The sequence below is a fragment of the Nocardiopsis sediminis genome, from assembly GCF_042650565.1.
GTDB classification, from domain to species: Bacteria; Actinomycetota; Actinomycetes; order Streptosporangiales; family Streptosporangiaceae; genus Nocardiopsis_B; species Nocardiopsis_B sediminis.
Map to the genome: position 1 here is coordinate 399,291 of NZ_JBHSBH010000007.1, position 56,097 is coordinate 455,387.

Genomic DNA, 56,097 nt, shown 5'->3' on the forward strand with positions numbered 1-56,097 from the left:
GCGCCCCCGCCCCGGCGCGGCGCAGCGGGTGTCCGTGCCGCCGCCGCGCCGGGATGACCCCTGTTCAGCGTCGATGACCCGAAGGTTAAGACGTGATTAAATCGCCGCCTCGCGGTCATCGGCGCGGGACCCGCGAATGCCACGATGACGGCGTTCACCGCAGGCCCCCGGCCCGTCGGCCGCGTTCCCGACCGGCGGCCCCGTGACCGAAAGGGGGTCGCCCGTGGCAGCACCCACGGCCGACCAGGCATCGCCCCCCACCCCCGCATGGACCCCCCGGCGCATCCTCGTATGGACCGCCGTCGCCCTCGTCGGGGCCGCATCCTGGGGCGTCATCGCGCTCTCGCGGGACGAGGAGATCTCGGCCACCTGGCTGGTCTTCGCCGCGATCGCGAGCTACGCCATCGCCTACCGGTTCTACGCCCGCTTCATCACCTACCGGGTCCTGCGGGTCGACGACACCCGCGCCACGCCCGCCGAGCGCATCAACAACGGCGCCGACTTCCACCCCACCGACCGACGGGTGCTGTTCGGCCACCACTTCGCCGCCATCGCCGGCGCCGGCCCGCTCGTGGGCCCGGTGCTGGCCGCGCAGATGGGCTACCTGCCCGGCACCGTGTGGATCATCGTCGGCGTCATCTTCGCCGGCGCGGTCCAGGACATGGTGGTGCTCTTCTTCTCCATGCGCCGCAAGGGCAAGAGCCTGGGCCAGATGGCCCGCGAGGAGATCGGCCCGGTGGGCGGCGTCGCGGCGCTGGTCGCGGTCCTGGCGATCATGATCATCCTGCTCGCGGTGCTGGCGATGGTGGTCGTCAACGCCCTGGCGGAATCGCCCTGGGGCGCGTTCTCGCTGATCATGACCATCCCCATCGCGCTGCTCATGGGCTTCTACCTGCGCTACCTGAGGCCCGGCAAGGTCATCGAGACCTCGGCCATCGGCGTGGTGCTGCTGCTCCTGGCGATCGTCGGCGGCGGCTGGGTCAACGCCCACCCCGTCCTGCACGAGATGTTCCTGTTCAGCCACAACGAGCTGACCTTCGGGCTCATCGCCTACGGGTTCATCGCCTCGGTGCTGCCGGTGTGGATGCTGCTGGCGCCGCGCGACTACCTGTCCACCTTCATGAAGGTGGGCGTGGTCGTGCTGCTGGCCCTGGCGATCATCGCCGCGCCGATCGGGGCGGCCCTGTTCGGCGACCCCGCGCTCTCGCTCCAGCTGCCCGCCGTGACCGAGTTCGCGTTCAACGGCCAGGGGCCGACCTTCGCCGGGGCGCTGTTCCCGTTCCTGTTCATCACCATCGCCTGCGGTGCGCTCTCGGGCTTCCACTCGCTGATCGCCTCGGGCACCACGCCCAAGCTGATCGAGAAGGAGTCGCAGATCCGGGTGATCGGCTACGGCAGCATGCTGACCGAGTCGTTCGTCGCGGTCATGGCGCTCATCGCCGCCTGCATCCTCGACCCCGGCCTGTACTTCGCGATGAACATGCCCGCCGGGGCGCTGGGCGAGACCGTGGAGGCCGCATCGGCCACGGTCACCCAGCTCGGCTTCACGGTGTCGCCGGAGACCCTCCAGCAGGCCGCCGACAACGTCGAGGAGAACAGCGTCCTGTCGCGCACCGGCGGCGCGCCGACGTTCGCCATGGGCGCCGCCCACATCTTCTCGGCGGTCTTCGGCGGCCAGGCGATGATGGCGTTCTGGTACCACTTCGCGATCATGTTCGAGGCGCTGTTCATCCTCACCACCGTCGACGCCGGCACCCGGGTGGGCCGCTTCATGCTCCAGGACACCCTGGGCAACGTCTACAAGCCCATGCGCGACGTGAGCTGGAAGCCCGGGCTGTGGCTGACCAGCGCGCTGGTCGTGGCCGGCTGGGGGTACTTCCTGTGGGCGGGGGTCAACGACCCGCTGGGCGGCATCAACCAGCTGTTCCCGCTGTTCGGCATCGCCAACCAGCTGCTGGCGGCGGTGGCGCTGACGGTGTGCACGACCCTGCTGATCAAGTCGGGCCGGGCGAAGTACGCCTGGGTGACGCTGGTCCCGCTGGCCTGGGACGCGGTGGTCACGCTGACCGCCAGCTACCAGAAGGTGTTCTCCACCGACCCGGCGATCGGGTTCTTCGCCCAGCGCGCCCAGTACTCCGAGGCGCTGGCCAACGGCGAGACCAGCCTCGGGGCGGCCGCGGACCCCGAGGCGATGCGCCAGGTCGTCGTCAACACGACGGTCGACGGGGTCCTGTCGGCGTTCTTCGCGCTGCTGATCATCGTCATCCTGGTCGACGCCTGCCGGGTGTGGGTCAAGGCGCTGCGCGCCCAGGGCGCGCTGCCCACCACGGAGGAGCCCTACCAGGAGTCGCGGCTATGGGCGCCGTCGGGGCTGATCCCCACCCGCGACGAGCGCCGCACCGCCCGCGCGCGCGAGCTCGCGGGCGCGGGTGACCCCGGCACCCCGGGGAACACCTGAGCCATGAGCGGTTCCACCGACGGCCGGGCCGCCCCTGAGGGGGGCGGCCCGGCCCCGCTGCGCGCGCGCATCGCCGCCGCACTGGCCGACGCCTGGCAGGTCGCCCGCGGCATCAGCGGCGAACGCGCCTACGAGATCTACCTCGCCCACCACCACCGCGAGCACCCCGGCACCCCGCCCATGACCGAACGCGCCTTCTGGCGCCACCACACCGACAAGGGCGACACCCAGCCGGGCTCGCGCTGCTGTTGAGCGGCGGGCACCCGGCCCCGCGGCGGTCAGACCTTGCGGTACTCGGGGATCCAGGCGCCGTCCTCGACGGTGTAGTCGCCGAAGAGGGCCGGGGCCTCCTTCTGGAGGACCTCGCCGATGCGGTTGAACAGCAGGCGGATCTCCTCCTCCGCACCCGGGGCGGTGCGGGCCTCCAGGGTGTGGCGGAGGGTGCGGACGTTGGCGGTCCACACCAGGCCCGTGGCCACGCCCTCGGGGGCGAAGCGGCGCATGAAGGAGGTGCGGTGCTTCTTCTCCGAGAACTTCACGCCCTGCTCGTCGAGCCCGAAGTGGTCGGCCATCCACAGCTGGAACTGCTCCATCTGCGAGAGCATCTCGGTGGCGCGCTTCATCAGCTCGGGGTCGTCCTTGGCCCACTCCGGGAACCAGAACGGCAGGTCGGTCAGGCGCACGAAGCGCAGCGACTCCTGGGAGATCGCCACCCCGGGGCGGTGCCGGATGAGCTCGTGGGTCAGCACCCGGCTGACGTTGTGCAGGACGAACCCGAAGGTGACGTGCTCCAGGACCGACCCGTGCAGGCTGGCGAGGATGTTGGTGAGGTAGGCGTCCTGGTCGGTGCGCACGCGCGTGACGTTGGGGTTGAGGCCCGGCTCCCAGGAGCGGTAGCACAGCCGCCCGGCGAACTCGGCGAGGTTCTGCGGGTCGTTCAGCGCGGAGTCCAGGTCGCCGCGGTCCAGGCGCTCCAGCCAGCTCTGCCCGCCGACATCGGCGAGATAGCGTGCGATCTCGTCGTAGTCCAGCTGCGGGCGCGCGATCAGATGGACCTCAGGCTCGACACTCTTCACCGTGGTTTCTTCCCCCCATGGCCGGGCGCACCGGTGGCGCTCCGGCGTTGACGACCGTCGACCGGCTGCGGCCGGCGCGTGTCCCTGCCAGGTCACACGCTCTCCGGCGCGTGTCCGAACCTAGCACCGACCACCGACGGGGAGGGCGGCGCGGTTGGGGGCCGCGCGACGGCCGACCCGGGGCCCCGGCTAGCCGGGGTAGTAGAGGTTGGCGGGGGCGATGGCCAGCCCGATGACCACGAGCAGGACCCCCCACAGGATCCGGCGCCGCAGGAGCGCGTAGGCCCCGGCGAGGATGAGCACGACACCGAGGACCAGGAAGAGAGCACCCATGGTGCCCCCGACTGCCCGGCGGAGCCCCCGGCTAACGCCTGCGCGGCCCAGAAATCAGTCCGCGGCGGTGGCGGGGGTCCCCTCGACCTCGGCGGCGTCCTCGACGAAGGGCAGGACCGCCTCGGCGCCGGTGGAGGGGCCGCCCTGGGGACCGCCGTGCCAGAACGGGTCGTCGTCGGCGAACCGCGACGCGAAGGCCGCGGCGTCGTCGACCGGCCGGTACCCCAGCTCGTTGGCGGCCGCGGTGAGGTCCCAGAACCGGCGGGCGTTGCCCGAGACCGCGTAGGCCACGGTGAACGTCACACCGGGGGCGGTCAGCGCGGCGCGCACGAACCCCACGCAGTCGCGCGGGCTCAGCCACGTGGCGAGGTGCCGGGTCTCGTCCGGCTCCTCCTCGAACGAGCCGATCCGCAGCGCCACCACCTCCAGGCCGAAGGTGTCGGCGTACATCTGCCCCAGCGCCTCGACCGCGACCTTGCTCACCCCGTAGAGGCCGTCGGGGCGCGGCGGCTCGTCGGCGAAGACGTGGTGGTGGATGGGGTAGGCCCCGGTGACCCGGTTGCTGGAGAACAGGACCACGCGCCCCACGCCGGCGCGCCGCGCCGCCTCCAGGACGTTGTAGGTCCCGCGGACGTTGGCGTCGAGCAGGTCGGCGAAGGGCGCCTCGTCGGCGATGCCCGCCAGGTGCACGACGGCGTCGGCCCCCTCGAACGCCTCGACGAGGGCGGGGAGGTCGGTGATGTCGGCCTCGACCGCGGTCTCGGTGTCGTCCTGGGCCTCGACGGGCGCGCGGTCGAGGAGCACGAGATGCTGGGCGTCGCCGCTCAGCCCGGCCCGCACGGTGGGCCCTATACGCCCGGCGACCCCGGTGATCACGATCCTGCCTGGTATGTCTTCCACGTGATCAAGCCTATGGGCGCCGCGGACGGTTCGTGACACGGCGCGCGCGGAGCCCCGCAGCGGGGCTCCGCGCGCCCGGCTAGCGGGCCATGCGCAGGATGCGCTCGATGATGGACTCCCCCACCGATGCGGTGAGGATGGACTCCGGGTGGAACTGCACGGCCCACCGCTTTGCGCCGGGGTCCTCGATGGCCATGACCACGGGCTCGGCGCCGCCGTCGACCACGGCGGTCACCTCGAAGCCCTTCACCCGGTCGGGGGTGGTGTAGGTCGAGTGGTAGCGGGCGCCGGTGAAGCGGCCGCCGTCGCCGAGCCCGGCCAGCAGCTCGCCCCCGGTGACCCGCACCGGCCCCGGCTTGCCGTGCACCGGTTCGGCCAGCGTGAGCAGTTCACCGCCCGCGTGCTCGACCATGGCCTGGAGGCCCAGGCACACCCCGAACACCGGCAGGCGGCGCGCGTCGAGTTCCGCCAGCAGGTCCGACATCCCGAAGTCGGCGGGCAGCCCGGGCCCCGGTGACAGGACGACGAGGTCGGGCGCCAGGGTGTCGAGCAGGGCGGGGTCGAAGCCGTGGCGGACGGTGGTGACGTCGGCGCCGTGGCGGCGCACGTAGTCGGCGAGGGTGTTGACGAAGGAGTCCTCGTGGTCGACGAGCAGCACCTTCATCCCGGTGCCCGCGCCGCGGGCCGGGCCTCCGGCACCGGCAGCGGCGGGCTCCTGCGCCTGCGGCGCGTCGTCCAGGGCGAGGGTCTCCAGCAGGGCCCGGGCCTTGAGGAAGGTCTCGCGCTCCTCGGCATCGGGGTCGGAGTCGTAGAGCAGCGTGGCCCCGACGCGGACGGCCGCCACGCCGTCGCGGATGTGCGCGGTGCGCAGGGTCAGCCCGGTGTTCATCGCGCCGTCGAAGCCGATGACGCCCACGGCGCCGCCGTACCAGCGGCGCGGGGTGGTCTCGTGCTGCTCGATGAACCGCATCGCCCAGGTCTTGGGCGCCCCGGTGACGGTGACGGCCCACATGTGGGTGAGGAACGCGTCCAGGGCGTCGAACTCGGGGCGCAGCGTGCCCTCGATGTGGTCGACCGTGTGGATGAGGCGGCTGTACATCTCGATCTGCCGTCGGCCGATCACGCGGACGCTGCCGGGTTCGCACACCCGGGACTTGTCGTTGCGGTCGACGTCGGTGCACATGGTCAGCTCCGACTCCTCCTTGGGGGAGGACAGCAGCTCGCGGATGTTCTCGGCGTCGCCGAGTGCGTCGGCGCCGCGCTTGATGGTGCCGGAGATGGGGCAGGTCTCGACGCGCTGTCCGCTGCCGGGGGCGCCGGTGACCCGGACGAACATCTCCGGTGAGGCGCCGACCAGGTACTCCCCTTCGCCCAGGTTGAAGATGAACTCATAGGGCGCGGGGTTGCGCTCGCGCAGGTTCTCGTAGAAGCGCGCGGGCGAGGGGCAGGCCCCGTAGGTGCGGTGGCCGGGGACGACCTCGAAGAGGTCGCCGCGGACGAACCGCTTCTTGGCCTCGGCGACGATCCGGGCGTAGGAGCCGGGCTCGGGCGGCGGGGGCACCTCGGCGGTGACGACGGCGGGGGTCGGCTCCCCGGTGCGCGCCAGGGCGTCGGTGGCGGCGGGTCCGGCGCCGGTGTAGGAGCCGGGGACGGTGAACTCGTAGGTGTAGCGCAGGCAGGTCTCGCGCTTGCGGTCGCGCACGATGATGGCGTCGGGCAGGTGCAGGACGAGGTCGCGGTCCTCTGCGGGGCGCTCCAGCACCTGCTCGATGGGTTCGAACTGGAAGGCGAGGTCGTAGCCGAACGCGCCGTAGAGCCCGAGGTGGGGGTCGTCGGCTGAGGCGAACAGCGCCACGACGGAGCGCAGGGCGGAGAAGACGCTGGGCCGGCGGCTGCGCTGCTCCTCGGTGAAGAACTCCCCCGGTGCGGGCTCGGGGATGGTGACCTCGACCGTGCCGTCCGCTCCCGCGACGGTCCCGTGCTCACCGAAGGCCTGTCCGATGACCGGGAGCAGGACCCGACCGCGGTCGTTGAGCGCGGTGGCGGTGATGCGCCGCCCGCGGGCGGCGATCTCGACGCAGGGGTCGATGTAGCCCAGGTGCCAGCGGCTGTAGCGGCCGGGGTACTCCATGCCGGACGACAGCACGCCGCCGCGGCGGTGGTCGAGCGCCGAGACGAGGTCGGTGAGGACTTCGGGATCGCAGTGGGCGGCGATGCGCCGGACGTCGACGCCGCCGGCGGTGCGGTAGGAGGTGGAGCTCGCGTCCAAGGCCGGTCCTTTTCACGCTGGGCTGGATGGGAGCGGCACGGCCGGACCGGGGCCGGGAACAACGAAGCGACCGCCGGTGCGGGCGGTCGCCGGTCGGGTGTTCGTGGGTACGCGAACCGGGGTGCCGCCTAGGAGCGGCGCCACCACTGATGAGGGGTTTCGAGGACCCGACGGGTTCGCATGGTCCGAAGTGTAGCGCGCGCCCGGGGCGTGATGTGCGCAAAGGCGGAATCCCGCAGCCCGGCCCGGAATAGGGGTGCACGGGCCGGCGCACGCTGGTACGCTGAACGGTCGAGCGGAAATCAAAATCAGAAAAAAGAAATCCTGATCGGATATTACCATAACAATGGATCGCCGTCAAGATGAGAACCACTGCCCACTCCGGGAGGCCCTGCTCGCCGAGCAGGAGCACCTCTCCCGTGTCTACGCGCGCCTGGACGAGCTCCGCGGCCACACCGCCGAGGCCGTGCGCGAGGTGCACGCGCGGGGCGGGGGCGGCGGCTACGCCGCGACCGTCGAGCGCGAGGTCACCGCGGGCGAGCGCACCCGCCGCCTGGCTCTGCTCTCCGGGGCGGAGGAGGGGCTGTGCTTCGGGCGCATCGACCACCGCGCCACAGCGGGCGAGCCCGGCGACACCTACCACATCGGCCGGATCGGCCTGCGCGACGGCGACCACGACCCGCTGCTGATCGACTGGCGCGCGCCCGCCGCCCGCCCCTTCTACGCCGCCACCCCCGTCTCCCCCGGCGGCATCGCCCGCCGCCGCCACCTGCACACCCGCGGGCGCACGGTGACCGGCCTGGACGACGAGGTGTTCGACCTCGACGGCCTCACCGAGACCGACCGCCGCGGGCTGGTCGGCGAAGCCGCCCTGCTGGCGTCGCTGCGGCGCGGGCGCACCGGCCGGATGCACGACATCGTGTCCACGATCCAGGCCGAACAGGACCGCGTGATCCGCTCACGGCTGCCGGGGATCCTGGTCGTCCAGGGCGGCCCGGGCACCGGCAAGACCGTGGCGGCCCTGCACCGGGCCGCCTACCTGCTCTACACCCACCGCACGGCCCTCCGGCGCCGCGGGATCCTGGTGATCGGGCCCAACGCCACGTTCCTGCGCTACATCGGGCAGGTGCTGCCCGGCCTCGGCGAGACCGATGTCGTCCTGGCCACGGTCGGCGAACTGTTCCCCGGCGTGCGGGCGACCGCCGCCGACACCCCCGCGACCGCCGCCGTCAAGGGCGGGCTGCGCATGGCCGCCCTGGTCGAGGCCGCCGTGGCCGACCGCCAGCGCCTGCCCGCCGACCTCCCGCCCGCCGACGCGGGCGCCGCGCGGCCCTGGGGCGCCGACGACAGCGGCGGGCTGCGCATCGCGACCGACGGCATGGTGCTGCGCGCCGACGCGGCCACCTGCGCGGGCATCCGCGGGCTCGCCCGGGAGCTGGGCCTGCCCCACAACGTCGCCCGCAAGCTGTTCGTCACCGAGATGCTCGGGGTCCTCGCGCTCGACCAGGCCCGGCGGCTCGACCGCCCGGCCGACGACACCGACCTGCGCCATATGAGCGAGGCGCTGTGGGCCGAACCCGAGGTGCGCGCGGGAATCGACGCGCTGTGGCCCCTGCTCACCCCGCACGACCTGGTCGGCTCCCTGCTGTCCGACCCCGCCGCCCTGCACAGGGCCGGCGGCGCCGCCGGGCTCTCCCCCGCCGAGTGCGCCGCCCTGGCGCGCCCGGCGGGGGCGGCGTGGACCGTCGAGGACGTCCCGCTCCTGGACGAGGCCGCCGAGCTCCTGGGCCGCGACGACTCCGCGGAGCGCCGCCGCGCCCGGGCGCGGGCCGCCGAGCGGGCGGCGCAGGAGCGCTACGCGCACGGCGTCCTGGAGTTCACCGGCCTGGCCGAGGACGCGATGATGGCGGCAGGCGCGCTGGCCGACCGCCACGCCGACGACGGCCCGCGGCGCACCACCGCCGAACGCGCGGCGGCCGACCGCGAGTGGGCCTACGGGCACGTCATCGTCGATGAGGCACAAGAGCTGTCCGAAATGGCGTGGCGGATGGTCATGCGCCGGATCCCCGCGCGCTCGCTGACCGTCGTGGGCGACCTCGCCCAGACCGGCAGCGCGGCCGGGGCGCGCTCCTGGGCGGCGATGCTCGGCCGCTACGCCAACGGCCGCCTCCACGAGGAACGGCTGCTGGTGAACTACCGCACGCCCGCCGCGATCATGGCGGTGGCCGCGGACGTCCTCACCGCCACCGCGCCCGGGCAGCGGGCCCCGGAATCGGTGCGCGACGACGGCGACCCGCCGCGCGCCGTGCGGATGCCCGCGGGCGCGCTGGCAACGGACCTGCCGCGGCTGGTGCGCGGCGAAGTGGAGCGGGTCGGCGGCGGGAGCGCCGAGGGGCGGGTGGCGGTCGTGGTGCCCGGTTCGCGCCACGCCGAGGTCGCGGCGCTGCTGCCGGAGGCCGCCGCCGGGGTCGGCCCGGAGGCGCTGGACGCCCCCGTCGCCGTCCTCACCCCCGGCGCGGCCAAGGGCCTGGAGTTCGACTCCGTGGTGGTGGTCGATCCGCAGGCCATCCTGGGCCGGCCGCCCCACGGCGGCGGCGACCTCTACGTGGCGCTGACCCGGGCCACCCGCCGGCTCACCGTCGTCTACGAGGGCGACCTGCCCGCGGTCCTGGCCCGGCTGAGCGCGGCGGCGGGCTGATCCTCGTGCCGGACGCGCTGCGGCGCTGGCCGGGTCCGGGCCCGATGGCCCGGGCCCGGCCGGGCGGTTCAGCCCGTGGCCCCGTCTCCGCCGGAGCCCTCGCCGGGCGGGCCGATGGTGGCCGATTCCGGGCCGAATTCGGCGGTGTAGTGGGCGTTGAGCGGTTCCCACAGGGAGCGGGTGTCGCCCGGAGGCTCGGTGCCGTCGAGATGCGCGGCGAGGAACTCCAGGCACACGTGCCAGCCGGCGGTGTCGCGGGAGACGCGGCCGATCTCGCCGAAGGTGACGGTGAAGACCAGCTCGGTGCCGTCCCCGTCGGGGCGCAGCTCGATGCCGACGACGTCCTCGCCCTGGCGGAACCCGATGGCCTTGGGCGGGTCGAAGACGAGCATCTCGCCGGTCTCCGCGTCCTCGTCCTCCCCCGGGAAGCGGAAGCGCAGCGCCGCCCCGGCGGCGCGCTCCCCTTCGATGCTCGTGGGGTACCAGGCCGCGAGGTGCCCGGGCTCGGTGACCGCGCGCCACACCTTCTCCGGCGGGTGCGCGAGCCTGCGGGCGAACCGCACCGTCCAGCGGTCGCCGGAGCGTTCGAGCGTGCCGTGGCGCATGGTGGTGCCTCCTGAAGGCGTTCGGTGTCAGTCGTCGTGGTCGGGCATGGTGTCGAGGTGCCGTTCGAGGTCGTCCAGCCGCGATTCCCAGAGCATGCGGTAGGGCGCCAGCCAGGCGTCGACGTCGCGCAGGGGCTCGGTGCGCACCCGGTACAGGCGGCGCTGGGCGTCGGAGCGGACCTGGACCAGCCCGGCGTCGCGCAGCACGCGCAGGTGCTTGGAGACCGCGGGCTGGCTGACGCCGAGTTCGGCGACGATGTCGCCGACCGGCCGCTCGGCCACGCGCAGCAGGTCCAGGATGCGCCGCCGGTTGGGTTCGGCGAGCACCTCGAACACGGCCGTCATGGGTGTAGTATTCCTTTCAATTCATATAACTGTCAAGACATACATGCTCGTCGAAGACGTGCCGCGGAGCCGGTCGCGCCACCCGGGGCGCACCGGCGTCAGTCGCCGGAGCCGGCGATGGCGCCGACCACGACGGCGGTGACCTCGCCCACCACCGTGTCGGCGTCGGCATCGGGGTGGTCCAGCCACCATTCGCCGGCCGCCTGCACCATGCCCACCACGCCGTGGGCGACGATCTGGGCCCGCAGCGGGTCGGTGATGTAGCCCTCGGCCAGCAGCGTGGCGGCCAGCTCCTCGCCCAGTCTGCGCACCATCATCCCCAGGTCCCCCCGGGTACGGGGGTCCTCCGAGGTCGCGCGGTCCATCAGGAACCGGTACAGGTTCAGGTTGCCCCGGATCATCCCGAGGTAGGCGCCCACCGTGGCGCGGGCGCGCGTCCGCAGCGGGGTGCTGCCGTGCAGCTCGGCGCCGACGCGCTCGATCAGCGGGTCGACGTGGCGCCGCGCCAGGGCGCGGTAGAGGCCGCTCTTGTCGCCGAAGTGGCGGTAGAGGATCGGCTTGCTGATGCCCGCCTCGGCGGCGATCACCGACATCGACGCGTCGGGGCCGTCGCGCTGGATCACGACGTCGGCGGCGTCGAGGATGGCGCGGCGCCGCTCGGGGCTGCGCCCGCGCGGTGCGGTCCTGCTCTGCTGTGCGGGTTCGGGGGCCACGGCGTCAAACGGTAGCGCGTAGCCCGGGGATCCGCTGGAACAGTGCGGTGACCAGGAGGCTCACCGTCAGGACGGCCGTTGCGTGCAGGCCGGCCATGGCGAGCATGCCGTGGGCGCTGCCGGGGACGCCGGTGATGTCGCGCAGCGTGTAGAGCACCACCACGTGGACGAGGAACACGCCGAAGCTGAGCGACGACAGCACCGACAGCCAGCGGGGAGTTCCCGTCCGGCCGTAGAGCCGCGTGCCGGCCGCGCGCAGCAGGACGAACGCGGCGGCCGACATCGCCAGGACCGTGGGCGAGAGGTAGTCGTAGACGTAGGCGGCGGTGCCGCCCCAGCCGCCCGCGAGCAGGGCCAGCGCCGCCGCGCCCGCACCGGTGGCGGCAACGGAGGCCGCGAACACCGCACCCGCCGTCCAGACGGCCCGCCGGGTGGGGGCGGTGCGGGTGAGCAGGTAGCCCATGAAGTAGTAGCCGATGTAGGGCAGGAAGCGGGTGGCGGCGTTGGGCTCCCCCACTCCGTCGAGGGCGGATATGGCCTGGTCGGCCATTCCGATGGCCGACATCACGGCGGCGAACCACCACAGGCTCACGGTGGTGGAGTGCTCCACCAGGACCCGCAGGAACGGGGTGAGCACGTACAGGCCGGCGAGCACGAAGAGAAAGTACAGGTGCAGGGACGGCGCCCCGGACAGGACGTCGCTGACGGCCTCCATCGGGGAGATCCCCGTGCGCCAGATCTCCCAGGCGACGTAGAGCGCGGTCCACACGGCAAGGGGCACGCCGATGCGGGAGAAGCGCTTGGTGTAGAAGCGGCGCAGCCCTTCGTCGCGCGGGCGCAGCAGCAGAGCCCCGCTGATCATCACGAAGACCGGCACGCACCAGCGCAGCATGGAGTCGACGGCGTTGGCGGTCCACCAGGCGGGGCTCGCGAACTCGGAGTGGACGGTGGTGACCACCGGGGCGAACACGTGCACGAGCACGACCGCGAGCATCGCGGCGACCCGCGCGAAGTCCAGCCACGCCGTGGGGTGGGGCGGGGCCGCGGCGGGGGAGCCGGCGGTCGGGGCATGGGCGGTCGTCGCTGCCATGGCGCGGTTCGATCCAATCGTCGGTGACCGCGGACCATCTACTGATACCAGTCCGTTATCGAACTCTCAATCCATTCCCAGATAGGACATTTTCACCCGCTGTGACGCGCGCCTTCCTCTACGCGCCGCCCGGGCGCCCGCGCACGAAGGTGTAGCCCGCTCCACTGCCCCCGGCCGCGCACAACGGCAGAATTCAGGACATGGCTTCCTCAACGACCGTCGCCGCCCCCGCCCAGCAGCGGCTCCCCACGGCGATACGCTCCACGCTGTACCTGTGCGCCTCGGGCGGCACCGCCCTGGCGACCCTGCTCGCGCCACCGCTGCTGGTCGTGTCCGTGCTGCTGGTGGCGGTCTTCGGGGCGGGGCTGCCGGTGCTGCCCCACGCCTTCGCCGCGCTGCACCGGTGGGCGGGGTTCAACCGGAAGCTCGCCGCCGACCATCTCGGCGTCCGCGTGCAGGTCCCCGACCGGCCGATGCCCGCCGGCCTCAAGGCGCAGCTGCGCCACACCTTCGGCGACCCGCTGCTCCCCCGCCGGCTCGCCTGGGTCGCCTGGCACATCGGGCCGGGCATCGTCATCGGCATGCTGGCGCTCGCCGCGCTCCTCGGGGTGCCCGGCTCGATCGCCAACGGCTCGCTGTGGTGGCTGGCCCCCGAAGGCGAGCCGGCGACCCTGATGGGCCTCCCGGTCACCGACTGGCCCACCGCCGTGCTGGCCGGCACCGCGCAGGCCGCCACGGCCGCCGCCCTCCTGCTGTGGGGGATGCCGCCCCTGGCCCGCCTGCACGCGCGGGTGACACTCGCGCTGCTGTCGCCGTCCAAGGCCGACCGGCTGGCGCAACGGGTCGAGACGCTCACCGAGACCCGCGCCGGCGCCCTGGACTCCCACGCCGCCGAGCTGCGCCGCATCGAGCGCGACCTGCACGACGGCACCCAGGCGCGGCTGGTGGCCCTGGCCATGCGGCTCGGCCTTGCCGAGCGGATCATCGGCAAGGACCCCGAGACCGCCGCCGAGCTCCTGCGCGAGGCGCAGGGCGGGGCCGAGGAGGCCATGACCGAGCTGCGCGACGTCATCCGCACCATCTACCCGCCGATCCTCGCCGACCGCGGGCTGGCCGGCGCCGCGGCGTCGCTGGCGGCCCGCAGCGTGGTCCCGGTCCGCCTCACCGTGGCCGACGACCTGGGCACCGTCCCCGCGGCGGTGGAGTCCACGGCCTACTTCGTCATCGCCGAGTCGCTGACCAACGCGGCCAAGCACGCCGCGGCCACCCAGATCCTGGTGCGCGTATCGCGTACCGCGGAACAGCTGAACGTGCAGGTCATCGACGACGGCGTGGGCGGCGTGGACGAATCCCACGGCACCGGTGTCGGGGGGATGCGCCGCCGCGTGGCGGCACTGGACGGCACGCTGACCGTCACCAGCCCCGAGGGCGGCCCCACCGGGATCGAGGTGGAGCTGCCGTGCGGGTCGTGATCGTCGAGGACAACGCGGTCCTCGCCGAGGGCCTGAACCTGCTCCTGCGGACATCGGGCTTCGAGGTGGCGGCGACGACGGGCGACGCCGCGGCGTTCCTGTCCGCGGTGGAGGAGCACCGCCCCGACGTCGCGGTGGCCGACGTGCGCCTGCCCCCGAACTTCCGCGACGAGGGCATCCAGGCGGCGCTGAAGGCCCGCACGATCGTGCCCGGCCTGCCGGTGCTGGTGTTCTCCCAGTACGTCGAGCAGGTCTACGCCCGCGACCTGCTCTCCGACGGCAAGGGCGGCGTGGGCTACCTGCTCAAGGACCGGGTGGCGCGGGTCGAGGAGTTCCTCGACGCCGTACGCCGCGTGGCCGCCGGCGGCACCGCGATCGACCCCGAGGTGGTGGCGCAGCTCCTGGTGCGCCGCGACACCCCGCTGTCACGGCTGACCGAACGCGAACGCGAGGTCCTGGAGCTGATGGCCCAGGGCCTGGGCAACTCCGAGATCGCCGGCCGGCTCTACGTCACCGAGCGGGCCGTGCACAAGCACATCGGCAACATCTTCGCCAAGCTCGGCCTCGACCCCGCCGACTCCGGCCACCGCCGCGTCCGCGCGGTCCTCGCCTACCTCCAGGGGTGAGCGGACGGGCCCGCCGGCACGCGGCGGGCCGTCCGGACCGGCGGAGATCAGCCGCAGGCGTCGTTGGTGAAGTCCACCCGGCCGCCCCCCTGGATATAGCCACCCCAGTCGACACACTGGGACGGAGCGTTGCGATACACCGGACCCGCATAGGTGGTGTAATACCCCCGGTCATCCCTCCAGGTGCTCTCCGAGCTGCGCTTGATCCACGCATTCATCAGAACGGCGCTTCCCGGGTTGTTGCGAATGACGACCACACAGTTGGTCGCATTCGACGAGTTGTAGGTGAGAAACGCGGTCCCCTCGCCCCCGACACTGGCGCTCCGGATGACCCCGTACCCCGAACCGCACTGCCCCCCGTAGGTCGCAGCGGACGCGGGCGCGGCGGTGGCCAGCATCCCCATCCCGGCCACCGCCGCGGCCGCCCCCGTGGCCGCGATCTTCTTCCAGGTCTTCACGATCATTTCCCCGTTCATTCGCGGCCGCTTCTTCGCGGCCCTCATGGAGAAATCTAAGAGGCCGACCGCACACGAAAAAGGCAAACGCCTTCTCTTTCGGCGGTGGCCGAAAAACGCGGTTCAGGGCGTTCTTGAATTGAATTCACTCCACTGGAAAAAAGGAGGGCGGGCCCCGGCCGCGCCGGAGCCCGCCCCTCGCAGCACGACGTCAATCGGCGTAGATACGCCCGACGAACGCGGCGATCTGCTCCTCGGGCAGGCGCCCGGCCAGGTCGCTCTCGCTGATCATGCCCACCAGCCTCTTGTCGCCGTCGATGACGGGCAGCCGGCGGATCTGGTGCGACTGCATCTCCTGGAGGACCTCCGACACACCGGAGTCGGTCGTCGTCCAGCGCGGGGTCCCCTTGCACAGCTCCTTGGCGGTGACCTGCGAGGGGTCACGGCCGGCGGCGATACAGGCGACCACGATGTCGCGGTCGGTGATGATGCCGCACATGCGGTCGTTGGAGTCGCTGACCGGCATCGCGCCGACGTTCATGTCCCGCATCAGCTCGGCGACTCTGTCCAGCGTCTCGGTGTCGGAGATCCATCGGACCCCTGAATGCATGAGGTCGGCCGCGGTGGTCATCGTGTTCTCCCATCGTTCAGAGGACGAGGAACCGGTTCAAGCCTCGCGGCTCCCCCCAAACCTCCGGTCGGTTACAGAACACATTCAACTACACACATGGGGTAACCTGCGGTTTCGCCACGTAAAACACATCGGACCACCGGAGGCGCAGCGCATGCGCCGCATACTCGCCGCGGGGTTCATCGCCGGGGCTGCGCTCCCGGCACGCGCCGCCGACCGCAGCCATCGTTGTGCCGCACCTCGCGGCGGACCTCGGCGACGCTCTGCTCCAGAGTTCGCAGCCGCTCCATCACCCCCGGCCGCGCCTCCACCCCGGGACGTTCCGGTTCGCCGGCCCAGTCGTCAAGGAAGCGCCCGGCCTTGCGCAGCAGCGAGACCAGGAACCCGGCTGTCCGCCACACCGGCCGGGCGAGCACCCCCACGGCGGTCACAACGGCCGCGGCCCCGATCAGCCACGGGCCGAGCCCGCCCAGGTCCAACATGGTTTCTCCTACAGATCGCAGAACGCTTCAACCGGGCTGAGCCACGTGGATTCCGGGCGCCGGCCGACCCCGGGCGGCCCGTTTCACGGGGTTCGGCATGGGCTTAAATTAGCCCACGATTAGATCACTCCGCAACATCAATGGTGCGCAATTGACCCACTTCGGACGGCCCAGCCCCGCGTCAGTGACAGAGTGCATCCATAGCGACGCACTACACACGCAACGACCAGCGCGGAATTGGCGCAGAACTGAGCCATGGGGCGTAGCATCGGCCCCATGGACCAGACCGCCCCGCACCGGTCAGCAGACGCCGCCGACAGGGTCAAGGCCACCATCGACGCCCGCGTTGCAGCCCTGCGCCTGTCCCAACGCGGATTCGCGCGCGCCGCCGGAGTCAGCTACGCGACCTTCGAGAACGTCCGCCATAGCCGGACCACGCCCCGCCCCGCCACCGAGCACAAACTGGAGCGCGTGCTGGGCTGGGCGCCGGACAGCATCCAGCGCATCCGAGAAGGCCACGAACCCGTCCTGCTCAACGAACCCGCCTCCGCCGGCACCCCAAGCCCGGCCGGCGCACCCCCGCCTCTCAACGCGCCCTCAGAGCCGGGATTCCGCGCCCTCCCCCGGTCCGATGGCTCAGGCATCACCGACTACTGGCTGACCGAGATGGTCGACGGCGATCCCGTGAGCGTTCACATCCCCGCCGGGACCGACCAATCCGAGGAGAAGGTGCGGAAGGCGTTGACGCAAGCAATACAGCACATGAAAGTCGCATGGGGATTGCGGTAGGCCAAAGAGCCAAAGGGAACCTTGCGCGCCACACGAAGCGCAAAATGTTTTGCATTCCCGTTTCGCCAGGTCAAGTCAACATTCATTGACATTCGAAAAATTTACCCTTTTCTTCGATGAAAGGGCGGGACGACCCGTTTTCCTCCTCCAGGTGGCCGTAAAGTTGATCATCACCGTGACGCCATCAGGGAGGACACGTGACACGGCCCCACATCCCCCGGGTCGGGCTCGACCCCACCATTCCCACCACCCCCGAGACGATGTACGTCGACGTCGTGGAGGGCCTGGCGTACCCCGCAGTCGTGGGTCACTACCTGGGCCACCCCACCCTCCTCGTGCGCGACGGCACCCCCGCCGACGCCTGGGGGCTGGTCGAGGAATTCTTAGCCGCCGGCTCGCTCCGCCCCGGCCACATACTCCACTGGCTGACCAACCAGCAGGTCGACCCCTACGACGTGTACGGGGCCAACGGAGGCCACGGGTGGCCGATGCACCTCTCGGCAAGCCGGGACGTGGTCCACCCCGTTCTCCGCGTCCCTGGTCAGCGCGCACGACGCCCCCGAGTCACCCTCACAGCCCCGGACCGGCATGCGCTCCAGGGAGAACGGCCGTTTCCCTTCCGAGGCACCCCATAGGCCACCGGCTGACGGAATAGGCCAAGACGATTCGATGCGGCCCACCCCGGCGTGTGGGACCGCACCCGCCGGAACGTCACCTCACCGGCAGCCCCGTCACCGCTCTGCCGATGATGAGGCGCTGGATCTCGCTGGCGCCCTCGAAGATCGTGAAGATGGTGGCGTCGCGGTGCCAGCGCTCCACCGGATAGTCGCGGGTGTAGCCGTTTCCGCCGAGGATGCGGATGGCGTTCTGGGTGACCCAGGTGGCGGTCTCGCTGGCGAAGAGTTTGCTCATCGAGCCCTCGGCCTGGGTGAAGTCCTTGTCGTGGCGGGCCATCCAGGCCGCGCGCCAGACCAGGAGGCGGGCGGCGTCGATGCGGGTGGCCATGTCGGCCAGGAGGAACGCGACCGCCTGGTTGTCGCCGATGGGGCGGCCGAACTGCTCGCGCTCGCCGGCGTAGTCGCGGGCGTACTCGAAGGCGGCGCGGGCGCAGCCGACCGCCATGGCGCCCACCGAGGGGCGCGACGCCTCGAAGGTCTTCATCGCGGCCTGGCCGCCGGAGCGTTGCCCCTCGCGGGCGCGGGCCAGGCGCTCGTCCAGTTTCTCCTTCCCGCCGAGCAGGCAGGATCCGGGCACGCGCACATCGGTGAGCACGACCTCGGCGGTGTGGGAGGCGCGGATGCCGTGCTTGGCGAACTTCTGCCCCTGGGCCAGCCCCGGCGTGCGCGGGGGCACGATGAAGGTGGCCTGGCCGCGCGCGCCCAGTTCGGGGGCGACCGCGGCGACGACCACGTGGACGTCGGCGATCCCGCCGTTGGTGACCCAGGTCTTGGCGCCGTTGAGCACCCATTCGCCGGTCGCCTCGTCGAAGACGGCGCGGGTGCGGATGGCGGCGACGTCGCTGCCGGCGTCGGGCTCCGAGGAGCAGAACGCGCCGAGGCGGACGTCGTCGGCGGTGCCGAACATCTGCGGGACCCACTCGTAGAGCTGGTCCTGTGTGCCGTTGCCGGCGACGGCGACCGCGGCCAGCCCGGTGCCGGTGAGGGCCAGCGCGATCCCGGGGTCGCCCCAGTACAGTTCCTCGAACGCCACGGGGATGCCCACGCCGGTGGGCTCCAGCCACTGGTTGGCGAAGAAGTCGAGCGAGTACAGCCCGATCCCGGCCGCCTCCTGGAGGACCGGCCAGGGGGTCTCCTCGCGCTCGTCCCATTCGGCGGCGGCGGGGCGGATCACGTCGCGCGCGAACCCGTGCGCCCAGTCGCGGACGTCGCGCAGGTCCTGGCTCAGTTCGAAGCCGAACCAGGGAGCGCCGTCTGCGGGGGTGTCGCTCATGTGTACGTCCTTGGGTGGGCCCTCTGGGAGAGGGCGGTGGGGGGCGGGCCGATGGCCCCGGGCATGGCGCAGCGCCACCCCGAGGGGTGTTACCAACGGTAACGCCGGGCGCGCGCCGGCACAACGCCACCCCGGCCGTGACAGGGCCGCCGACTACAGCTCCTCGTAGCGCTCCAGGAACGTGTACACGTCGGTCTCGTCCACCCCGGGGAACGTGCCCGACGGCAGCGCCGAGAGCACGTGGGAGTGGGCGCGCGCCGACGGCCACACCTGCCCCTCCCAGCGGGCGGCGAGGTCGGCGGGCGGACGCACGCAGCACTCACCGGTGGGGCAGTTGGACTTGGTGCGGTTGGTGGTCTCGCGCCCGCGGAACCAGCGCGACTCCTTGTAGGGCACCCCGAGGGTGACCGCGAAGTTGCGCTCGCGGCTGGGGTCGACGTGGGCCACGCACCAGTGCGTCCCGTTGGGCTTGTCGGTGTACTGGTAGTAGATCGAGTGCCGGTCCGGCGAGGCGAACACCTGCCGGCCCGACCAGTAGCGGCACATGCGCTGCCCCTCGATCGCGCCGGTGTCGTCGGTCGGGAAGATGAGGCCGTCGTTCTCGTAGGCCTTGTAGATGATCCCGGTCTCGTCGTTGCGGATGAAGTGGCAGACCAGGTCGAGGTGGCGGTAGGCGAGGTTGGTGAACCGGTGGGCGGCCATCTCGTAGGACACCGAGTAGACGTCGCGCAGGTCCTCCACCGACAGCTCGCGCGCCTTCTTGGCCTCCTGGAGGTAGGGCGCGGCGGTGTTCTCGGGGATGAGGACGGCGGCGGCGAAGTAGTTGGCCTCGACCCGCTGGCGCAGGAAGTCGGCGAAGTCGCGCGGCTGGCTGTGGCCGAGGACGAAGTGGCCCAGCGTCTGGAGCAGGATGGTGCGCGGGCTGTGCATGCCCAGCGATTCGCGCTTGAGGAAGAGCCGCCGGTTGCGGGTGTCGGTGACCGACCGGACCGAGCGGGGCAGGTCCTGCACGTAGCGCAGGGTGAACCCGTGGTGGGTGACGATCGCCAGGATCTGGCCCTGCGACAGCGCGCCCCCGCTGTAGCCGACCGCGTCCAGGGTCTCCTGGGCGGCCTGCTCGATGCCCTCGAAGTAGTTGCCGCGCTCGCGCATCTGCCGGCGCAGGTCGGCGTTGGCCCGGCGGGCCTCCTCGGGCGTGGCCGTGGGCTTGACGCTGCGCCGCTTGAGCTCGTCGTAGAGTCCGACGATGTGCTCCAGCACGTCGTTGGGGACCCGCTTGCCCACCTTGAGGCGCGACAGGTTGAGCGACTGGTACACGGGGTCGCGCTGCGCCTCCTCGACCGCGATCTCCAGCTGCGCGCGGCGGCTGGGCGGCTGGCGGGAGAGTAACTCCTCGACCGAGACCCCCAGCGCCTGGGCGAGCGCGGTGAGCAGGGACAGCTTGGGCTCGCGCTTGCCGTTCTCCAGCAGGGACAGCTGGGACGGTGCCCGGCCCACGCGCTCCCCCAGATCGGAGAGGGTCATGCCGCGCGTGCGGCGCAGGTGCCGCAGCCGCTGGCCGAAGGTCACGAGGTCGAGGTCGCCCGGCAAAGAGGGTATTTCTTCAGTCCCAAAGTACGCCATCCGTTCATAGTACGGAAAGAATGTCCGATCTTCACGTGATCTGGCCTCGAAAAACGCTGGAACTTTGCGAAGAATCGTACTCACCGGCGGGGAACCCCTCCGGACGGCGCCGCCCCAGACGCCGGCCGCGGGGTCTCCAGCCGGGTGACCTTCCAGGGGACGAGCACGAAGGCGGTACGGATCATGAGCACCACCGGGCAGCGGCACGACGCCGCCGAGGCCTTGCGCAGGGAATGGGAGACCGACCCCCGCTGGGCGGACATCACCCGCACCTACTCCGCCGAGGACGTCGTGCGGCTGCGCGGATCGGTCACCGAGGAGCACACGCTGGCCCGCCTCGGCGCCACCCGCCTGTGGGACCTCCTGCACAGCGAGGACTACGTCAACACCCTGGGCGCCCTCACCGGCAACCAGGCCGTCCAGCAGGTCCGCGCCGGGCTGAAGGCGATCTACCTGTCCGGCTGGCAGGTCGCCGCCGACGCCAACCAGGCCGGCCAGACCTATCCCGACCAGAGCCTCTACCCCGCCGACTCGGTGCCCCGGGTCGTCCGCCGCATCAACAACGCCCTCCTGCGCGCCGACCAGATCACCTGGTCCGAGGGCGACGACGACGCCCCGCACTGGCTGGCGCCGATCGTCGCCGACGCCGAGGCCGGCTTCGGCGGCGTGCTCAACGCCTTCGAGCTGATGAAGAGCATGATCGCGGCGGGCGCGGCCGGCGTGCACTGGGAGGACCAGCTCGCCTCCGAGAAGAAGTGCGGCCACTTGGGCGGCAAGGTGCTCATCCCCACCGGCCAGCACATCCGGACGCTGAACGCCGCCCGCCTGGCCGCCGACACCGCGGGCGTCCCCAGCCTGGTGATCGCCCGGACCGACGCCCAGTCGGCGACCTTGATCACCAGCGACGTCGATGAGCGCGACCGCCCCTTCATCACCGGGGAGCGCACCGCCGAGGGCTTCCACCGCGTGCGCAACGGCCTGGAGGCCGGAGTCGCGCGCGGCCTGGCCTACGCCCCCTACTCCGACCTGCTGTGGATGGAGACCTCGACGCCCGACCTGGAGGTCGCCCGGCAGTTCGCCGAGCGGATCAAGGCCGAGTACCCCGACCAGATGCTGGCCTACAACTGCTCGCCCTCCTTCAACTGGCGGCGGCACCTGGACGACGCCACCATCGCCAAGTTCCAGCGCGAACTGGGCCACATGGGCTACAAGTTCCAGTTCATCACGCTGGCCGGGTTCCACTCCCTCAACCACTCCATGTTCCACCTGGCCAAGGGGTACGCCGAGACCGGCATGAGCGCCTACGTCGAGTTGCAGGAGGCGGAGTTCGGCGACGAGGGCCGCGGCTACACCGCGACCCGGCACCAGCGCGAGGTCGGCACCGGCTACTTCGACAAGGTGAGCACGGCGATCACCCCCGACGCCTCCACCACCGCCCTCACCGGCTCCACGGAAGAGGACCAGTTCTCAGCGGCTCACTGACCTGGTTCCTCCCTCCCCAGCGGTAGCCCGCCCCGCTTTCGTGGCTGGGGCGGAGCGGGCCACCGCCCGCCGCCGGCCTCGCGGCCCCGTGTCACCCGCGAGGCCGGCGGCGCCATTTGTCATCTGCTCGATCGGGTTTCCCGCTCAGCCTGCGGGGGCGCGGCGGCGGCTTCCCGCTCGGCCCCGGAGCGCACCTCACGGCACCGGCTAGCATGATCTGCACCATGGCCGAACGCACCTCCGAACCCGCATCCGCCGCCTCCGGCGACGGCGAGCGCCCGGCCAGGGCGCCGTCCGCGCATCCGGCGCCCGCCCCGCTCACCCCGCAGCTGCTGCGCGGGGAGATCCTGGTCGTGCTGGCGCTGTCCCTGGGCGCCGCGGCGGTGTCCGCGATGATCTCCTTCATCGGGTCGATGACCGCGCCCCAGTCGCTGGCCGAGCAGACCGCGAGCCTGGTCGGATCGCAGGCCGACGCCCAGCGCCCGTGGCTGGACCTGTCGCGCCAGGTGTACTCGCTGGTGTTCGCCATGGCGCCGGTCGCGCTGGTGGTCCACCTGCTGCACCGCACCGGCCAGTCGGCCACCACCATCGGCTTCGACGTGCGCCGCCCCGGGCGCGACCTGGCGGGCGGGGCGGCGCTGGCCGCCCTGATCGGCGGCGGCGGGCTGGTCGTCTACCTGGTCTCCTGGCAGCTGGGCCTCACGGTGACCGTGGCCCCCAGCGCGCTCAACGACCACTGGTGGCAGGTCCCGGTGCTCGTCCTCCAGGCCGTCAAGAACGGCGTGCTGGAGGAGGTCATCGTGGTCGGCTACCTGCTGCTGCGCCTGGAGCGCCTGGGCTGGTCGCCGGTGGCTGCGGTGCTCGCCAGTTCGGTGCTGCGCGCCTTCTACCACCTCTACCAGGGCATCGGGATGTTCTTCGGCAACCTGGTGATGGGGGTGGTGTTCTGCTGGTTCTACCGGCGCTATGGCCGGGTCATGCCCCTGGTGGTCGCGCACGCGCTGATCGACATCGTGGCGTTCGCGGGGTCGGTCTACCTCATCGGGCGGGTCGACTGGCTTCCGGGCTGACGGCGCCGGCGGCGGCGCCGGGGCCGAGCTCGTCCTCCAGGTGGCCGGGTCTGCCCAGTCTCAGCCCGGCGGCCAGGTTCAGCACGACCAGCGCCAGGAACAGGGCGAGCGGGGCGTGCCAGCCGCCGGTGACCTCGCGCAGCAGGCCGAACAGGAACGGCCCCAGCCCGCCCATCAGGTAGCCGATGCTCTGGCTGGTCGCCGACATCGCGGCGGTCCCGGCCGCGGTGCGCGTGCGCACCGCGAAGAAGGTCAGCGCCAGGGTGAAGGTCGCCATGCCCACCCCGATGAAGGTGGTCCACAGCCACACGCCCTGGATCGGCGCCACCCACAGGCCCGCGACGCCGATGACGTAGGAGCCGAAGAACATGACCACGAAGCCGCGGTGGTCGCGGGTGCGCGCCATGAGCCCCGGCAGGACCATCGAGAGCGGGATGGACAGCCCGGTGAGGTAGGAGAGGGCGAGGCCGGCGGTCGCCGCGCTCATGCCGCTGTCGCGCAGCATTTCCGCGTACCAGCCGAAGAGGATGTAGGCGATGGTGCACTGGGTTCCGAAGAAGAGCACGCTCCAGCGGCCGGTGGCGGTGCGCAGGACCTGCCCCAGTCCCAGGGCGCGGGCGGAGCCGGACCGCTGCGGCCCGTGCCGCAGGACCAGCAGCCACGGGACCGCGGCGACCAGGGCGAAGAGGGCGTAGACGCCCAGGGCGACCCGCCAGTCGCCGCCGGCCTGCTCGATGGGGACCGTCCCGGCGGCGGCCAGGGTGCTGCCCAGCGCGAGGAAGGTGGTGTACACCGTGGTCAGGGCGCCGACCCGATCGGGGAAGTGCTGCTTGACCAGGGTCGGCAGCAGGACGTTGCCAATGGCGCCGCCCGCGAGCGCGATCGTGCTCAGGGCGAGGAACAGCCACGGGTCGTCGGCGAGCGGCCGGGTGCCCACGCCCACCGCGATCGCCAGCAGTGCCGCGGCCAGCATCGGGTGCTCGCCGAAGCGGCGGGCGAGCGCGGGGGTGAGCGCACCGAAAACCGCGAAGCACAGGACGGGCAGGGTGGTCAGCACGCCGGCGAGCGCGGCGGACATGTGCAGCCCCGCGGTGACCTCGCCGAGCACGGGGCCGACGCTGGTGATCGCGGTCCGCAGGTTCAGCGCGGCCAGGGCGACGCCCGCGATCAGCAGCCAGACGACGCGGCGCGGGCGGCGCGCACCGGTTTCCTGCATCTGAGCGGAGCCCTTCACACCCGACGATGTGACGCTTGCCACACTGCCCTCGCATTCATAGGATGACCGGATCTACATCATGAGCGTAACGCATTCGGCGGCGTGGGCCATTCCGCGTGCGTGACTGGTCTAAGCTCCGGCTTTAACCGAACGCATCGCCGCCCGGCCCGACCCGCGGCCGACACCGTAGGAGGTAACCGCGTGCCCCTCGCCTCGACGCGTCGCACCGGCCTGGTCGACCAGGTCATCAGCCAGTTACGCGCACAGATCGACTCCGGCGAGTGGGGTGTCGGCGACCGCATCCCCACCGAGTCGGAGCTCTCCGACCAACTGGAGGTCGGGCGCAACACCGTGCGCGAGGCCGTGCGGGCGCTCGCCCACGCCGGCCTGCTGGAGATCCGGCAGGGCGCGGGCACCTTCGTCCGCGCCTCCAGCGAGCTCGGCGGCGCCCTGCGCCGGCGGCTGGAACGTTCGCGCCTCCGGGAGAACCTGGAGGTCCGGCGCGCACTGGAGATGGAGGCCGCCCGCCTGGCCGCGCTCCGCCACACCGAGGACGACATCACGCGCATCGACCAGGCCACGGCGCAGCGCGACACGGCCTGGCAGCAGCGCGACATGTCGGCCTTCGTGGAGGCCGACTTCGCGCTCCACCGCGCCATCGTCAACGCGACGCACAACCCCCTCCTGGTCGAGCTCTACGACGACATCGCCCAGGTGGTCTACGAGAGCATCGCGCACACGGCCTACGGCCAGCAGCCCTCGGGGGACCTGCTCGACCACAGCCGGCTGACCGACGCCATCCGCAGCTCCGACCCCGACGGCGCCCTGCGCGAAGCCGCCTGCTACCTCGACGAACTGCTGTCCCTGGCCGGGGACTGAACCAGCAGGCTGCTCCCGGCCCGCCACATGACGTCGAGCAGCTCGGCGCGGGGCGGGTCGGCGTCGCCGCCGCTCAGCGCCTCGGCCATGAGCTCGCGGAACGCGCCCAGGAGCGCCGCCGCGGCGAAGCCGGGGCGCACGGCGGCGTCGAGCTCGCCTTCGCGCTGCCCTTTGGCGATGCTGCGGGCGGCGATGCCGATCTGGCGCGCCAGGCGCTCGGCGTCGACCTGCGCCGCGGCGGGCTCGCGCAGGCGGCGGCCGACGATCACCCGGCCCAGCGGGTCGTCGCAGAGGAAGTCGATCTCGCGGCGCATACGGTCGCGCTCGCGCCGGGTCCAGCTCCCCGGCCCGCTCATCCGGGTGGCGAAGACCTCGGCGTCGTAGGAGTCGTAGAACTCGTTCACCACCGCGGCGACCAGGCCGTTCTTGTTGCCGAAGTAGCGGTAGAGCAGGCCGGCCGACACCTCGGCCCGGCGCGCGACCTCGGCCACCTCCAGGCTGCCGCCGCCCGACAGGATCACCGTGCGCGCCTCGGTCAGTAATCGCGTCCGGGTCGCGCGCCCGCGCGCCGACAGCCCGTCCGCCGTCGTGGCCGAGCGCTCCGGGGTCTCGCTCATGGCACCTCGTCCCTGTCGCCGCCGTGCTTGGGGCAAAGTCTGCCCGGCGTGGCGGCGCCGCGCCGCACGGTAGCCGGATGCGGCCATCTGTTCTGCGCGATCGCGTCCTCGCTTCCCGGTCCGGCGGCGCGCCCGGCTGTGGTAGCGTCCTCACTCCGGCGTCCCGGACCTGTGCCGCAGGGCCGTGCCTTCTGGTCCCCTTTTCATGCGAGGAGCACACGGCACGGTGCGGGTCTATCTCGCGGTGTTCGCCTGCGGGCTGCGCCGCTACTCCGGTTATCGCGCCGCCACGGCGGCCGGCGTCTTCACCAACAGCGTCTTCGGCCTCATCAACGCCTCGGTCCTGCTGGCGGTCTTCTCCGCCCAGCCGCAGATCAACGGCTACGACGCGGCCGACGCCGTCACCCACGTCTACCTCACCCAGGCGCTCATAGGGCCGGTCGCGATGATGGGCCCGGAGCTGGACCTGGCCCCGCGGATCCGCACCGGCGAGATCGCCGTCGACCTGCTGCGCCCCGCCCACCTGACCCCGTGGTGGCTGGCCCACGACCTCGGCCGGGCCGCGTTCAACGTGGTGTTCCGCGGGGTGCCGACCTTCGCTATGGGGCTGCTGGTCTTCCCCCTCGCCCTGCCCGGCGACCCCCTGCGCTGGGCCGCCGGCGCGGTGTCCGTGGTGCTGGCGGTGCTCACCGGCTTCGGGCTGCGCTACCTCTACGCGCTGGCCGCGTTCTGGCTCATGGACGGCCGCGGCATCACCGCGGTGGCGGTCGTGCTCGGCGGGTTCGGCTCGGGCATGCTGCTGCCCCTGGTGCTCTACCCCGAGCCGCTGGCGTCGCTGCTGCGGGCGCTGCCCTGGTCGGCGCTGGTCCAGGTCCCTGTGGAGATCGTGCTCGGCAAGGACACGCTGCCCGGCGGCGACGCCCTGGGCGGGCTGGCCTTCCAGGCGGCGTGGGCGGTGGGCCTGCTGGCCCTGTCGGTGCTGCTGACCGAGCGCGCCACCCGGCGGGTGGTGGTCCAGGGTGGCTGAGTCCGTGGTGGCCCCCCGGCCGGGCACGGCCGAAGGGCTGCGCTCCTACGTCCGGCTGGCCTGGACCTGGTGCCGCGCGCTGGCGCAGTACCCGGTGTCGCTGGCGCTGCTCACCGCCGCCCAGGCGGCGGCAATGGCCGCGGAGCTGTCGGCGGTGATGTTCGCCTTCGGCCACGCCGGGCGGCTGGCGGGGTTCGGCGTGGCCGAGGCGGTCCTCGTCTACGGGCTCGCAGCGCTGGCCTTCTCCCTCGCCGACTTCCTGCTGGGATCGGTGGAGCGGCTGGGCGAGCACATCCGCAAGGGCTCGTTCGACGCGATGCTCATCCGGCCGGTGTCCCCCCTCATCCAGCTCGCCACCGACGAGTTCTCCCCGCGCCGCCTGGGCAAGGTGGTGCCCAGCGCGGCGGCCCTGTGCTGGGCCCTGACCGCCCTCGACATCGACTGGACGGTGCAGCGCGTCCTGATGCTGCCGGTGCTGATCGCCTCCGCCACGGTGATCTGCTGCTCGATCTGGGTGACCGGCGCATGCATACAGTTCTTCATCATCGACGCGCGCCAGGTCGCCAATTCGGTCACCTACGGCGGGCAGGCGCTGACCGAGTACCCCCTCGCCGTCTACGGGCGCGCCGTCGCCACCGCCGCGACCTTCACCGTCCCCCTGGCCTTCGTGAGCTGGCAGCCCGCCCTGTTCCTCCTCGGCCTGCCCGACCCCCTCGGGCTACCCGCGTGGCTGCGCTACGCCCCGCCCGCGGTGGCCGTCCTGATGTGGGCCGCCGCCGCGGCGGTGTGGCGGACCGGCCTGCGCCACTACCGATCCACCGGGAGCTGACATGACCACCGCCATCGAGGCCGACGGCCTCGGCAAGGACTTCGTCCTCTCCGAGGGCCCGCTGCTGCGCCGCACCCGGCGCACGGTCAGCGCCGTCCGCGACATCGCCTTCACCGTGCAGGAGGGCGAGATGACCGGCGTCCTCGGGCCCAACGGCGCCGGGAAGTCCACGACCATGAAGATGCTCATCGGCATCCTCACGCCCTCGCGCGGGCGGGTGCGGGTGACCGGGCTGGAGCCGTCGCGGTACCGCACCCGCCTGGCGCGCCGGATCGGGGTGGTCTTCGGGCAGCGCACCACGCTGTGGTGGGACCTGCCGCTGCGCGACAGCCTGGCCCTGACCCGGCACCTGTACCGGGTCCCGGCCGCCGGCCACGCCCGGCGGCTGGCCGAGCTGACCGAGCTGCTGGACCTGGGGCCGTTCCTGCGCACGCCGGTGCGCCAGCTGAGCCTGGGCCAGCGGATGCGCGGGGACCTCGCGGCCGCGCTGCTGCACGATCCGCGGCTGCTCGTGCTCGACGAGCCCACCATCGGGCTCGACGTCGTGAGCAAGTCGGCGATCCGCGGGTTCCTGCTCCGGCTCAACGCCGAGCGGGGCACCACCATCCTGCTCACCACGCACGACCTGGGCGACCTGGAGCGGCTGTGCCGGCGCGTACTGGTGATCGACCACGGGCGCCTGGCGTTCGACGGCGATCTGGAGGCGCTGCGCGCCACGGCCCCCTCGCCCCGCACCCTGGTGGTGGACCTGGCAGCCCCGATGCCGCCGATCGAGGTGGCCGGCGCGCGGTGCGCCCGCGTCGAGGGGCCGCGCCAGTGGCTGGAGCTGAGCGCCAACCCGGCGGCGGTGATCGCCGAGGTGGCCCGCTCCCATGAGATCCGGGACCTCACCCTGCGCGAACCCGGCATCGAGGACGTGGTGGCGCGCCTGTACGGCGGCGGTTCCACCGCCTGAGGCACCGCGCCCGGCCCCTACCCGGCGCGCTCCGCCGAACGGTCGGCGCCGACCCCCGCTCCCTGCCAGCCGGCGACCCGGGTGGGGTCGAGGTTGAGCAGGTCGAGGGTGCTCTTGCCGGAGATGAGGGCGTCGAGCAGCCGCCGGTCGTGGGAGGCCGATTCCACGGCGTCGGCGACGATCCCGGCGACCCGGCCGCGGGGCAGGCACACCACGCCGTCGTCGTCGGCGACCAGCCAGTCGCCGCGCCGCACGGGGGTGGGGCCGCGGTCGCCGGTCAGGTGGACCTCGCGGCCGACCGCTCCCCCGGCGTCGTGCCCGGGTTCGCGGACGGCGACCCCGGCGCTGAAGACGGGCAGCCCGGTGCGGGCGATGGCGCCGATGTCGCGCACGCACCCGTCGAGGACGATCCCGGCGATGTCGCGCATCCGGGCGGCGACGGCGAGGATCTCGTCGAGGTAGCCGTACTCGGCCTCACCTGCGACGTCGACCACCAGCGCGCCGCCGCTGGGCGCCTGGGCGACGGCCACGTGGATGGCGAGGTTGTCGCCGGGTGCGCAGCGCACCGGCAGGGCGGTGGCGGCGAAGGACGCGCCGGGCCAGACCGGGAACAGGTGCGATCCCAGGGGAAGGCCGCCGTTCCTGGCCAGCACCGCTGTCCCCACCGCTGTCAACGTCTCCGCAAGCGCCACGTCAGCCTCCCATTACCAGCGCGCCTCGCGGGTCGCCGCGTCCACTGCGGCGCCGCGCGGAGGGGGATCGGCCGGCGGCGGCGGGGTGGGGAGAGCCGAGGGGGTCTCCATGCGACCCGGCACCTCACATACTCATGGGTAACTTCAGGGTGACGCAAGACATACCGCAGGAAAAGACCGAAATGCTACCGGCGGTTACAGATTCCCGCCGGGCTCCGCCGCCGCGGCCACGGCGTCCAGGGCCGCGCGCGCCGCACCGGCGTCGTGCACCCGGAACACCGCCGCACCCTCCCAGGCCGCCACCGCCAGCACCGCCAGGGTCCCGGAGAGGCGCCCGCCCACGGGCGCGTCCAGGGTCTCGCCGATGAAGTCCTTGTTGGAGACCGCCACCAGCACCGGCCACCCGGTGGCCGCCAGCTCCCCGATCCGGCGGCTCAGCTCCAGGGAGTGGTAGGTGTTCTTGCCGAAGTCGTGGGTGGGGTCGATGAGCACCCGGTCGGGGCGCACCCCCAGCGCGACGGCGCGCTCGGCCAGCGCGGTCACGGTCGCCAGCACGTCGGCGACCACGTCGTCATAGGCCACCCGGTGGGGGTCGGTGCGCGGTGCCAGGCCGCCGCTGTGCGAGCACACCAGCCCGGTGTCGAACTCCGCGGCCACCCGCGCGAGATCGGGGTCGGCGCCCGCCCAGGTGTCGTTGATGAGGTCGGCGCCGGCCTCGGCGCACTCCCGGGCGACCTCCGAGCGCCAGGTGTCCACCGAGATCACCACGCCGGGGTGGCGCGCCCGCAGTTCGGCGACGAAGGGGACGGTGCGCCGGATCTCCTCGGCGGCCGGCACGTGCTCGCCGTAACCCGCCTTGACCCCGCCCACGTCGATGATGTCGGCCCCGCGCAGCACGGCGGCGTCGGCGGCCTCCAGGGCGGCGCCGAAGGCGTAGGTGGCTCCGCGGTCGTAAAAGGAGTCGGGGGTCCGGTTGATGACCGCCATGACACCGTGGCGCCCGCTCCCGAATCGGTGTCCGCGCAGCCGCAGTACCCCGCCCGCCGCCATCGTCGGCTCCCCCCGCTGTCGCGCGCCACGCGGCGGTCCGCCGCGCCCCGTCCCGGGGGCGCGGCGGGCGCGGCTACCGGTCGGCCGCGACCGGGCCGCCGTCGCCGCGGTGGCGCTCCTTGGTCACCGTCAGATGCTCCCATGTCTCGACGTAGGTGACGTCGGGCCCCGACCGCAGCGCCTCCAGCGTGTCGACCAGGGTGGGCCGGTCGGGCGCGGTGGCGCTGCCGATGATGTCGTAGCGCCCGAAGCCCGTGGCCAGGAACGAGACCCCCGACAGGGTCCCCAGGCGCAGGGCCAGCGCGGCGGCGTCCCCGCGGCACCGGATGCCGAACCCGATCTGCTCGTTGGCCCCCACGACCGAGGGTTCGATGAGCGCGGTGACGTGCACCACGCCGGCATCGATCAGCCGCACGACCCGCGACCGCGCCGCCGCCTGCGAGAGCCCCACCTGGCGGGCGAGCTCGGCGTAGGAGGCGCGCCCCTCCCGCTGGAGGTGGCGCACCAGCCGCCAGTCCAGCGGGTCGATCGGGATGTCGCGCAGCGGGCGCACGCTGGTGTAGGCGTCCTTGACGATGGCGCCGGCCCGGATGACCTCGGCGCCGTTGACACCGGGCAGGGTGCGCAGCCCGGCGAGCTCCGCGGCCAGGGCGTCGTCGTCGCGCACCCGCAGGTGGGCGACCACCGGGAAGCGCCCCGCCGTCTGCGCCGCGAACGTGACGGCGTCGCGGGCGCCCAGCCGCTCCAGCACCGGGCGCACGGGCCCGGTGACGCGCAGCGAGACGTGCCCGAACACCTCCATCCCCAGGACGCCGGCGTGCAGGACCCCCACGATCCTGATGGCGCCCCCCCGCACGAGCCTGCGGACGCGGGCCCGCACCGCCGTCCGGGACAGGCCCACGCCATCGGCGAGCGCCTGGTATGTCGCTCTTCCGTCCCCCTGAAGCGCTCTCATGAGCGCAGCATCGACCGCATCGAGCACGATGTACTGCCTTTCGTTCCCATGACGGCGCCCTTTCCCCCCGGACGCCGCCCCCTCCTGCGGCCAGATCATGGCAGTTGCGGCGTCGGTTAACTACTGATCACGAAAGAAACAAGGCCGACTTTGGCCCTTGATGCACAGAGAACCGGACATGCGGCCACTCTGAGCAACAAAGCAGACACATTTCGTGCATGAACCGGATGCCGCTCTGATCTCGATAACTCCGACAAAGCGAGACACTGTTCGTCGGCATGAACGGCGCCCAATGCGGTAGAGATTACGACAAGCCGTCCCTAGCACGCTTCATGTGACCAACCACCTCAAACCGGGCGCCGTCGGGGGACGGGTGGCTAGAAGGGATCCCCATGGCAGACGGGCAGGAACCGCGCAGGGCGACGTATCCCAAGAACACGGGACGCGCCCTGCTGTGGACGATCGGCTCGGCGGTGCTCCCCGGCATCGCCCACCTGCGCATGCGCCGGTGGTGGGCCGGAGGCATCATCCTGGCCGTGTCCGTGCTGCTGCTCGCCACCGGGATCGCCGGCGCGCTCATCCTCGGCTCCGACATGCTGCGCAGCGCCGCCTACATCGTGCAGGGGCGCTGGCTGCTCACCGCCTCGGCGGTCGCGTTCGCGCTGACCGTGCTGTGGATGACGGTGGTCGTGCACTCCTGGGCCATCACCCGCCCGCCCGCCGCCGGCCGCCTCGCCCGCTTCTCCGCGGGCACCGTCGTGCTGGTGATGTGCGTGGCCATGGCGGTCCCGGCAGCGGCGGTGATCCGGACCTCCTACACCGCCTACGACACCCTGTCCTCGGTGTTCAACTCCGCGCTCGGCGGGGAGCCGCACGACGCGGCCGACCCGTGGGCCGGCCGCGACCGCGTGAACGTGCTGCTGCTGGGCGGCGACTCCGGGAGCAACCGCTACGGCATGCGCACCGACTCCATGATGGTCGCCAGCATCGACGTGGAACACGGCGACGTCGTGCTCATCGGCCTGCCCCGCAACCTGGAGAACGCCCCGTTCCCCGAAGGCAGCGCCCTCGCCGAGCAGTACCCCGCCCCCACGGGCTTCACCGACCTGCTCAACGAGGTCTACCAGACGGTCGCCGAAGACCCCGGCCGGCTCGCGATCGACCCCGACGCCACCGACCCCGCGGCCGACACCCTCAAGTCGGTCATCGGCGGCGCCACCGGCGTCGAACTGGACTACTACGCCCTGGTCGACATGGAGGGCTTCGAGGGCCTGATCGACGCCATCGGCGGCATCGACGTGCACATCGAGGACCCCATCCCCTACGGCCAGGAGGGCGGCGTCCTGGAGGCCGGCGACCAGCACCTCAACGGCAACGAGGCCCTCTGGTACGGGCGCAGCCGCGTCAACAGCGACGACTACGCCCGCATGGGCCGCCAGGGCTGCCTGATCAAGTACGTGGCCGAGCAGGCCGACCCCATGTCGGTACTGACCGGTTTCCAGGACCTGGCCGGCGCCACCGAGCGCACGCTGCGCACCGACATCCCGCAGTCCAAGCTGCCCGCCTTCATCGAACTGGCCGACCTGGTCGGCGATGAGGGCGAGATGCGCACGCTCCAGCTCTCACCGCCCCAGATCGACACCGCCTACCCCGACTGGGAGGAGATCAAGGGGCTGATCGCCGCGGCCGTCCAGGAGCAGGAGGACGCGCAGGAGACCGCCCCCAAGGACGGCCTGGCCGTCGAGCCCTCGCCCAGCCCGGGGCAGCAGCCGCAGCCCGGGGGCCTCGCCGCCGGCGACGACGTCGCCGACTCCACCGAGTGGCAGGAGTACACCGGCCTGCCGGACCCCTCGCCCACCACCGAGGGGCGCCAGGTCGGCAGCGACGCCGGCTCGCTCGACGCCCTCTGCCCCTGACCCGCACCCGGCCGGCCGGGGCCCGTCCCCGGCCGGCCGGGACCCGGACGCGGGTGCGGGTGTCCGCGCAGGGCCGTAAGGTGTGGTTTCCGTACGGACCCACCCGATACCCCCTGCCGAGGAGCCATGTACCTGCGATCCCCCCTGAAGGCGGCGGCGCCCGCGCTCGCCTTGGTCCTCCTGCTGGCCGGCTGCTCGGGCGGCGGAGACGGCGGCAACGGCGGCGGCGACGAGGACGGCGCCTCCCCCGGGACCTCCGCCGAGACCACCGACGTCGTCGCCGAGACGACCTGGCCCTACCAGCGACGCGGCGGCGAGGCCGAGGCGGAGATCCACGCCCTCCAGGTGCGCGGCAGGCTCATGCAGCTCACCATCACCGTCACGGCCGGCGACTTCGGCGACGAAGCGACCCAGAGCCTCTACGACCTCTGGGGCACCTTCGGGGCGGTCCCCTACCTGGTCGACAACGCCAACCTCACCCGGCACAACGTGGTCTACGACTCCGGCACCACGCTCCAGGGCCCCAATGTCGTCGACACCAGGCTCACGCCCGGCGAGCCCCGCGACCTCAGCTACACCTTCGCGGCGCCGCCCGAGGACGTCGAGACCATGGACCTCTACATCGGCGAGCTCCCGCCCATCACCGACGTCCCGGTGCAGCGGTGAACGGCAGCGGGCGCCGCGCGCTCGCGCTGGCCGGGCTGCTCGCCCTGTCGCCGGCCCTCCTGGGCGCGGGCGAGGGCCAGCAGGACCAGCAGCCGCAGGGCGAGGTCTCCACCACCGAGCGCGCCGAATCCATCGTGGACCTCGACGTCGACGGCGCCACCACGACCCTCGACCTCGAAGGGTCGATGGAGCCGCTGGAGCAGGACAAGACCGAGGGGACGACCACCACGGTGACCGTCGCCACCGATGTGCTCTTCGAGTTCGACTCCGCCGACCTCAGCGGCGACGCGCAGGGGAACCTGGACGACATCGCCGGGCGGCTCGAGGGGGTCTCGGGCACCGTCGAGGTGATCGGGCACTCCGACGGCCTCGGGGAGGACGACTACAACCAGGAGCTGTCCGAGCAGCGCGCCGAGGCGGTGCGCGGCGCGCTGGAGGAGATCCTCGGCGGCGACGCCCCCGAATTCGAGGCCAGCGGGCGCGGATCGGACGAGCCCGTCGCCGAGGAGACCGACAGCGAAGGCAACGACCTGCCGTCGGGCCGCGCCGAGAACCGCCGGGTGGAGATCGTCTACGAAGAGGGGTAGCCGCGGCCCGGCCGGTACCCGCCCGGAGGGCACGTCACGGCCCGGGCCCTCCTGCGGCTCCCCCCGCGCCCCGCGTTTCCCGTCACGGCGCGAAGCGCCCGTAGCCCCCGCGGTGGTACAGCAGCGGGCGCGCGCCGTCGGCGGCGGTCTCGGCGGCGGCCACCCGGCCGACCACCAGCCAGTGGTCGCCCACGGCCATCAGGTCGTGGCGCAGGCACAGGATGTGCCCCGACGCGCCCTCGATCAGCGGTAGCCCCTCGGGGCCGCGCCGCCACCGCGTGGGCGCGGCGAACCGGTCGGCGCCCCGGGTGGCGAACCGCGCGGCGATGTCGCGCTGGTCCTCGGCGAGGATGTTGACCGCGAAGGCGGCGGAGTCGCGGATGCCGGGCCAGGTGCCCGATCCGGAGTCGATGTAGAACGACACCAGCGGGGGATCCAGGCTGACGCTGGTGAAGGAGGTCGCGGTCACCCCGGCCGGGCCCGACGGCGCGGCGGCGGTCACCACCACGACACCCGCGGCGTGCCCGCCCAGCGCTCGCCGGAACCGGTCGGCCCCGACCCCGGCGTCGCGCGGCAGCCGCTCCGAAGCGCCCTCCGCTGGATCGGCCGCGCCCTCCGTGGTCGTCGCAGATGTCCGCACGCACGCCTCCATTCGCCCCTGAGGACCGTCCGCCGCCGGCCGGTCCCGGCGGCGGTCTCCGTCAGGGACAGCCGGTGCCGTGCGGACGCTATTCCCCGCCGCGGACGGGCGCGCCCGTCCCTGCGGCGCGATGCTCGTCACAGCATGGCCGGGTCCGGCCACCCGTCATCACGCCCGTTGCCGCTCCCGTCGCCGTGTGTGACCGTTGCGGTGGCGCGCCGCAGCGCCGGAGGAGGCAGCCCTTGAGCGCCGGCCAGATGTGGGTCCTCATCGGGCTGGGCGTCTTCCATGGTGCAAACCCGGGGATGGGATGGCTGCTGGCGGTCGCCCGCGGGCTCCAGGGCGGCGGGCGCGGCGCACTGCTGCGCTGCTTGCCCGTTCTGGCGGCCGGGCACGCCGCGTCGGTGGCGGCCGTCGCGGTGACCGTCACCGCGACCGGGTCCCTGGTGGCCTCGCGCTGGTTCCCTGCCGCCGGAGGGGCGTGCGTGGCCGCAGCGGGCGCGGCCCTCCTGCTGTCGCGCCACCGCCCCCGGCCGCCCGACGCCGGGATGCCGCTGTGGCGCCTGGGCGCGTGGTCGTTCGTCATGGCGTCGCTGCACGGGGCCGGGCTGATGCTGCTGCCGGTGCTGGCGGGCGACCTGTCCGCGCCGCACGGCGTGGCCGCCGGCGGATCGGGGCACGCACACGGCCCGCCCGCGCCGCCATCGGAGACCGCCCCTCCCCCGGAGACAGCGGCGGCCGGCTTCTCCGGGCCCGCCGACATCACCCTGCTCGGCGTGGCCGCCGCCGGCGTGCACACCGCGGCGATGTTCGCCGCCGCGGGGGTCCTCGCGCTGCTCGCCTACGACTTCCTCGGCGTGCACGCGCTGCGCCGGGGCTGGGTCGGGCTGGACCGCGTCTGGCCGCTCGCCCTCATCGCGGGCGGCCTGTTCACTGTCTGGGCGGCGATGACGGCCTGACCGGCCGGCGGGATACCCGGCCATGAGCGCGCCTGTGGGGCGCCGTCGACGGCGCCCCACAGGACGGGCGGGATGCAGCGCCCGCTCAGCCGGCGAACCCGGCGGTGATGGAGGTGAACTCCCACTCCTGCTGGTCGATACCGCCGCAGGAGTCGGTGGGGGTGGCGCAGGGGCGGTCGCGGTTGACCGACCAGAAGGTGAACCGCGACATGCCGTTGGCCTGCGCGAAGTCGCGCATCTGGGTGAAGGCCTCGGCGGTGACGGTCTCCTGCTGGTCGGTGATGCCGTTCATGCTGCTGATGCCCTGCATGGCGTAGGCCTCCTCGGCGGAGATCCCGTAGGCCGTGGAGATGACCTGGTTGAGCCCCTCCGACGCCTGCTGGGTGGCCCCGGCCATGTCGGAGCCGCCGCCGAAGTTGAACGGCATGATGGTCCAGTTGTCCACGCCCGCGTCGGTCTCGGCGGCGCGCGTGATCAGCCGCTCGCCCCAGGAGTTGGGCCCCTCGACCGTGGTGCCCAGGGTCATGGCCACGTGCAGGTCGGGCTTGGCGTCCTTGAGGATGCGGACCGCGCCCAGGACGCGGTCCTGGGTGACCTCGTTCTCGATCTCGGTGGACTCGATGTCGATGTCGATGGCCGCCAGGTCGTAGGCGTCGACCACCTCCTGGTAGGCCGCGGCCAGCGACTCGGAGTCCTGGCAGGCCTCGCCGAGCTTGTTGCCGCTCCAGCCGCCGATGGAGGGGATCACGTCGCCGCCGGCGGCGCGGATCGCGGCGATGTTGTCGGCGTCGGCGCCGTCGAGGGGCCGGGTGCCGTCCCAGGCGGGCGAGCACCCGCCGTCGGAGAGGATGAAGGACAGGGTGAACCACTGCACCCCGGTCTGCTGCATGAGCTGGGCGGCGTCGGGCGGGTTGCCCCAGCCGTAGTAGAGGTAGGGCGCGGCCCCCATGGCGGCGGGGTCGGCGGTGCTGTTGTTGGCGACGATCGGGGCGGGCTCCTCGGCCTCGGCCGAGAGGGCGCCCGGGGCGGCCCAGAGCCCTGCGGGCAGCAGGGCGGCGGCGGCCAGCGCGGTGATCGTGCGAATTCTCATCGGTGGGTCTCCACGTTCGTGAGCGGGATGGAGAGCAAGGGGACAGGTGCACCTTTGAGTGAGCGGCCGCGGCGAAACCGGATCCGGGTTAATTGGAAACAATGTTTCGCATTGGCGTGGTGGTGACGGTAGCCCCCGACCGGCCCCGGGGTCAACCCGTTGTCACCGAATAGGCCGGAGGATGCCCGGCCTTCAGGTCAGGGAGGAATCCGGCTTCCCGCCCGCCGGAACCGGCGCAGGCGCGCACCCGGTGGTAGGTGGTCTTGAACAGGCGTAAAGCCCTGCGGGCCCTGGGGTCTGTGGGGCATCATGGCGCCGTGACGACACCAGTGGCGAACGAGGATGCCGGGTACGCCCGGTACACCTTCCGGCTGCGTGTGTCGTCGACCGCCCGTACCGCCCTTCTGGGCGAGTGGGCGCGGTGCCGGTGGATCTGGAATGAGTGCGTGGCGAAGTCCAAGCAGGTCCACGCACACAACACCGCCAACCCCGATGACAAGCTGACGTGTGGCCCGGCCCAACTCGACCGGATGCTGACCGTGGCCCGCGCGCATTCCGCGTGGCTACGCGACGGCTCCTCCGTGCCGCAGCAGCAGGTCATCCGGGACTTTGCGAAGTCCCGCGCCAAGGCCCAGAAGGACATCAAGAACCGGCTTTCGGTGCGGCAGCGGGCCGGGATGCCGAGGTGGAAGAAGAAGCGCACGGCCCGGCCGAGCCTGAACTACACCAAGCGCGGCTTCCGACTCAGGGACGGTCGCCTGCACCTCGCCGGCCGGATCGCGCTGACCGTGGTGTGGTCGCGCGACCTGCCCGCCGATCCCTCCTCAGTACGCGTGTACCGCGACAGCCTCGGCCACTGGTACGCCTCGTTCGTCGCACCCGCCCAGGACGCCCCCCTGCCCCCGACCGGGCGGGTGGTCGGCGTCGGCTGGGGCGTCACCGAGACTGCGACCACCACCTCCGGTGCCCACGATCTCCCCCATCCCCGGCACGGAAAACTAGCGCAGGCGAAGCTGAGCCGGTACGACCGGATGATGGCCCGGCGCGAGCCGCCGAAGGGGCAGGCCGGTTCGAACGGTTACCAGAAGGCCAAGCGGCTGCGGGCCAAACAGTATAAGAAGGTCGCCCGGCAGCGTGAGGACACCGCCCGCAGGTGGGCCAAGCGCGTGGTCCGCGACCACGACGCCATTGCCGTGGAGGACTTCAAACCTAAGTTCCTCGCGAAGACCACCATGGCCGCCAAGGCCGCGGATGCCGCCATCGGCGCCGCCAAACGGGCCCTGATCGACATGGCCCGCAAACACGGACGCGACGTCCGTCTGGTACACCCCGCATACACCACGATGGACTGCGCGCAGTGCGGAGCGAGAGCCAAGCACGCACTGCCGCTGGGTGAGCGCATCTACACCTGCACCCGCTGCGGAGCCGCGTCCCCACGGGACAAGAACTCCGCCCGCGTGATGCTCGTCAGGGCTGGTCTGTACCCTGCCGGTGCTGAGGGCGTGAGACCTTCCGGACCGCCGGTCCAGAGGGCGGCCTGAGCCGGAAATCCCCGCTCAACCCTGAAGGAGGGCGTTCCCTCCCTTCAGGGAGGGGAGCAGTCAACGGGTTTCCGCTCCGGGTGAGCGGGCCGGGGCACCCGGGCGGTGCGGCTAGAGTCCGGACCTATGAGCGCGAGAACCGGTCGTACACGCGGGTTGCTGGTGACGCTGGCGGTCCTGGCCGTCCTCGCCGCAGGGGCCTACCTGGCGATCCCCCGGGTCCTGGACCGGGTGGGCATGAACCTCGACGCCACGGCGCTGCCGTGGGGGCCGCCGTGCTCCGTGCAGACCGGCACCGGCGACGACGGCGCATCGGTGGGGCTGTCCATTGCGGACGCACAGCGGGCGACGACGGCCGTCGCCCTCGAAGCCCTCGGCGGCGAGGCCCCCGACACCACCGGGATCGACCCGGCCGTCCTGGACCGGCTGCGCGAAGGGCCGCCCGGCGACGCCGGCCCCAGCCTCACCTGCCGCGCCGCCGCCACCGACGGCCTCGACGCCGAAGAGCTCACCCCCTCGGGCCTGACCCCGCGCGCCGAGACCGTGCGCACCGCCATGGCCGAGGTCTTCGGCGAGCAGAGCCTCGGCGGGTTCGAGCCCGGCGGCGTCGACGCGGGCCACGGCACCGACTCCGCGCACTACGACGGCCGCGCGATCGACGTCTTCTACCGCCCCGTCACCGAGGAGAACCGCCGCGAGGGCTGGCTCCTGGCCCACTGGCTGGTCGCCCACGCCGAAGAGCTCGCCATCGCCAACGTCATCTTCGACGACCGCATCTGGAACATGCGCGGCTCCGCCGGCGGCTGGTGGCCCTACCAGTCGCCCGACCCCGACAACGAGATCCTGCGCCACCTGGACCACGTCCACGTCGACGTCCAGCGCGGCGGCGCCTGACCCCGGCCGGGTGCGGCGCCCCTGAGGCCGGCGGCCCCGGCGCCCCTCCCGGCGTCCGCCGCGTCGCCCACCTCCCGCGACGGAACGGCTAGGTTGGGGAACCGTGCCTGATATCGATGCTGATTTCCTCGCCCTGCCGCTGCGCGGGCTGGCCGACGCCGCGCTGCAACGCGCCCGCGACCTCGGCGCCGAGCACGCCGACTTCCGGCTGGAACGCGTCCGCGGCCAGCGCCTGTCCCTCGTCGACGGCTCCGTCGAGTCCGCCTCCGACACCGACACCCTCGGGTTCGCGGTGCGGGTGGTCCACAACGGCGTCTGGGGGTTCGCCGCCGGGACCGACCTCACCCCCGATGCCGCCGCCGAGGTCGCCGGCCGGGCGGTGGACGTCGCGACCGTGGCCGCGGCCGTCACCACCGAGCGCGTCGAGCTCGCCCCCGAGCCGGCCCACCCCGACCGCACCTGGGTGTCGGCCTACGAGGTGGACCCCTTCGAGGTCACCGACCGCGAGAAGACCGCGCAGCTGGCCGGCTGGTCCCGGCGCATGCTGGAGGACTCCCGGGTCGACCACGTCGACGCCACCCTGTGGCTGGCCAAGGAGCAGAAGTTCTACGCCGACACCGCCGGGACGACCACCACCCAGCAGCGGGTGCGCATCGCCCCGTCCGTCGAGGTCATGGCCACCCGCGACGGCCGCCTCGACAGCATGCGCACCCTCACGCCCCCGGCCGGGCGCGGATGGGAGCACATGCAGGTCCTCGAACCCGAGCTCGACGACCTGCCGGCGCTGCTCGCCGAGAAGCTGGCCGCGCCCAGCGTCGAGCCGGGCCGCTACGACCTCGTGATCGACCCGTCCAACCTGTGGCTGTCCATCCACGAGTCGATCGGCCACGCCACCGAACTCGACCGCGTCCTGGGCTACGAGGCCGCCTACGCCGGCACCTCCTTCGCCACCACCGACGGTCTCGGGTCGCTCCAATACGGCTCGCCCATCATGAACGTCACCGGCGACCGCACGGTCGAGAACGGGCTCGCCACCATCGGCTTCGACGACGAAGGCGTGGCGACGTCCTCCTTCGACATCGTCCGCGACGGCGTGCTCGTGGGCTACCAGCGCGACCGCCGCATCTCGCAGCTCCAGGGCCACGGCCCCTCCAACGGGTGCGCCTTCGCCGACTCGCCGGCGACCATGCCGATCCAGCGCATGGCCAACGTGTCGCTGGCCCCCGACCCCGACGGCCCCTCCACCGAGGAGCTGATCTCCCGGGTCGAGAACGGGATCCACATCGTCGGCGACCGCAGCTGGTCGATCGACATGCAGCGCTACAACTTCCAGTTCACCGGGCAGCGCTTCTATCGGATCCAGGACGGGCGCATCACCGGGATGCTGCGCGACGTCGCCTACCAGGCCACCACCACCGACTTCTGGCGGTCGATGGCGGCGGTGGGCGGCCCGCAGACCTACGTGCTCGGCGGCACGTTCATGTGCGGCAAGGGCCAGCCCGGCCAGGTGGCGGCGGTCAGCCACGGCTGCCCCAGCGCGCTGTTCACCGGCGTGCGGATCCTCAACACGGTTCAGGAGGCCGGAAAATGAGCCAGTCGTCCCCTCAGGCGGTCGTCGAGCGGGCGCTGGAGCTGTCGCGCGCCGACGCCTGCATGGTGCTGGTGGAGGAGACGAGCTCGGCCAACCTGCGCTGGGCCGGCAACTCCCTGACCACCAACGGGGTCACCCGCGGCCGCACCGTCACGGTGATCGCGATCACCGGCCAGGGCGACGCGGTCTCCGTCGGCGTCCGGGCGCGCAGCGGGCTGCGCGACGACGAGCTCCCCGATCTGGTGGCCGCCGCCGAGGCGGCCAGTGCCGAGGCCGCGCCCATGGCCGACGCCCGCCCGCTCGCCGGGCCGGCCGAGGCCGGCACGGGCGGCGACTGGGACGCCCCGGCCGCCGCCACCGACATCGCGGTGTTCGCCGGCTTCGCCCCGGGCCTGGGCCGGGCCTTCTCGGCGTCGGCCGCAGCGGGCCGCACCCTCTACGGCTACGCCGAGCACGACGTCACCTCCACGTTCTTCGGCAGCTCCACGGGCGTGCGGCTGCGCCACGACCAGCCCACGGGCACCGTCGAGCTGAACGCGAAGTCCCCGGTGTCGGACAACGGCGGCCATTCGGCGTGGGTCGGCCGGGCCACCCGGGACTTCACCGACATCGACGTGGGGGCGCTCCAGGCCGAGCTGGACCGGCGGATGGGGTGGGCCGCGCGCCGGGTGGACCTGCCCGCGGGGCGCTACGAGACACTCCTGCCGCCGACCGCGGTCGCCGACATGCTCGTCAACATGTACTGGAACATGGGCGCCGACGACGCCGCCGAGGGCCGCACGGTCTTTTCCGGGGCCGGCGGCGGCACCCGGCTGGGCGAGCGGCTGGCGGGGCTGCCGCTGACCCTCTACAGCGACCCGGGCGAACCGGGACTGGAGTGCGAGCCGTTCGTGCTCACCGACGGCCCGGGGCGCGACGTCACCGCCTTCGACAACGGCCTGCCCCTGCGGCGCACCGAATGGCTGTCCGGCGGCGAGCTGGCGGCCCTGGCGCAGACCCGCGCCTCGGCGGAGCGGACCGGGCTGCCCGTGACCGGGCGGATCTCCAACCTGGTCCTGGAGCAGAGCGGGGCGAGTGCCACGCTGGACGACATGGTGGCGCGCACCGAGCGCGGGCTGCTGGTGACCTGCCTGTGGTACATCCGGCAGGTGGACCCGCAGTCGCTGCTGCTGACGGGCCTGACGCGCGACGGCGTGTACCTCGTGGAGGACGGCCGCATCACCGGGGCGGTGAACAACTTCCGGTTCAACGAGTCGCCGGTGTCGCTGCTGGAGCGCGCCACCGAGGCGGGGGCCGCCGTCCCGGCGCTCTCGCGCGAGCTGGGCGACTACTTCCCGCGGACCGCCATGGCGCCGCTGCGCATCCCGGACTTCAACATGTCCACGGTCAGCCAGGCCTCCTGACACGCGCCGTGCGGGGACCGGTCCGCGGACCGGTCCCCGCACCGATGGGGCTGGAGTGGCGCATGGGTCACGGCTCCTCCAACCGGAACCCGACTTTGAGGCCGACCTGGAAGTGGGCTATCCCACCCTTGTCCAGTTGGCCGCGGACCTCGGTGACCTCGAACCAGTCGAGGCCGCGCAGGGTGGCCGAGGCCCGTTCGATGCCGTTGCGGACGGCCTGCTCGATGCCGTCGGGCGACGAGCCGACGATCTCGGTGACGCGGTAGGTGTGTTCGGGCATGGTGCGATCCCCCTTCCCGGGTATGTGCGGGGCCACTTCCCGCGCCGGGGCGCACCAACCGCCGCAGGGCCCGCGTCGGGCGGTGAGAGGGGGCGTGCGGCGGTCCGGCGCTTTGCGGGTGCGTGGGACGATACGGGTGGGAGAAGAGGCGGGCAGCGCCGGTTTTCTGGGATTTCAGGACCATTGACCCCGCTTACGTGCCCACTCTCCCGAGATCGCGTCGTAACAGACTCTTGACGTACCCGGGGGAGGGTCGGTGTACATTGGGATTCAGCGCTTCGGTCCCCCGTCGAAGCGCTGGGCCGGTGTTTCGAGCCCCCGTCGAAACACCGTGCGCGACGCCGGGTGGTTTGCCCCCGTAGCCACCCGGCGTCGCTTTTTTCTCAGCCCCCCACCGCCCGCGGTCTCCCAGGGTGGCGGGCGCGCCCGGCGATCTCGAAGGCGATCATTGCGAAACACCGAATCCGGGGCACAATCCGGCGGCGAATCCGTTCACTGCTCCCGCAAGGGCTGCCGGGCACCCGCGAAATGGGTGCTCGTTTGGAACAACCCCAAGATCCATACGCCCGATCGCCGCAAGACGTGGGTCGCGTGTGATGACCACCGCGGTTATCTCACCCAATTCCTGGACGCCCGGGGTTTTCTCCGCGAGACCGTGCCGTTCGCGGAATTCGACGGCTGAGCAAATCGATTTCCCTCTCCCCGGGCGGTTCGGCGCCGCCTCCGCTCACCCGCCGGCCCGCCATTGCGCCTGCCGGGCCCGGTCGAGGTCATCGGGGGTATCGCAGTCGAAGACCGAGGGGTCGCCCGCAGCGGCCGGGACCCGTACCGGGTCCAGCGGGCCCAGCAGCCCCCGCAGCGACGCCCCGGAGTACACCGCCAGCGCCGCGCGGACCGCCTCAGTGTCCCACACGCCCAGCAGCCACTGCTCGCGGCCGCCGGCGTCGACCAGGACGGCCCCGGCCCGGCCCTGGGCCGCTGCGCGCAGCCGCTCCGGCAGCGCGCCGTCCAGAAACGGCAGGTCGCCGGCGAGCAGCGCGAACCACGGGGTGCGGACCTCGGCGAGCCCCGCCCGCAGCGCCGGCACCGGCCCGCCCCCGGGCGGGTCCTCGCGCACGTAGCGCGCCCGCGGCCGGTCGCGCTCCGGACCCACCACGATGGTCCGCCCGCCCGCCCAAACCGCGGCCGCCACCCGCTCCAGCAGCGTCGCCCCGCCGACCTCCAGCCCGGGCTTGTCCACGCCGCCCATGCGCCGCGCCGCCCCGCCGGCCAGGATCACCGCATCCAGCACCTGCTGCTCCATCGCCGCCTCCCGTTCCCCCTCAGGATGGCACCCCCTGCGGCCCCTCCCCCGCCCCGGCCGCCCCGTAGGCGGCCAGCGTCTCCCGGGCCACGCGCAGCAGCTCGGCACGGGCCTCAAGCGGGTCGAGGATCCACAGATCGGTGCCGAACTGGAGGAGGTGGCGGACCGCGGCCGGTTCGGGGTAGACGAGCTCGGCCTGCGCCCATTCCCCGCCCTCTGAGACCGGCCCGGACACGAACGGGCCGGCGACGCGCAGGAACAGGTCCAGCCGGGCGCGCCGCACCCGCACCCGGATCCGCGTCGGCGCCGGCCCCGGCCGGTTCTCGACCTGCTCCCGCAGCAGGGCCCATACGTCGGCGAGTTCGACGCCGTCGCGGCGCACCGCCGGGGTGCCGGTGGTGGTGGCCGCCGCCACCCGGTCGGCGCGGAACAGCCGCGGCCTGCCGCGGTGGTCGGCCACCAGGTACCAGACGCCGGCCTTGGCCACCAGGCCGTAGGGGTCGACGGTGTAGGCGCGCTCCCGGTCGGCCCCGCTGTGGCGGTAGCGGATGCGCAGCCGGCGGTCGCTCAGGACCGCGGTGTAGAGGGCGTCGACGTCGACGTCGGGCATCGGCGGGGCCATCCAGCGGCCGGGGTCCACCAGGATGCGCCGGCTGGTCAGCTCCGCGGCCGGCCGGTGGGCCTCGGGCAGCGCCGCCATGACCTTGCGCAGCGCCGACCCGAAGGCGCCGTCGAGCCCCAGGGCGGCGTGGGTGCCCTGCGCGGCCAGGACGAACAGCGCCCGCGCCTCGTCGGTGGTCAGCCCGGTGACATCGGTGCGGAAGCCGGGCACCAGGGCGATACCGCCGTGCCGCCCGCGCTCGGTGTAGACCGGCACGCCCGCGGCCGACAGCGATTCGACGTCGCGGTGGATGGTCCGGACCGACACCTCCAGGCGCTCGGCCAGCTCGGCCGCCCGGACGCGCCCGCGCGTCTGGAGCAGCAGCAGGATCGACAGCAACCGGTCGGATTTCACCCGTCCATGATCGCTCGAAAACATGACGGCCGGTGTCCTGTTTTCGCGGAAACGTGCAGCCCACGGCGCGACCGGGCCTCGCCCGCAGCACCAACCCGGCATCCCACGTTGGGGCTGCGGGGGCCAGTGCGCCGTCCCTGTACGAGCAGTCGAGCGAAGGACCGTATATGAGCGACGACCACCCGGCCCCCGTGCCCGGCCACGCGCTGCGCCCGGAGGACGACGGATACGACGACGCGTGCTCGGGGTACCAGATCGCATTCCGGCACCGGCCGGAGCTGGCCGTGGCGGCCACCGGCCCCGAGGACATGCGCGCGGCGGTGGAATACGCCACCGCCAACGGGCTCCCCGTCGGCGTCCAGGCCACCGGGCACGGCTCCCCCGGCCCCCTGGAGGGCGGCGTGCTCATCTCCACGCGCCGGATGGACGGCGTGCGGATCGACCCCGGCGCCCGCTCCGCGTGGGTGGCGGCGGGGGCCCGATGGCAGCAGGTCATCGACGCCGCGGCGGCGCACGGGCTGGCCCCGCTGAGCGGGTCGTTCCCGCACGTGGGGGCGGTCGGCTACACCCTGGGCGGCGGGATGGGGCTCTTGGGCCGCCGCTACGGCTACGCCGCCGACCACGTCCGGCGCATCGACATCGTGACCGCCGACGCCCGGCTGCGCAGCGTCACCGCCCACAGCGACCCCGATCTGTTCTGGGCGCTGCGCGGCGGCGGGCGCGGCTTCGGGGTGGTCACCGGCATGGAGATCGGCCTGGTCCCCCTCACCCGGATCTACGGCGGCGCCCTGAGCTTCACCGGCGACGTCATGGACGACGCCCTGGAGGCCTACGCCGCGTGGACGGCCACCGTCCCCGACGAGCTGACATCGTCGCTGAGCATGGTGGCGCTGCCGGACCTGCCCGTGGTCCCGCCCCCGATGCGGGGCCGCCACGTGGCCACCGTCGCCGTCTCCTACATCGGCGACGCCGGCGAGGGCGAGCGCCTCGTCGCCCCGCTGCGCGCCGCGGGCCCCCGCCTCAGGGACACCCTGCGGGACATGCCGTTCACCGAATCGGGCGACATCCACGCCGAACCCGAGCAGCCGCACGCCTACGCCGGCGACAACGCCCTGCTCGACGGCGTGGACGGGGCGGAGCTGAGCGCCATCCGCCGCCTGTCCGGGCCCGAGGCGCCGCTCATGTGCGTGGTGGGGCTGCGCCACCTCGGCGGCGCCTTCGCCCGCCCGCCGGAGGCCGCCAACGCGGTGCCGCACCGGTCCGCACAATTCGGCCTGGGGGTCCTCTCCCCCGTCGACGGGGCGGACCCGGCAACCGTCCGCGGCCTGCACGGCCGCGTGCTCGCGACCGTGGCCGGCCGGACCGTGGGCCGGTCGGTGAACTTCGCCTTCGGCGCGGGCCGGGCCGCCGACCCCACCGGCCTCCACCCGGCCGGCGACCTGTCCCGCCTCACCGGGCTCCGGGAGCGCCTGGACCCCCGCGGCGTCTTCGCCCACGCCCGGCCGGGCACGCGGCCCGGGCCGGGCGGAGCGGGGGTCAGCCCTTGACGCAGACCACCTGGCGCAGGTGCGCGACGACCTCGACGAGGTCGGTCTGGGCCTCGATCACCTCGGAGAGGTCCTTGTAGGCCGCCGGGATCTCGTCGAGCACCCCGGTGTCCTTGCGGCACTCCACGCCCCTGGTCTGCTCGATCAGGTCGGCCTCGGTGAAGGTCTTCTTGGCCTTGTTCCGGCTCATCCGCCGTCCCGCGCCGTGCGAGGCGGAGTTGAACGAGGCCGGGTTGCCCAGCCCGCGCACGATGTAGGTGCCCGTGGCCATGGACCCCGGGATGATCCCGAGGTCGCCGGTGCCGGCGCGGATGGCCCCCTTGCGGGTGACCAGGACGTCGACGCCGTCGTAGGTCTCCTCGGCCACGTAGTTGTGGTGGCAGGAGATGAACTCCTTGACCAGCATCTGCGGGAACGTCCGCCGCAGCGCACCGCAGGCCAGGCCCATCATGATGTCGCGGTTGCGGCGGGCGTAGTCCTGCGCCCAGAACAGGTCGCGCCGGTAGGCGTCCATCTCCGGGGTGCCGGTGACGAACACGGCGAGGTCGGGGTCGGGCAGGTCCTTGTTGTGCGGGAGCCGGCGGGCCTGCTCGATGTGGTGCTCGGCGAGCTCCTTGCCGATGTTGCGCGACCCGGAGTGCAGCACGATCCACACCGCGCCGGCGTCGTCGAGGCAGACCTCCAGGAAGTGGTTGCCGCCTCCCAGGGTGCCGATCTGGTTGGCCGCCCGCTGGCGCCGGTGGTGGACGGGCCGGGCGAGGTCGTCGAACCCGGCCCAGAACCGGTCCCAGTCGGCGGTCTTGAGCCCGTGGACGCGCCGCGGGTCGACCGGCGTCTTGTGGGCGTGCCAGCCCACGGGGACCGCGTCCTCCAGGTCCGCCCGGACGGGGCCCAGGTCGTCGGGCAGGTCCTCGGCGGTGAGCGAGGTGCGCACCGCGGTCATCCCGCAGCCGATGTCCACGCCCACGGCGGCCGGGGAGACGGCGTCGCGCATGGCGATCACCGATCCCACGGTGGCGCCCTTGCCGTAGTGGACGTCGGGCATCACCGCCAGGCCGTGCACCCACGGCAGCCGCGTGACGTTGCGCAGCTGGTCCATGGCCGCCTGCTCGACGCTTTCGGGGTCGGCCCACATGCGGATGGGGACGCGCGCCCCTGGGGTCTCCGTGTACGGCATCAGGGCTACCTCCCTTTCCAGTGGGGTGGGACGGACGTGCGCGACGGCCCTGGCGATCGCGCCCCCTTATGAGGCCAGAACCCGCACCCCCGTGGCAACACCTTTTCGGCGCGTGTCGGGGCCGCCCGCCGCCGGATGGGCCGCCGCGGCGGGGTGCGGGTGCACGCATTGTCAAGGACCCGTGCATCGGGTGTGAATGACACCGCACCCCGGGCATGGCAGCGTGGTCCGCACGTGCCGGCCCCGCGCCGGCGCGGCACGTGTCGTGCGGGTCCGGACCGGAGGACGGACGGCCCGGGCCCGCATTTTCCGCCCCGTGGCTCAGCCGCCGATGGCCGACATCGGGCGCGAGGGCTGGAGGAACGCGGGGTCGTTGATGCCGTGGCCGGGGAGCTTGGCGGCGACGGCGGCGCGCCAGCGGGCGGCGATGTCGTCGTCGGTCGCCCCGCCGCGCAGCAGCGGGCGCAGGTCGGACTCCTCGCGGGCGAACAGGCAGTTGCGGATCTGGCCGTCGGCGGTGAGCCGCACGCGGTCGCAGGCGCCGCAGAACGGGCGGGTGACCGATCCGATGACGCCGACGGTGGCCGGGCCGCCGTCGACGCGGAACCGCTCGGCCGGGGCGCTGCCCCGGGTCGCCGCGTCGGTCTCGGCCAGGTCGAACTCCGCGGAGAGCCGGTCGAGGATCTCGTCGGCGGTGACCATGTCGTCGCGGCGCCAGCCGTGCTGGGCGTCCAGCGGCATCTGCTCGATGAAGCGGAGCTCGTAGCCGTGGTCCAGGCAGTAGCGCAGCAGGTCGGGGGCCTCGGCGTCGTTGATGCCGCGCATGAGGACCGCGTTGACCTTGACGGGGGTCAGCCCGGCCGCCGCGGCGGCGGCCATGCCCGCCAGGACGTCGTCGAGGCGCCGGCGCCGGGCCAGCTTCTCGAAGACGTCGTGGCGCAGGGTGTCGAGGGAGACGTTGACCCGGTCGAGCCCGGCGTCGGCGAGGGCGGGCGCCACCCGGGCCAGACCGATGCCGTTGGTGGTGAGGGCGGTCTGGGGGCGGGGGTCGAGTTCGGTGGCGGCGGCGATGAGGCCGGGCAGGCCGCGGCGCAGCAGGGGCTCGCCCCCGGTGAAGCGGATCTCGGTGATGCCGAGCATGGTCACGCCGATGCGCAGCAGCCGGGCGACCTCGTCGTCGGTGAGGACGTCGTCCTTGGGCAGCCAGTCCAGGCCCTCGGGCGGCATGCAGTAGGTGCACCGGAGGTTGCACCGGTCGGTGAGCGAGACTCGCAGGTCGGTGGCTGTCCTGCCGTAGGAGTCGGTCAGCACGGGCGTCGCCTCCCAGGTGGTTGCGCGCAGCCGGGCTGCGGCGGGTACGGATCCGTCAGGCGGTATCGGCGGTGACGCCACTTATGTCCTTCCCGCCCGAGCAACAGCCTAAAAGACACCGGCGTCCGGTTCCGCGGCCGGTACCGGCCTCGCCCGCCTCGGCCATAGTCTGCCCCGTGACACCGTCGACGAAGGGAGCCCCTGTGTCGGGCACGGCCGGAACGGACATCACGGTGAGCACACGGCAATGGCGGCTGCCCGGCGGACCGGGCGGCAGCGGGCACCTGGCGGCGCGGGCCTGGGCCGCGCAGGGCGCGGATCCCACCTGGCTGGCCGTCCTGGTGCACGGCTACGGCGAGCACATCGGGCGCTACGACCACGTCGCCGAGCACCTGTGCGCCGCGGGGGCGGCCGTCTACGGCCTCGACCACCGGGGCCACGGCGCCTCCTCGGGCGAGCGCGTGCTCGTGGAGGACTTCGCCGGCGTGGTCGAGGACGTGCACCGGGTCGTCGCCCAGGCTCGCACCGCCTACCGCACACTGCCGCTGGTGGTGATCGGCCACTCCATGGGCGGGATGATCGCCGCCCGCTACGCCCAGGAGCACACCGACGGCATCGCCGGCCTGGTGCTCTCGGGGCCCGTCCTGGGCCGCTGGCGCACCGTCGACCGGCTGCTGGCCCTGGAGACCATCCCCGACCTGCCCATCGACACCGCCACTCTCTCGCGCGACCCCGCCGTGGGCGCCGCCTACGCCGCCGACGACCTCGTCTGGCACGGCCCCTTCAAGCGCGCCACCCTGCGCGCGATCAACACCGAGCTGGCCCGCATCACCGCCGCCGAGCGCACCGCGCTGCCCCTGCTGTGGCTGCACGGCTCCGACGACCGCCTGGTGCCCATCGCCGACACCCGCGTGGGGATCGACGCCTTCGCCGGCGACGACACCGCCGTGCGGATCTTCCCCGGCGCGCGCCACGAGGTCTTCAACGAGACCAACCGCTCCGACGTGCTCGACGAGGTCGTGCGGTTCGCGGCCCGGTGCGCCGCCCGGGCTTGAGCGCCGGGCGGCGCACCCGCGGGCGGCCTCAGACCCGGTAGAGGCCGTCGATGGCGTCGGCGTACTTGTCCTGGATCACCCGCCGCTTCAGCTTGAGCGAGGGGGTGAGCTCGGCGCCCTCGACGGTCCACTCCACCGGCAGCAACCGCCACTTCTTCACCTGCTGCACGCGGGCCAGGTGGGCGTTGGCGGCGGCGACCGCGGCGCCCACCTCGGCCACGACCACCGGGTGGCGCGCCAGATCGGCGATGTCGCGGCTGTCGACCCCGTGGGCGGCGGCCCACCCCGGGGCGACCTCGGCGTCCAGCGTCAGCAGCGCCACCGGGTAGGGGCGGCGGTCGCCGTAGGCCAGCGCCTGCCCGATGAGGGGGTGCTCCTTGAGGCGGCTCTCGATGGAGGCGGGCGCGATGTTCTCGCCGCCGGCCGTGATGATCAGCTCCTTCTTGCGGTCGACGACGTAGACGAACCCGTCGCCGTCGATGCGCCCGATGTCGCCGGTGTGCAGCCACCCCTCGGCGTCGATCAGCGCCGCCGTGTCCGCGGGCCGGTTCAGGTAGCCGGCGACGTTGATGGGCCCGCGCACCAGGATCTCGCCGTCGCCGGTGACGGCCACCTCCATGCCGTCGGAGGGCAGGCCGACGCTGCCGAGCCGGTAGGCGTCGGCCCGGTTGCAGGTGACGGCGCCGCAGTTCTCGGTCATCCCGTAGACGTCGCGGATCAGGATGCCCAGCCCGGCGAAGAACTGCACGGTCTCCTCGGGCATGGGCGCGGCGGCCGACACGCAGTACTCGACCCGGTCCAGCCCGATGAGCGCCCGCAGGGGGCGCAGGACGCGCGCGTCGGCGTCGGCGAAGCGCCGCTCCAACCCGGGGTCGCGGGTCCGGCCGTACTGGCCGTCGGCGATGTAGGCGCGGGCGGTTTCGGCGGCGGCCTCGATGGCGCCGCGCCGCTCCCCGGGTGAGGCGGCCAGCGCGGCGGTCATCCCGGCCTGGAGCTTCTCCCACACGCGCGGCACCCCGAACAGCCCGTTGGGCCGGACCCGGCGCAGGTAGGCGCCGAGTTCGCCGATGTCGGGGCAGAAGTGGATGTGGCCGGCCACCGCGACCGGCAGGTACACGCTGAGGACCCGTTCGGCGATGTGGGCGAGCGGCAGGTAGGACAGCGTGGCGCCGCCGTGCGGCAGCCGGTTGGCGCGCTGGGTGATGGTGACCTGGAAGAGGATCTGGCGGTGGGTCTCGAGCACGCCCTTGGGCTCGCCGGTGGTGCCCGAGGTGTAGAGGAGGGTGGCGCTGTCCTCGGGGGTCACGGCGGCTGCGCGATCCTCGGCCGCGCCGGGGTCGGCGGCCAGGGCCCGCCGTCCCGCCGCGGTGAAGTCGGCCCAGGAGACGAAGCGGGGGCCGTCGCCGCCGGCGGCGTCCTCGGGGACCGCCGAGGCGTCCATCAGCACCACGGTGCGCAGCGAGCGCACCCGCGCCAGGGCCGGGCGCCAGCGGTCGAGCTCCGCGGCGCCCTGGAGGATCGCGACCCGCGCCGAGCAGTCGGCGGCCACGTAGGCGACCTGCTCGGGGGCGAAGGTGGCGTAGACGGTGAGGGGGACCGCCCCGGCGTGGACGGCGCCGATGTCGGCGATCAGGTGCTCGGGCCGGTTGGGCATCATGAGCGCGACCACGTCGCCGCGCCCGGTGCCCTCGGCCGCCAGGGCGGCGGCGACCTCCAGGGCCGCCGCCCGGTACTGCGCCCAGGTGCGGGTGGACCAGCGGCCGTCCCCGCCGGAGGGGCCGGGGACCCACTCCGAGAGGGCGGGCCTGCCGCCGTCGCGCTCGGCCGCCCGGCGGAACCAGTCCACCAGGGTCAGACCCTCGATCTCCGCTTCCACACCCTGCCGTGCCCGAATGATCTCGTTGTGTTCCATGAGACCGCTCCCGCCCATCCGATGTGTGCCGGGTCACTCCGCGGCACCATCGGACCACGGCCGACGGGGCCCGGCAAGGCACCCGGCACAACGGCCCACGGGACCATTTCGGCGAATGCGACCATCTTCGCTTTTCATCCGGCGGAGGACATCGGCGCAGCGTTATACGTACAGGTCATGGCGGACCGAAACCGGGCGCGCAATGGTCTCGGAATAGGCCTCGGCGAGTCGGTCCACGGCATCATTCAATACGTCCGGCGGCTGCGTGTACGCGAATCTCATGAATTGCTCCAATGTCCCCTCGGCGCCGAATACGGGGCCGGGCGCGACGTGCACGCCGTGGCGCTCGGCGGCCTCGCCCAGCACGGAGGCCACGGGCCGCGGGAGCTGCGCCCACAGCACCAGCCCCCCGCTGGGGGTGGTGAACCGCCAGTCGGGCAGCCGGTCGCGCAGCGCGGCCGCCAGCGCGTCGCGGTTGGCCCGCAGCCGGCGGATGCGCTCGGCGCGGATCCGCATGATGTCGGCGAGCAGGTGGGTGGCGGTGAGCTGGTCGACGGCGGAGCTGGACAGGTCGAAGCGCTGGCGCACCGCCATCAGCCGCGCGGCAACGGGCGGCGTGGTGCGCACCCAGCCGATCCGCAGCCCGCCCCAGAACAGCTTGGCCACCGATCCGACCGTGAAGACCCGGCCGTCGGTGTCGTGCGCGGCCATGGGCATCGGCTGGTCGCCGGAGTCGATGGCCAGCTCCACGACGCTCTCGTCGACGATCAGGGAGGTGCCCGACCGCCGCGCCTCGGCCACCACCGCCGCGCGCTCGTCGTCGTCCATGAGCGCGCCCGTGGGGTTCTGGAAGTCGGGGATCAGATAGGCCAGGCCCGGCTTCCACTGCCGGAACGCGTCGAGCACGTACTCCATGTCCCAGCCCTGCGCGGTCACCCCCATGGTGCGCACCCGCGCGCCCCGGCGGCGGGCGCTGTCGAGCGCGTGCGGGTAGGTCGGGGTCTCCACCAGCAGGGAGTCGCCCGGCTCCACCAGCAGGTCCATGAGCAGCGCGACGCCGTGCTGGGCCCCGTTGGTGACCAGGATCTGCTCGGGCGTGGTGGGCAGGCCCCGCTCCACGTAGCGGCGCGCGATGGCGTGGCGCAGCTCCGGGAGCCCGTAGGGGGTGTAGCCGAGCCCGCCGACGTGCGCGGCGAGCTGCTCGACGGCCAGGCGCGCCGCGTCCTGGAACCCCTCGATCGCCGGCGGCGCGGCGGCCCCCAGATCGATGCGCTCGGAGTCGGGGATCAGCGGGGTCCCCACGCCGCCCCCGGCGCCGGGCAGCACCGTCCAGCTGCCCGACCCCTGCCGGCTGTCGAGGAAGCCGTTCTCGCGCAGCCACGTGTAGGCGGCGGTGATGGTGTTGCGGCTCACCCCCAGGGCGGCGGCGAGGTCGCGCTCGGCCGGCAGGCGGGTATAGGTGGGCACCCGGCCGTCCAGGATGAGCCCGCTGATGGCCCGGCCCGCCGCGAGGTAGTAGGGCCGCTCGGTCACGCTGGTGCCGATCAGCCGGGCCAGGAGGTGGCCGTTGATCCGCCGTTCGCCCACTGCCATGGTGCCACTTTCTCGAATTGGCTCTACAATTCGGCCATTTACGAGGCCAATACTACTCACATGGCCCAGCCAATCCCACCGTCCTGCGACGACTCCGCCCCCGCCCCCCTGCCCGTCCGAATCGGGCGGCGCGTCTTCATCACCCCGTTCCTGCCGCGCCCGCGCCTGCGCCGCCTCGTCCGGCTCTACGCCGGCCTCTACCTCTACGGCCTCTCCGGCGCCCTGCTGATCGCCGCGGACCTGGGCGCCATGCCCTGGGACGTGCTGCACCAGGGCCTGGCGCTGCACACCGGGCTGTCCGTCGGCACCTGTAGCGTCCTCGTCGGCGCGCTGCTCATGCTCGCCTGGATCCCGCTGCGCCAGCGCCCCGGCCTGGGCACCCTGAGCAACGTCGTGGTGGTGGGGCTGTCGGTGGACGCGAGCCTGTGGTGGCTGCCGGACGTCGGCCACCTGGCCGCCCGGTCGGCCTACCTGGTGCTGGGCATCGTCGCCTGCGCCGTCGCAACGGGCTGCTATATCGGTGCGCGCCTGGGCCCGGGCCCCCGCGACGGCCTCATGACCGGCCTCGCCGCCCGCGGGTGGTCCGTGCGCCTGGCGCGCACCTGCATCGAGGTCGCGGTCGTGGCCACCGGGGTCCTGCTCGGGGGCACCCTGGGCGTGGGCACCCTGCTGTTCGCCGTCGCCATCGGCCCCCTGGCACAGGTGTTCCTCCCCCTGCTCGACATCAAGCCGCCCGCCGGCCGCGGCTGACCACCGTCGGCCACCCCGCCTGGTGTCCGGGTTCGGCCTCCCGGGGGCGGGTCGCGCGGCGCGCCGCGCGCGGCGCCCCTCCCGCCGCTCGCGCACCATTACGACGTCATAACGGATCTCCGGCCGCCGCGACCCGCCCCGCCTGCCCGAGCCGCCCCGGGCCGGTCGCCGCGGTCCAGCCCCACGAAAGTTACATGTCCCGCTACGCAGTTTTCCGTACGGCCCCACCAGGCACGCCGCCGAAACCTGTAGCGTGACGGCAGCACCACGGAAACCGCGCCCGACACGATCCCGCACCCGCGACACCGCACCGCCGCCGCGACTAACGTGGCGGGATCCGGGCACACGTTCCCCGTGGCGCTCACGCATGGCCGAACGGCCATCAGGAGTTGGATACGGTACGTCGGCGAGGCGTGATCTTGGTGACTGAGGGGGTGAGCCGCGTGTCCGGCTGGATTGAGGATTACGCGCTGATCGGCGACATGCAGACCGCTGCACTGGTAGGGCGCGACGGCTCCATCGACTGGCTGTGTCTGCCCCACTTCGACTCCCCCGCCTGCTTCACCGCCCTCCTGGGCGACGAGCAGAACGGGAACTGGTGGATCCGGCCCGCCAGCGGCGAGCCGCGCGCCACCCGGCGCCGCTACCGCCACGAGACCCTCATCCTCGAAACCGAGTGGGACACCCCCGAAGGCAGCGTCCGGGTCATCGACTTCATGCCGCCGCGCGGCGGCGCCCCCCACCTGGTGCGCATCGTCGAGGGCCTGCGCGGCACCGTCCGCATGAGCACCGCCCTGCGGCTGCGCTTCGACTACGGCAACGTCGTCCCCTGGATCCACCGCAGCGGCACCGAGCTCGTCGCCGTCGCCGGCCCCGACTCCGTCTGGCTCAGCTCCCCCGTCCCCCTCGAAGGCCACAACTTCGCCCACGACGCCACGTTCACCGTGAGCGAGGGCCAGCGCGTCCCCTTCGTCATGACCTGGCACCCCTCCCCCGTCGAGGAGTCCGACCACCTCGACGCCGAGAAGGCCCTCTCGCGCACCGAGCGCTTCTGGAACGGCTGGGTCGCCCAGTGCACCTACGAGGGCGACTACCGCGACGCCGTGGTGCGCTCCCTCATCACCCTCAAGGCGCTCACCTACCGCCCCAGCGGCGGCATCGTGGCCGCCCCCACCACCTCGCTGCCCGAGGAGATCGGCGGCGTCCGCAACTGGGACTACCGCTACTGCTGGCTGCGCGACGCCACCATCACCCTCGAGGCGCTGATCCGCAGCGGCTACACCGACGAAGCCCAGGCGTGGCGCGAGTGGCTCGTGCGCGCGGTGGCCGGCGAGCCCCAGCACATGCAGATCATGTACGGCGTGCGCGGCGAGCGCCGCCTCGCCGAATGGGAGGCCGACTGGCTCCCCGGCTACGAGAACTCCCGCCCGGTGCGCATCGGCAACGCGGCCGTGGGCCAGTACCAGCTCGACGTCTACGGCGAGGTCATGGACGTGCTGCACCTGGCGCGCCGTAGCGGCCTCCAGAGCGGCGAGCACGTCTGGGGCCTCCAGCGCTCCCTCGTGAACTACCTGGAATGG

At 73.0% G+C, this 56,097-nt stretch carries 53 protein-coding genes (1 of these 53 cut by a window edge); 26 read left to right on the top strand and 27 right to left on the bottom strand.

The window, feature by feature from the left end; all coding sequences use genetic code 11:
• The first annotated feature begins 223 nt into the window (after positions 1–223).
• Together ACFOVU_RS10845 and ACFOVU_RS10850 are read left to right on the top strand one after the other, a co-directional pair.
• On the top strand, positions 224–2,458 hold the full coding sequence (locus ACFOVU_RS10845) for a carbon starvation CstA family protein (protein WP_378532432.1): 2,235 nt from the start codon (positions 224–226) through the stop codon (positions 2,456–2,458).
• A gap of 3 nt (positions 2,459–2,461) precedes the next feature.
• Positions 2,462–2,710 (top strand): YbdD/YjiX family protein, encoded by a 249-nt coding sequence (locus tag ACFOVU_RS10850; RefSeq protein WP_378532434.1) that lies wholly within the window; start codon positions 2,462–2,464, stop codon positions 2,708–2,710.
• A gap of 26 nt (positions 2,711–2,736) precedes the next feature.
• On the opposite strand, the gene thyX is transcribed toward ACFOVU_RS10850, so the two are convergent.
• From thyX to ACFOVU_RS10870, 4 genes are all read right to left on the bottom strand, one after another.
• Entirely contained in the window at positions 2,737–3,534 is a 798-nt protein-coding gene (gene thyX, locus ACFOVU_RS10855; protein ID WP_378532436.1) for an FAD-dependent thymidylate synthase, read from the bottom strand.
• Positions 3,535–3,723: 189 nt separating this feature from the next.
• Positions 3,724–3,867 (bottom strand): GPGG-motif small membrane protein, encoded by a 144-nt coding sequence (locus tag ACFOVU_RS10860; protein ID WP_378532438.1) that lies wholly within the window; start codon positions 3,865–3,867, stop codon positions 3,724–3,726.
• Positions 3,868–3,921: 54 nt separating this feature from the next.
• On the bottom strand, positions 3,922–4,767 hold the full coding sequence (locus tag ACFOVU_RS10865; RefSeq protein WP_378532440.1) for an NAD-dependent epimerase/dehydratase family protein: 846 nt from the start codon (positions 4,765–4,767) through the stop codon (positions 3,922–3,924).
• A 79-nt stretch (positions 4,768–4,846) separates the two neighbouring features.
• Positions 4,847–7,036, bottom strand: a complete 2,190-nt coding sequence (locus tag ACFOVU_RS10870) for an anthranilate synthase component I (RefSeq protein WP_378532442.1) — start codon at positions 7,034–7,036, stop codon at positions 4,847–4,849.
• A gap of 346 nt (positions 7,037–7,382) precedes the next feature.
• On the opposite strand from ACFOVU_RS10870, the gene ACFOVU_RS10875 reads away from it, so the two are divergent.
• Positions 7,383–9,734 (top strand): HelD family protein, encoded by a 2,352-nt coding sequence (locus tag ACFOVU_RS10875; protein ID WP_378532444.1) that lies wholly within the window; start codon positions 7,383–7,385, stop codon positions 9,732–9,734.
• Positions 9,735–9,802: 68 nt separating this feature from the next.
• On the opposite strand, the gene ACFOVU_RS10880 is transcribed toward ACFOVU_RS10875, so the two are convergent.
• The 4 genes from ACFOVU_RS10880 to ACFOVU_RS10895 form a co-directional block, all read right to left on the bottom strand.
• Entirely contained in the window at positions 9,803–10,339 is a 537-nt protein-coding gene (locus ACFOVU_RS10880) for an SRPBCC family protein (protein ID WP_378532446.1), read from the bottom strand.
• Between the two features lie 27 nt (positions 10,340–10,366).
• Positions 10,367–10,684: an ArsR/SmtB family transcription factor gene (locus tag ACFOVU_RS10885; RefSeq protein WP_378532448.1), complete on the bottom strand. Its 318-nt coding sequence runs from the start codon at positions 10,682–10,684 to the stop codon at positions 10,367–10,369.
• 98 nt (positions 10,685–10,782) lie between these two features.
• The gene (locus ACFOVU_RS10890) at positions 10,783–11,397 is read right to left on the bottom strand and encodes a TetR/AcrR family transcriptional regulator (protein WP_378532450.1); all 615 of its coding nucleotides are present in this window, start codon (positions 11,395–11,397) and stop codon (positions 10,783–10,785) included.
• 4 nt (positions 11,398–11,401) lie between these two features.
• A complete protein-coding gene (locus tag ACFOVU_RS10895) occupies positions 11,402–12,487 on the bottom strand; it encodes an acyltransferase (RefSeq protein ID WP_378532452.1) in 1,086 nt (361 codons plus the stop codon).
• A 200-nt stretch (positions 12,488–12,687) separates the two neighbouring features.
• Between ACFOVU_RS10895 and ACFOVU_RS10900 the strand changes: the two genes are divergently transcribed.
• Both ACFOVU_RS10900 and ACFOVU_RS10905 read left to right on the top strand, forming a co-directional pair.
• On the top strand, positions 12,688–13,959 hold the full coding sequence (locus ACFOVU_RS10900) for a sensor histidine kinase (protein ID WP_378532454.1): 1,272 nt from the start codon (positions 12,688–12,690) through the stop codon (positions 13,957–13,959).
• Positions 13,947–14,585 (top strand): response regulator transcription factor, encoded by a 639-nt coding sequence (locus tag ACFOVU_RS10905; RefSeq protein ID WP_378532456.1) that lies wholly within the window; start codon positions 13,947–13,949, stop codon positions 14,583–14,585. The genes ACFOVU_RS10900 and ACFOVU_RS10905 overlap by 13 nt, the downstream gene beginning before the upstream one ends.
• A 47-nt stretch (positions 14,586–14,632) precedes the next feature.
• Here the strand turns inward: ACFOVU_RS10905 and ACFOVU_RS10910 are convergent, their stop codons facing one another.
• The 3 genes from ACFOVU_RS10910 to ACFOVU_RS10920 all read right to left on the bottom strand — a co-directional run bounded on the left by ACFOVU_RS10910 (position 14,633) and on the right by ACFOVU_RS10920 (position 16,153).
• Entirely contained in the window at positions 14,633–15,049 is a 417-nt protein-coding gene (locus ACFOVU_RS10910; RefSeq protein ID WP_378532458.1) for a spore-associated protein A, read from the bottom strand.
• A gap of 202 nt (positions 15,050–15,251) precedes the next feature.
• On the bottom strand, positions 15,252–15,671 hold the full coding sequence (locus ACFOVU_RS10915; RefSeq protein WP_378532460.1) for a CBS domain-containing protein: 420 nt from the start codon (positions 15,669–15,671) through the stop codon (positions 15,252–15,254).
• Positions 15,672–15,850: 179 nt separating this feature from the next.
• Positions 15,851–16,153: a hypothetical protein gene (locus ACFOVU_RS10920; RefSeq protein ID WP_378532462.1), complete on the bottom strand. Its 303-nt coding sequence runs from the start codon at positions 16,151–16,153 to the stop codon at positions 15,851–15,853.
• Positions 16,154–16,429: 276 nt separating this feature from the next.
• On the opposite strand from ACFOVU_RS10920, the gene ACFOVU_RS10925 reads away from it, so the two are divergent.
• On the top strand, positions 16,430–16,942 hold the full coding sequence (locus ACFOVU_RS10925) for a hypothetical protein (protein WP_378532464.1): 513 nt from the start codon (positions 16,430–16,432) through the stop codon (positions 16,940–16,942).
• A 197-nt stretch (positions 16,943–17,139) separates the two neighbouring features.
• Positions 17,140–17,577, top strand: coding sequence for a hypothetical protein (locus ACFOVU_RS10930; protein WP_378532466.1), 438 nt, complete (start codon positions 17,140–17,142; stop codon positions 17,575–17,577).
• Between the two features lie 76 nt (positions 17,578–17,653).
• Here ACFOVU_RS10930 and ACFOVU_RS10935 read toward each other — a convergent pair whose 3' ends face one another.
• Positions 17,654–18,892, bottom strand: coding sequence for an acyl-CoA dehydrogenase family protein (locus tag ACFOVU_RS10935; RefSeq protein WP_378532468.1), 1,239 nt, complete (start codon positions 18,890–18,892; stop codon positions 17,654–17,656).
• Positions 18,893–19,045: 153 nt separating this feature from the next.
• Positions 19,046–20,482 carry a helix-turn-helix domain-containing protein gene (locus ACFOVU_RS10940; RefSeq protein WP_378532470.1) on the bottom strand — a complete coding sequence of 479 codons (1,437 nt, stop codon included), beginning with the start codon at positions 20,480–20,482 and terminating at the stop codon, positions 19,046–19,048.
• A gap of 216 nt (positions 20,483–20,698) precedes the next feature.
• On the opposite strand from ACFOVU_RS10940, the gene aceA reads away from it, so the two are divergent.
• Positions 20,699–21,997, top strand: coding sequence for an isocitrate lyase (gene aceA / locus ACFOVU_RS10945; protein ID WP_378532472.1), 1,299 nt, complete (start codon positions 20,699–20,701; stop codon positions 21,995–21,997).
• Between the two features lie 224 nt (positions 21,998–22,221).
• On the top strand, positions 22,222–23,067 hold the full coding sequence (locus ACFOVU_RS10950) for a CPBP family intramembrane glutamic endopeptidase (RefSeq protein ID WP_378532474.1): 846 nt from the start codon (positions 22,222–22,224) through the stop codon (positions 23,065–23,067).
• Here the strand turns inward: ACFOVU_RS10950 and ACFOVU_RS10955 are convergent.
• Positions 23,036–24,283, bottom strand: a complete 1,248-nt coding sequence (locus ACFOVU_RS10955; protein WP_378532476.1) for a CynX/NimT family MFS transporter — start codon at positions 24,281–24,283, stop codon at positions 23,036–23,038. The genes ACFOVU_RS10950 and ACFOVU_RS10955 overlap by 32 nt on opposite strands.
• A gap of 201 nt (positions 24,284–24,484) precedes the next feature.
• Here ACFOVU_RS10955 and ACFOVU_RS10960 point away from each other — a divergent pair, with 201 nt between their 5' ends.
• Entirely contained in the window at positions 24,485–25,162 is a 678-nt protein-coding gene (locus tag ACFOVU_RS10960) for a FadR/GntR family transcriptional regulator (RefSeq protein WP_378532478.1), read from the top strand.
• Here ACFOVU_RS10960 and ACFOVU_RS10965 read toward each other — a convergent pair.
• Positions 25,126–25,779, bottom strand: a complete 654-nt coding sequence (locus tag ACFOVU_RS10965) for a TetR/AcrR family transcriptional regulator (protein WP_378532480.1) — start codon at positions 25,777–25,779, stop codon at positions 25,126–25,128. The two genes, ACFOVU_RS10960 and ACFOVU_RS10965, sit on opposite strands and share 37 nt — an antisense overlap.
• Before the next feature lie 226 nt (positions 25,780–26,005).
• Between ACFOVU_RS10965 and ACFOVU_RS10970 the strand changes: the two genes are divergently transcribed.
• Genes ACFOVU_RS10970 through ACFOVU_RS10980 form a run of 3 tightly spaced genes read left to right on the top strand, consistent with a single transcriptional unit; the run spans position 26,006 to position 28,590 of the window.
• Positions 26,006–26,806 carry an ABC transporter permease gene (locus ACFOVU_RS10970; RefSeq protein WP_378532482.1) on the top strand — a complete coding sequence of 267 codons (801 nt, stop codon included), beginning with the start codon at positions 26,006–26,008 and terminating at the stop codon, positions 26,804–26,806.
• The gene (locus ACFOVU_RS10975; protein WP_378532484.1) at positions 26,799–27,635 is read left to right on the top strand and encodes an ABC transporter permease; all 837 of its coding nucleotides are present in this window, start codon (positions 26,799–26,801) and stop codon (positions 27,633–27,635) included. Before ACFOVU_RS10970 ends, ACFOVU_RS10975 begins: the two co-directional genes overlap by 8 nt.
• A 1-nt stretch (position 27,636) precedes the next feature.
• Positions 27,637–28,590 (top strand): ABC transporter ATP-binding protein, encoded by a 954-nt coding sequence (locus ACFOVU_RS10980; protein WP_378532486.1) that lies wholly within the window; start codon positions 27,637–27,639, stop codon positions 28,588–28,590.
• A 17-nt stretch (positions 28,591–28,607) separates the two neighbouring features.
• On the opposite strand, the gene ACFOVU_RS10985 is transcribed toward ACFOVU_RS10980, so the two are convergent.
• The 3 genes from ACFOVU_RS10985 to ACFOVU_RS10995 form a co-directional block, all read right to left on the bottom strand.
• Positions 28,608–29,282, bottom strand: coding sequence for an RraA family protein (locus tag ACFOVU_RS10985; RefSeq protein ID WP_378532488.1), 675 nt, complete (start codon positions 29,280–29,282; stop codon positions 28,608–28,610).
• A gap of 195 nt (positions 29,283–29,477) precedes the next feature.
• Positions 29,478–30,332, bottom strand: coding sequence for a dihydropteroate synthase (gene folP, locus ACFOVU_RS10990; RefSeq protein WP_378532490.1), 855 nt, complete (start codon positions 30,330–30,332; stop codon positions 29,478–29,480).
• 73 nt (positions 30,333–30,405) lie between these two features.
• Complete coding sequence (locus tag ACFOVU_RS10995; RefSeq protein ID WP_378532492.1) at positions 30,406–31,314, bottom strand: Lrp/AsnC family transcriptional regulator; 909 nt, start codon at positions 31,312–31,314, stop codon at positions 30,406–30,408.
• A 365-nt stretch (positions 31,315–31,679) separates the two neighbouring features.
• Between ACFOVU_RS10995 and ACFOVU_RS11000 the strand changes: the two genes are divergently transcribed.
• The 3 genes from ACFOVU_RS11000 to ACFOVU_RS11010 all read left to right on the top strand — a co-directional run bounded on the left by ACFOVU_RS11000 (position 31,680) and on the right by ACFOVU_RS11010 (position 34,456).
• Entirely contained in the window at positions 31,680–33,203 is a 1,524-nt protein-coding gene (locus ACFOVU_RS11000; RefSeq protein WP_378532494.1) for an LCP family protein, read from the top strand.
• Positions 33,204–33,329: 126 nt separating this feature from the next.
• The gene (locus ACFOVU_RS11005; protein WP_378532496.1) at positions 33,330–33,869 is read left to right on the top strand and encodes a hypothetical protein; all 540 of its coding nucleotides are present in this window, start codon (positions 33,330–33,332) and stop codon (positions 33,867–33,869) included.
• A complete protein-coding gene (locus ACFOVU_RS11010) occupies positions 33,866–34,456 on the top strand; it encodes an OmpA family protein (protein ID WP_378532498.1) in 591 nt (196 codons plus the stop codon). The genes ACFOVU_RS11005 and ACFOVU_RS11010 overlap by 4 nt, the downstream gene beginning before the upstream one ends.
• 82 nt (positions 34,457–34,538) lie before the next feature.
• Here the strand turns inward: ACFOVU_RS11010 and ACFOVU_RS11015 are convergent, their stop codons facing one another.
• Positions 34,539–35,096: a flavin reductase family protein gene (locus ACFOVU_RS11015; protein ID WP_378532500.1), complete on the bottom strand. Its 558-nt coding sequence runs from the start codon at positions 35,094–35,096 to the stop codon at positions 34,539–34,541.
• A 242-nt stretch (positions 35,097–35,338) separates the two neighbouring features.
• On the opposite strand from ACFOVU_RS11015, the gene ACFOVU_RS11020 reads away from it, so the two are divergent.
• A complete protein-coding gene (locus tag ACFOVU_RS11020; RefSeq protein WP_378532502.1) occupies positions 35,339–36,055 on the top strand; it encodes a cell wall anchor protein in 717 nt (238 codons plus the stop codon).
• An 85-nt stretch (positions 36,056–36,140) separates the two neighbouring features.
• Here the strand turns inward: ACFOVU_RS11020 and ACFOVU_RS11025 are convergent, their stop codons facing one another.
• On the bottom strand, positions 36,141–37,145 hold the full coding sequence (locus tag ACFOVU_RS11025) for a chitinase (RefSeq protein ID WP_378532503.1): 1,005 nt from the start codon (positions 37,143–37,145) through the stop codon (positions 36,141–36,143).
• 317 nt (positions 37,146–37,462) lie between these two features.
• On the opposite strand from ACFOVU_RS11025, the gene ACFOVU_RS11030 reads away from it, so the two are divergent.
• From ACFOVU_RS11030 to ACFOVU_RS11045, 4 genes are all read left to right on the top strand, one after another.
• Positions 37,463–38,686, top strand: a complete 1,224-nt coding sequence (locus tag ACFOVU_RS11030) for an RNA-guided endonuclease InsQ/TnpB family protein (RefSeq protein WP_378532505.1) — start codon at positions 37,463–37,465, stop codon at positions 38,684–38,686.
• Positions 38,687–38,812: 126 nt separating this feature from the next.
• Positions 38,813–39,580: a hypothetical protein gene (locus tag ACFOVU_RS11035; protein ID WP_378532507.1), complete on the top strand. Its 768-nt coding sequence runs from the start codon at positions 38,813–38,815 to the stop codon at positions 39,578–39,580.
• Positions 39,581–39,683: 103 nt separating this feature from the next.
• Entirely contained in the window at positions 39,684–41,171 is a 1,488-nt protein-coding gene (locus tag ACFOVU_RS11040; RefSeq protein WP_378532509.1) for a TldD/PmbA family protein, read from the top strand.
• Complete coding sequence (locus ACFOVU_RS11045) at positions 41,168–42,574, top strand: metallopeptidase TldD-related protein (RefSeq protein WP_378532511.1); 1,407 nt, start codon at positions 41,168–41,170, stop codon at positions 42,572–42,574. Before ACFOVU_RS11040 ends, ACFOVU_RS11045 begins: the two co-directional genes overlap by 4 nt.
• Positions 42,575–42,641: 67 nt before the next feature.
• On the opposite strand, the gene ACFOVU_RS11050 is transcribed toward ACFOVU_RS11045, so the two are convergent.
• Positions 42,642–42,854, bottom strand: coding sequence for a dodecin (locus ACFOVU_RS11050; protein WP_378532513.1), 213 nt, complete (start codon positions 42,852–42,854; stop codon positions 42,642–42,644).
• Between the two features lie 448 nt (positions 42,855–43,302).
• Between ACFOVU_RS11050 and ACFOVU_RS11055 the strand changes: the two genes are divergently transcribed.
• Positions 43,303–43,536 carry a hypothetical protein gene (locus tag ACFOVU_RS11055; RefSeq protein ID WP_378532515.1) on the top strand — a complete coding sequence of 78 codons (234 nt, stop codon included), beginning with the start codon at positions 43,303–43,305 and terminating at the stop codon, positions 43,534–43,536.
• A gap of 45 nt (positions 43,537–43,581) precedes the next feature.
• Here ACFOVU_RS11055 and mobA read toward each other — a convergent pair whose 3' ends face one another.
• Complete coding sequence (gene mobA, locus ACFOVU_RS11060) at positions 43,582–44,157, bottom strand: molybdenum cofactor guanylyltransferase (protein WP_378532517.1); 576 nt, start codon at positions 44,155–44,157, stop codon at positions 43,582–43,584.
• Between the two features lie 19 nt (positions 44,158–44,176).
• Positions 44,177–45,172 carry a helix-turn-helix transcriptional regulator gene (locus ACFOVU_RS11065; protein ID WP_378532519.1) on the bottom strand — a complete coding sequence of 332 codons (996 nt, stop codon included), beginning with the start codon at positions 45,170–45,172 and terminating at the stop codon, positions 44,177–44,179.
• 167 nt (positions 45,173–45,339) lie between these two features.
• Here ACFOVU_RS11065 and ACFOVU_RS11070 point away from each other — a divergent pair, with 167 nt between their 5' ends.
• Complete coding sequence (locus ACFOVU_RS11070) at positions 45,340–46,719, top strand: FAD-binding oxidoreductase (protein ID WP_378532521.1); 1,380 nt, start codon at positions 45,340–45,342, stop codon at positions 46,717–46,719.
• Here ACFOVU_RS11070 and ACFOVU_RS11075 read toward each other — a convergent pair.
• Positions 46,709–47,896 (bottom strand): RtcB family protein, encoded by a 1,188-nt coding sequence (locus tag ACFOVU_RS11075; RefSeq protein ID WP_378532523.1) that lies wholly within the window; start codon positions 47,894–47,896, stop codon positions 46,709–46,711. The two genes, ACFOVU_RS11070 and ACFOVU_RS11075, sit on opposite strands and share 11 nt — an antisense overlap.
• Before the next feature lie 321 nt (positions 47,897–48,217).
• The gene (gene moaA / locus ACFOVU_RS11080) at positions 48,218–49,207 is read right to left on the bottom strand and encodes a GTP 3',8-cyclase MoaA (protein WP_378532526.1); all 990 of its coding nucleotides are present in this window, start codon (positions 49,205–49,207) and stop codon (positions 48,218–48,220) included.
• A 233-nt stretch (positions 49,208–49,440) separates the two neighbouring features.
• Between moaA and ACFOVU_RS11085 the strand changes: the two genes are divergently transcribed.
• Positions 49,441–50,262, top strand: coding sequence for an alpha/beta hydrolase (locus ACFOVU_RS11085; protein ID WP_378532528.1), 822 nt, complete (start codon positions 49,441–49,443; stop codon positions 50,260–50,262).
• 28 nt (positions 50,263–50,290) lie between these two features.
• Here the strand turns inward: ACFOVU_RS11085 and ACFOVU_RS11090 are convergent, their stop codons facing one another.
• Both ACFOVU_RS11090 and yczR read right to left on the bottom strand, forming a co-directional pair.
• Positions 50,291–52,174, bottom strand: coding sequence for an AMP-dependent synthetase/ligase (locus ACFOVU_RS11090; RefSeq protein ID WP_378532530.1), 1,884 nt, complete (start codon positions 52,172–52,174; stop codon positions 50,291–50,293).
• 162 nt (positions 52,175–52,336) lie between these two features.
• Positions 52,337–53,767 carry a MocR-like transcription factor YczR gene (gene yczR, locus ACFOVU_RS11095; RefSeq protein WP_378532532.1) on the bottom strand — a complete coding sequence of 477 codons (1,431 nt, stop codon included), beginning with the start codon at positions 53,765–53,767 and terminating at the stop codon, positions 52,337–52,339.
• 60 nt (positions 53,768–53,827) lie between these two features.
• On the opposite strand from yczR, the gene yczE reads away from it, so the two are divergent.
• Together yczE and ACFOVU_RS11105 are read left to right on the top strand one after the other, a co-directional pair.
• Positions 53,828–54,517 (top strand): membrane protein YczE, encoded by a 690-nt coding sequence (gene yczE / locus ACFOVU_RS11100; protein WP_378532534.1) that lies wholly within the window; start codon positions 53,828–53,830, stop codon positions 54,515–54,517.
• A 443-nt stretch (positions 54,518–54,960) separates the two neighbouring features.
• Positions 54,961–56,097, top strand: partial view of a glycoside hydrolase family 15 protein gene (locus ACFOVU_RS11105; RefSeq protein WP_378532536.1) — the 5' portion only. The gene runs 657 nt beyond the window's last position; 1,137 of the gene's 1,794 nt are visible here — the first part of the coding sequence; the start codon lies at positions 54,961–54,963; its stop codon lies beyond the right edge, outside the window.

Excerpts from the sequence above, each read along its gene's own strand:
- ACFOVU_RS10895 (WP_378532452.1), bottom strand. The coding sequence starts at position 12,487 with ATGGCAGCGACGACCGCCCATGCCCCGACCGCCGGCTCCCCCGCCGCG.
- ACFOVU_RS10950 (WP_378532474.1), top strand. The coding sequence starts at position 22,222 with ATGGCCGAACGCACCTCCGAACCCGCATCCGCCGCCTCCGGCGACGGC.
- ACFOVU_RS11035 (WP_378532507.1), top strand. The coding sequence starts at position 38,813 with ATGAGCGCGAGAACCGGTCGTACACGCGGGTTGCTGGTGACGCTGGCG.
- ACFOVU_RS11050 (WP_378532513.1), bottom strand. The coding sequence starts at position 42,854 with ATGCCCGAACACACCTACCGCGTCACCGAGATCGTCGGCTCGTCGCCC.
- ACFOVU_RS11005 (WP_378532496.1), top strand. The coding sequence starts at position 33,330 with ATGTACCTGCGATCCCCCCTGAAGGCGGCGGCGCCCGCGCTCGCCTTG.
- ACFOVU_RS10965 (WP_378532480.1), bottom strand. The coding sequence starts at position 25,779 with ATGAGCGAGACCCCGGAGCGCTCGGCCACGACGGCGGACGGGCTGTCG.
- ACFOVU_RS11090 (WP_378532530.1), bottom strand. The coding sequence starts at position 52,174 with ATGGAACACAACGAGATCATTCGGGCACGGCAGGGTGTGGAAGCGGAG.
- ACFOVU_RS10955 (WP_378532476.1), bottom strand. The coding sequence starts at position 24,283 with ATGCAGGAAACCGGTGCGCGCCGCCCGCGCCGCGTCGTCTGGCTGCTG.
- ACFOVU_RS10980 (WP_378532486.1), top strand. The coding sequence starts at position 27,637 with ATGACCACCGCCATCGAGGCCGACGGCCTCGGCAAGGACTTCGTCCTC.
- ACFOVU_RS11000 (WP_378532494.1), top strand. The coding sequence starts at position 31,680 with ATGGCAGACGGGCAGGAACCGCGCAGGGCGACGTATCCCAAGAACACG.
- ACFOVU_RS10920 (WP_378532462.1), bottom strand. The coding sequence starts at position 16,153 with ATGTTGGACCTGGGCGGGCTCGGCCCGTGGCTGATCGGGGCCGCGGCC.
- mobA (WP_378532517.1), bottom strand. The coding sequence starts at position 44,157 with ATGGAGCAGCAGGTGCTGGATGCGGTGATCCTGGCCGGCGGGGCGGCG.
- ACFOVU_RS10900 (WP_378532454.1), top strand. The coding sequence starts at position 12,688 with ATGGCTTCCTCAACGACCGTCGCCGCCCCCGCCCAGCAGCGGCTCCCC.
- yczR (WP_378532532.1), bottom strand. The coding sequence starts at position 53,767 with ATGGCAGTGGGCGAACGGCGGATCAACGGCCACCTCCTGGCCCGGCTG.
- ACFOVU_RS11070 (WP_378532521.1), top strand. The coding sequence starts at position 45,340 with ATGAGCGACGACCACCCGGCCCCCGTGCCCGGCCACGCGCTGCGCCCG.
- ACFOVU_RS11025 (WP_378532503.1), bottom strand. The coding sequence starts at position 37,145 with ATGAGAATTCGCACGATCACCGCGCTGGCCGCCGCCGCCCTGCTGCCC.
- ACFOVU_RS11075 (WP_378532523.1), bottom strand. The coding sequence starts at position 47,896 with ATGCCGTACACGGAGACCCCAGGGGCGCGCGTCCCCATCCGCATGTGG.
- ACFOVU_RS10910 (WP_378532458.1), bottom strand. The coding sequence starts at position 15,049 with ATGATCGTGAAGACCTGGAAGAAGATCGCGGCCACGGGGGCGGCCGCG.
- ACFOVU_RS10850 (WP_378532434.1), top strand. The coding sequence starts at position 2,462 with ATGAGCGGTTCCACCGACGGCCGGGCCGCCCCTGAGGGGGGCGGCCCG.
- ACFOVU_RS10885 (WP_378532448.1), bottom strand. The coding sequence starts at position 10,684 with ATGACGGCCGTGTTCGAGGTGCTCGCCGAACCCAACCGGCGGCGCATC.
- ACFOVU_RS10935 (WP_378532468.1), bottom strand. The coding sequence starts at position 18,892 with ATGAGCGACACCCCCGCAGACGGCGCTCCCTGGTTCGGCTTCGAACTG.
- ACFOVU_RS11045 (WP_378532511.1), top strand. The coding sequence starts at position 41,168 with ATGAGCCAGTCGTCCCCTCAGGCGGTCGTCGAGCGGGCGCTGGAGCTG.
- ACFOVU_RS10925 (WP_378532464.1), top strand. The coding sequence starts at position 16,430 with ATGGACCAGACCGCCCCGCACCGGTCAGCAGACGCCGCCGACAGGGTC.
- ACFOVU_RS10880 (WP_378532446.1), bottom strand. The coding sequence starts at position 10,339 with ATGCGCCACGGCACGCTCGAACGCTCCGGCGACCGCTGGACGGTGCGG.
- ACFOVU_RS10915 (WP_378532460.1), bottom strand. The coding sequence starts at position 15,671 with ATGACCACCGCGGCCGACCTCATGCATTCAGGGGTCCGATGGATCTCC.
- ACFOVU_RS10860 (WP_378532438.1), bottom strand. The coding sequence starts at position 3,867 with ATGGGTGCTCTCTTCCTGGTCCTCGGTGTCGTGCTCATCCTCGCCGGG.
- aceA (WP_378532472.1), top strand. The coding sequence starts at position 20,699 with ATGAGCACCACCGGGCAGCGGCACGACGCCGCCGAGGCCTTGCGCAGG.
- ACFOVU_RS10875 (WP_378532444.1), top strand. The coding sequence starts at position 7,383 with ATGGATCGCCGTCAAGATGAGAACCACTGCCCACTCCGGGAGGCCCTG.
- folP (WP_378532490.1), bottom strand. The coding sequence starts at position 30,332 with ATGGCGGCGGGCGGGGTACTGCGGCTGCGCGGACACCGATTCGGGAGC.
- yczE (WP_378532534.1), top strand. The coding sequence starts at position 53,828 with ATGGCCCAGCCAATCCCACCGTCCTGCGACGACTCCGCCCCCGCCCCC.